The sequence below is a fragment of the uncultured Clostridium sp. genome (assembly GCF_947036855.1).
Classification (GTDB): Bacteria; Bacillota; Clostridia; order Clostridiales; family Clostridiaceae; genus Sarcina.
This window is the reverse complement of record NZ_CAMQRY010000002.1, coordinates 1-57,671: the sequence shown is the minus strand read 5'-3', so window position 1 is coordinate 57,671 and position 57,671 is coordinate 1. Positions and strand designations below refer to the sequence as shown.

At 30.1% G+C, this 57,671-nt stretch carries 57 protein-coding genes, 1 pseudogene and 1 other annotated feature (1 of these 59 running past the window's edge); of the genes and pseudogenes, 1 reads left to right on the top strand and 57 read right to left on the bottom strand.

The genetic code is table 11. The features are described from left to right. The 6 genes from Q0V15_RS00850 to Q0V15_RS00825 form a co-directional block, all read right to left on the bottom strand. Nucleotides 1–416 carry the 5' portion of a hypothetical protein gene (locus Q0V15_RS00850; protein ID WP_297435099.1) on the bottom strand. The gene continues 133 nt to the left of window position 1, outside the view, so only the first 416 of its 549 coding nucleotides appear in the window; its start codon is at nt 414–416; the stop codon falls past the left edge of the window. 10 nt (nt 417–426) lie between these two features. Next, nucleotides 427–909, bottom strand: coding sequence for a pantetheine-phosphate adenylyltransferase (gene coaD / locus Q0V15_RS00845; protein WP_297435098.1), 483 nt, complete (start codon nt 907–909; stop codon nt 427–429). Nucleotides 910–918: 9 nt separating this feature from the next. Further along, nucleotides 919–1,473: a 16S rRNA (guanine(966)-N(2))-methyltransferase RsmD gene (rsmD, locus tag Q0V15_RS00840; protein ID WP_297435097.1), complete on the bottom strand. Its 555-nt coding sequence runs from the start codon at nt 1,471–1,473 to the stop codon at nt 919–921. A gap of 68 nt (nt 1,474–1,541) precedes the next feature. After that, the gene (recG, locus tag Q0V15_RS00835) at nt 1,542–3,575 is read right to left on the bottom strand and encodes an ATP-dependent DNA helicase RecG (protein WP_297435096.1); all 2,034 of its coding nucleotides are present in this window, start codon (nt 3,573–3,575) and stop codon (nt 1,542–1,544) included. A 70-nt stretch (nt 3,576–3,645) separates the two neighbouring features. Next, nucleotides 3,646–5,289, bottom strand: coding sequence for a DAK2 domain-containing protein (locus tag Q0V15_RS00830; protein WP_297435095.1), 1,644 nt, complete (start codon nt 5,287–5,289; stop codon nt 3,646–3,648). A 13-nt stretch (nt 5,290–5,302) separates the two neighbouring features. Next, a complete protein-coding gene (locus Q0V15_RS00825; RefSeq protein ID WP_297435094.1) occupies nt 5,303–5,650 on the bottom strand; it encodes an Asp23/Gls24 family envelope stress response protein in 348 nt (115 codons plus the stop codon). A gap of 214 nt (nt 5,651–5,864) precedes the next feature. On the opposite strand from Q0V15_RS00825, the gene rpmB reads away from it, so the two are divergent. After that, the gene (rpmB, locus tag Q0V15_RS00820; protein WP_297435093.1) at nt 5,865–6,056 is read left to right on the top strand and encodes a 50S ribosomal protein L28; all 192 of its coding nucleotides are present in this window, start codon (nt 5,865–5,867) and stop codon (nt 6,054–6,056) included. A gap of 254 nt (nt 6,057–6,310) precedes the next feature. Here rpmB and Q0V15_RS00815 read toward each other — a convergent pair whose 3' ends face one another. From Q0V15_RS00815 to Q0V15_RS00565, 51 genes and pseudogenes are all read right to left on the bottom strand, one after another. Further along, nucleotides 6,311–6,940, bottom strand: coding sequence for a thiamine diphosphokinase (locus Q0V15_RS00815; RefSeq protein WP_297435092.1), 630 nt, complete (start codon nt 6,938–6,940; stop codon nt 6,311–6,313). After that, nucleotides 6,940–7,593: a ribulose-phosphate 3-epimerase gene (gene rpe, locus Q0V15_RS00810; protein ID WP_297435091.1), complete on the bottom strand. Its 654-nt coding sequence runs from the start codon at nt 7,591–7,593 to the stop codon at nt 6,940–6,942. The genes Q0V15_RS00815 and rpe overlap by 1 nt, the downstream gene beginning before the upstream one ends. Beyond that, nucleotides 7,594–8,457, bottom strand: a complete 864-nt coding sequence (gene rsgA, locus Q0V15_RS00805; RefSeq protein ID WP_297435126.1) for a ribosome small subunit-dependent GTPase A — start codon at nt 8,455–8,457, stop codon at nt 7,594–7,596. It abuts the gene before it with no gap. A gap of 119 nt (nt 8,458–8,576) precedes the next feature. Continuing rightward, a complete protein-coding gene (pknB, locus tag Q0V15_RS00800; RefSeq protein WP_297435090.1) occupies nt 8,577–10,649 on the bottom strand; it encodes a Stk1 family PASTA domain-containing Ser/Thr kinase in 2,073 nt (690 codons plus the stop codon). A gap of 1 nt (nt 10,650) precedes the next feature. Further along, nucleotides 10,651–11,370 carry a Stp1/IreP family PP2C-type Ser/Thr phosphatase gene (locus tag Q0V15_RS00795; RefSeq protein WP_297435089.1) on the bottom strand — a complete coding sequence of 240 codons (720 nt, stop codon included), beginning with the start codon at nt 11,368–11,370 and terminating at the stop codon, nt 10,651–10,653. An 18-nt stretch (nt 11,371–11,388) separates the two neighbouring features. Beyond that, complete coding sequence (gene rlmN, locus Q0V15_RS00790) at nt 11,389–12,426, bottom strand: 23S rRNA (adenine(2503)-C(2))-methyltransferase RlmN (protein WP_297435088.1); 1,038 nt, start codon at nt 12,424–12,426, stop codon at nt 11,389–11,391. Nucleotides 12,427–12,439: 13 nt separating this feature from the next. Next, nucleotides 12,440–13,759 (bottom strand): 16S rRNA (cytosine(967)-C(5))-methyltransferase RsmB, encoded by a 1,320-nt coding sequence (gene rsmB / locus Q0V15_RS00785; protein ID WP_297435087.1) that lies wholly within the window; start codon nt 13,757–13,759, stop codon nt 12,440–12,442. Nucleotides 13,760–13,930: 171 nt separating this feature from the next. After that, on the bottom strand, nt 13,931–14,860 hold the full coding sequence (fmt, locus tag Q0V15_RS00780) for a methionyl-tRNA formyltransferase (RefSeq protein ID WP_297435086.1): 930 nt from the start codon (nt 14,858–14,860) through the stop codon (nt 13,931–13,933). A 102-nt stretch (nt 14,861–14,962) separates the two neighbouring features. Further along, the gene (gene def, locus Q0V15_RS00775) at nt 14,963–15,406 is read right to left on the bottom strand and encodes a peptide deformylase (RefSeq protein WP_297435085.1); all 444 of its coding nucleotides are present in this window, start codon (nt 15,404–15,406) and stop codon (nt 14,963–14,965) included. Between the two features lie 11 nt (nt 15,407–15,417). Beyond that, a complete protein-coding gene (priA, locus tag Q0V15_RS00770; protein ID WP_297435084.1) occupies nt 15,418–17,610 on the bottom strand; it encodes a primosomal protein N' in 2,193 nt (730 codons plus the stop codon). Between the two features lie 41 nt (nt 17,611–17,651). Beyond that, on the bottom strand, nt 17,652–18,833 hold the full coding sequence (coaBC, locus tag Q0V15_RS00765; protein WP_297435083.1) for a bifunctional phosphopantothenoylcysteine decarboxylase/phosphopantothenate--cysteine ligase CoaBC: 1,182 nt from the start codon (nt 18,831–18,833) through the stop codon (nt 17,652–17,654). Then, nucleotides 18,826–19,071 carry a DNA-directed RNA polymerase subunit omega gene (gene rpoZ / locus Q0V15_RS00760; RefSeq protein ID WP_297435082.1) on the bottom strand — a complete coding sequence of 82 codons (246 nt, stop codon included), beginning with the start codon at nt 19,069–19,071 and terminating at the stop codon, nt 18,826–18,828. The genes coaBC and rpoZ overlap by 8 nt, the downstream gene beginning before the upstream one ends. Further along, the gene (gene gmk, locus Q0V15_RS00755; RefSeq protein WP_297435081.1) at nt 19,052–19,687 is read right to left on the bottom strand and encodes a guanylate kinase; all 636 of its coding nucleotides are present in this window, start codon (nt 19,685–19,687) and stop codon (nt 19,052–19,054) included. The genes rpoZ and gmk overlap by 20 nt, the downstream gene beginning before the upstream one ends. Continuing rightward, on the bottom strand, nt 19,687–19,956 hold the full coding sequence (gene remA, locus Q0V15_RS00750; RefSeq protein WP_297435080.1) for an extracellular matrix/biofilm regulator RemA: 270 nt from the start codon (nt 19,954–19,956) through the stop codon (nt 19,687–19,689). Before remA ends, gmk begins: the two co-directional genes overlap by 1 nt. A 13-nt stretch (nt 19,957–19,969) precedes the next feature. Continuing rightward, the gene (locus tag Q0V15_RS00745; RefSeq protein ID WP_297435079.1) at nt 19,970–20,854 is read right to left on the bottom strand and encodes a YicC/YloC family endoribonuclease; all 885 of its coding nucleotides are present in this window, start codon (nt 20,852–20,854) and stop codon (nt 19,970–19,972) included. 133 nt (nt 20,855–20,987) lie between these two features. Further along, entirely contained in the window at nt 20,988–22,352 is a 1,365-nt protein-coding gene (locus Q0V15_RS00740) for an NCS2 family permease (RefSeq protein ID WP_297435078.1), read from the bottom strand. 152 nt (nt 22,353–22,504) lie between these two features. After that, nucleotides 22,505–23,485: an asparaginase gene (locus Q0V15_RS00735; protein WP_297435077.1), complete on the bottom strand. Its 981-nt coding sequence runs from the start codon at nt 23,483–23,485 to the stop codon at nt 22,505–22,507. A 140-nt stretch (nt 23,486–23,625) separates the two neighbouring features. Next, entirely contained in the window at nt 23,626–23,835 is a 210-nt protein-coding gene (locus tag Q0V15_RS00730; RefSeq protein ID WP_297435076.1) for a hypothetical protein, read from the bottom strand. Between the two features lie 71 nt (nt 23,836–23,906). Continuing rightward, nucleotides 23,907–25,388: a stage IV sporulation protein A gene (gene spoIVA, locus Q0V15_RS00725; protein ID WP_297435075.1), complete on the bottom strand. Its 1,482-nt coding sequence runs from the start codon at nt 25,386–25,388 to the stop codon at nt 23,907–23,909. A 118-nt stretch (nt 25,389–25,506) separates the two neighbouring features. Continuing rightward, nucleotides 25,507–26,496, bottom strand: a complete 990-nt coding sequence (locus Q0V15_RS00720) for an NAD(P)H-dependent glycerol-3-phosphate dehydrogenase (RefSeq protein WP_297435074.1) — start codon at nt 26,494–26,496, stop codon at nt 25,507–25,509. Between the two features lie 6 nt (nt 26,497–26,502). Further along, a complete protein-coding gene (gene der, locus Q0V15_RS00715; RefSeq protein ID WP_297435073.1) occupies nt 26,503–27,819 on the bottom strand; it encodes a ribosome biogenesis GTPase Der in 1,317 nt (438 codons plus the stop codon). Between the two features lie 261 nt (nt 27,820–28,080). Beyond that, complete coding sequence (locus tag Q0V15_RS00710; protein WP_297435072.1) at nt 28,081–29,805, bottom strand: HAMP domain-containing sensor histidine kinase; 1,725 nt, start codon at nt 29,803–29,805, stop codon at nt 28,081–28,083. A gap of 46 nt (nt 29,806–29,851) precedes the next feature. Then, nucleotides 29,852–30,556, bottom strand: a complete 705-nt coding sequence (pgeF, locus tag Q0V15_RS00705) for a peptidoglycan editing factor PgeF (RefSeq protein ID WP_297435071.1) — start codon at nt 30,554–30,556, stop codon at nt 29,852–29,854. Between the two features lie 78 nt (nt 30,557–30,634). Next, nucleotides 30,635–31,087, bottom strand: coding sequence for a transcriptional regulator NrdR (gene nrdR / locus Q0V15_RS00700; RefSeq protein WP_297435070.1), 453 nt, complete (start codon nt 31,085–31,087; stop codon nt 30,635–30,637). Nucleotides 31,088–31,153: 66 nt separating this feature from the next. After that, nucleotides 31,154–31,417, bottom strand: coding sequence for a YlmC/YmxH family sporulation protein (locus Q0V15_RS00695; protein ID WP_297435125.1), 264 nt, complete (start codon nt 31,415–31,417; stop codon nt 31,154–31,156). Nucleotides 31,418–31,457: 40 nt separating this feature from the next. Next, the gene (gene sigG, locus Q0V15_RS00690) at nt 31,458–32,231 is read right to left on the bottom strand and encodes an RNA polymerase sporulation sigma factor SigG (protein WP_297435069.1); all 774 of its coding nucleotides are present in this window, start codon (nt 32,229–32,231) and stop codon (nt 31,458–31,460) included. Nucleotides 32,232–32,298: 67 nt separating this feature from the next. Next, nucleotides 32,299–33,006 carry an RNA polymerase sporulation sigma factor SigE gene (gene sigE / locus Q0V15_RS00685; protein WP_297435068.1) on the bottom strand — a complete coding sequence of 236 codons (708 nt, stop codon included), beginning with the start codon at nt 33,004–33,006 and terminating at the stop codon, nt 32,299–32,301. Between the two features lie 8 nt (nt 33,007–33,014). After that, nucleotides 33,015–33,824, bottom strand: a complete 810-nt coding sequence (locus Q0V15_RS00680) for a sigma-E processing peptidase SpoIIGA (protein ID WP_297435067.1) — start codon at nt 33,822–33,824, stop codon at nt 33,015–33,017. Nucleotides 33,825–34,007: 183 nt separating this feature from the next. Continuing rightward, entirely contained in the window at nt 34,008–35,123 is a 1,116-nt protein-coding gene (gene ftsZ / locus Q0V15_RS00675) for a cell division protein FtsZ (RefSeq protein WP_297435066.1), read from the bottom strand. A 13-nt stretch (nt 35,124–35,136) separates the two neighbouring features. Then, nucleotides 35,137–36,390, bottom strand: a complete 1,254-nt coding sequence (locus tag Q0V15_RS00670; protein ID WP_297435065.1) for a cell division FtsA domain-containing protein — start codon at nt 36,388–36,390, stop codon at nt 35,137–35,139. Between the two features lie 49 nt (nt 36,391–36,439). Then, nucleotides 36,440–37,492 (bottom strand): type IV pilus twitching motility protein PilT, encoded by a 1,053-nt coding sequence (locus Q0V15_RS00665; RefSeq protein WP_297435064.1) that lies wholly within the window; start codon nt 37,490–37,492, stop codon nt 36,440–36,442. A gap of 176 nt (nt 37,493–37,668) precedes the next feature. Further along, nucleotides 37,669–38,367 (bottom strand): RNA polymerase sporulation sigma factor SigK, encoded by a 699-nt coding sequence (gene sigK, locus Q0V15_RS00660; protein ID WP_297435063.1) that lies wholly within the window; start codon nt 38,365–38,367, stop codon nt 37,669–37,671. Between the two features lie 70 nt (nt 38,368–38,437). Continuing rightward, nucleotides 38,438–40,078 carry a penicillin-binding transpeptidase domain-containing protein gene (locus Q0V15_RS00655; RefSeq protein WP_297435062.1) on the bottom strand — a complete coding sequence of 547 codons (1,641 nt, stop codon included), beginning with the start codon at nt 40,076–40,078 and terminating at the stop codon, nt 38,438–38,440. 51 nt (nt 40,079–40,129) lie between these two features. Next, nucleotides 40,130–40,750 carry a uridine kinase gene (udk, locus tag Q0V15_RS00650; RefSeq protein ID WP_297435061.1) on the bottom strand — a complete coding sequence of 207 codons (621 nt, stop codon included), beginning with the start codon at nt 40,748–40,750 and terminating at the stop codon, nt 40,130–40,132. Nucleotides 40,751–40,753: 3 nt separating this feature from the next. Continuing rightward, a complete protein-coding gene (locus Q0V15_RS00645; protein WP_297435060.1) occupies nt 40,754–42,016 on the bottom strand; it encodes a U32 family peptidase in 1,263 nt (420 codons plus the stop codon). Next, entirely contained in the window at nt 42,016–42,666 is a 651-nt protein-coding gene (locus tag Q0V15_RS00640; RefSeq protein ID WP_297435059.1) for an O-methyltransferase, read from the bottom strand. Before Q0V15_RS00640 ends, Q0V15_RS00645 begins: the two co-directional genes overlap by 1 nt. 28 nt (nt 42,667–42,694) lie before the next feature. Next, nucleotides 42,695–43,717, bottom strand: coding sequence for an endolytic transglycosylase MltG (gene mltG, locus Q0V15_RS00635; RefSeq protein WP_297435058.1), 1,023 nt, complete (start codon nt 43,715–43,717; stop codon nt 42,695–42,697). A gap of 89 nt (nt 43,718–43,806) precedes the next feature. Next, nucleotides 43,807–45,624 carry a translational GTPase TypA gene (gene typA / locus Q0V15_RS00630; RefSeq protein ID WP_297435057.1) on the bottom strand — a complete coding sequence of 606 codons (1,818 nt, stop codon included), beginning with the start codon at nt 45,622–45,624 and terminating at the stop codon, nt 43,807–43,809. Nucleotides 45,625–45,774: 150 nt separating this feature from the next. Continuing rightward, nucleotides 45,775–47,442 carry a ribonuclease J gene (locus tag Q0V15_RS00625; RefSeq protein ID WP_297435056.1) on the bottom strand — a complete coding sequence of 556 codons (1,668 nt, stop codon included), beginning with the start codon at nt 47,440–47,442 and terminating at the stop codon, nt 45,775–45,777. Nucleotides 47,443–47,555: 113 nt separating this feature from the next. Continuing rightward, nucleotides 47,556–48,005: a Fur family transcriptional regulator gene (locus Q0V15_RS00620; RefSeq protein ID WP_297435055.1), complete on the bottom strand. Its 450-nt coding sequence runs from the start codon at nt 48,003–48,005 to the stop codon at nt 47,556–47,558. 33 nt (nt 48,006–48,038) lie between these two features. After that, on the bottom strand, nt 48,039–48,293 hold the full coding sequence (locus tag Q0V15_RS00615) for a DUF1292 domain-containing protein (protein ID WP_297435054.1): 255 nt from the start codon (nt 48,291–48,293) through the stop codon (nt 48,039–48,041). Continuing rightward, nucleotides 48,293–48,727, bottom strand: a complete 435-nt coding sequence (gene ruvX / locus Q0V15_RS00610) for a Holliday junction resolvase RuvX (protein WP_297435053.1) — start codon at nt 48,725–48,727, stop codon at nt 48,293–48,295. The genes Q0V15_RS00615 and ruvX overlap by 1 nt, the downstream gene beginning before the upstream one ends. 44 nt (nt 48,728–48,771) lie before the next feature. Continuing rightward, on the bottom strand, nt 48,772–49,029 hold the full coding sequence (locus tag Q0V15_RS00605; RefSeq protein ID WP_297435052.1) for an IreB family regulatory phosphoprotein: 258 nt from the start codon (nt 49,027–49,029) through the stop codon (nt 48,772–48,774). Between the two features lie 146 nt (nt 49,030–49,175). Then, nucleotides 49,176–51,815 carry an alanine--tRNA ligase gene (gene alaS, locus Q0V15_RS00600; protein ID WP_297435051.1) on the bottom strand — a complete coding sequence of 880 codons (2,640 nt, stop codon included), beginning with the start codon at nt 51,813–51,815 and terminating at the stop codon, nt 49,176–49,178. Between the two features lie 60 nt (nt 51,816–51,875). After that, nucleotides 51,876–52,054: a binding site (T-box leader), on the bottom strand. A gap of 58 nt (nt 52,055–52,112) precedes the next feature. Then, nucleotides 52,113–53,144 (bottom strand): AI-2E family transporter, encoded by a 1,032-nt coding sequence (locus Q0V15_RS00595; protein WP_297435050.1) that lies wholly within the window; start codon nt 53,142–53,144, stop codon nt 52,113–52,115. Further along, the gene (locus Q0V15_RS00590) at nt 53,141–53,617 is read right to left on the bottom strand and encodes a PRC-barrel domain-containing protein (protein WP_297435049.1); all 477 of its coding nucleotides are present in this window, start codon (nt 53,615–53,617) and stop codon (nt 53,141–53,143) included. Before Q0V15_RS00590 ends, Q0V15_RS00595 begins: the two co-directional genes overlap by 4 nt. A 92-nt stretch (nt 53,618–53,709) precedes the next feature. Beyond that, the gene (gene mnmA / locus Q0V15_RS00585; protein ID WP_297435124.1) at nt 53,710–54,795 is read right to left on the bottom strand and encodes a tRNA 2-thiouridine(34) synthase MnmA; all 1,086 of its coding nucleotides are present in this window, start codon (nt 54,793–54,795) and stop codon (nt 53,710–53,712) included. Nucleotides 54,796–54,804: 9 nt separating this feature from the next. After that, the gene (gene nifU, locus Q0V15_RS00580; RefSeq protein WP_297435123.1) at nt 54,805–55,233 is read right to left on the bottom strand and encodes a Fe-S cluster assembly scaffold protein NifU; all 429 of its coding nucleotides are present in this window, start codon (nt 55,231–55,233) and stop codon (nt 54,805–54,807) included. Between the two features lie 4 nt (nt 55,234–55,237). Beyond that, nucleotides 55,238–56,425, bottom strand: coding sequence for a cysteine desulfurase NifS (gene nifS, locus Q0V15_RS00575; protein WP_297435048.1), 1,188 nt, complete (start codon nt 56,423–56,425; stop codon nt 55,238–55,240). Nucleotides 56,426–56,448: 23 nt separating this feature from the next. Continuing rightward, nucleotides 56,449–56,889, bottom strand: a complete 441-nt coding sequence (locus tag Q0V15_RS00570) for an Rrf2 family transcriptional regulator (RefSeq protein ID WP_297435047.1) — start codon at nt 56,887–56,889, stop codon at nt 56,449–56,451. A gap of 95 nt (nt 56,890–56,984) precedes the next feature. Further along, nucleotides 56,985–57,671 (bottom strand): annotated as a pseudogene (locus Q0V15_RS00565) (AAA family ATPase); the annotation flags it as partial.

Genomic DNA, 57,671 nt, shown 5'->3' with positions numbered 1-57,671 from the left:
ACATCAATTTGCTTTTCAAGACTCAGTAAAAGGTCATTTGCATATTCTCTTGCATATACCCTTATTTGTCTTGACTCTTCTGACGCTTGTGATTTGATAACTTCAGCCCTTTGATGTGCATCTCTTACTATGTCATGATTTGTAATCTGACTTTCTATAATGTCAATACTTTCTCTTCTAGCACTACTAAGTCTAACCTCAGCTTCTTTTAACATATCATTTTTCTTACTTACAATATTTTGTGCAAGTCTAACTTCCTGCGGATACATATTTATAACATCATGAAGCTTTTCTAAAACTTCTTTCTTATCAACCATAACTTTACCTGACATCGGAACCTTAGTACCTCTTTCTATCATCTCATAAACTAACTCAACTAACTCTAAAGTCTCAAAACCTTCTGTATTATTTTTCATTTTGCTCCCCCTACACCATAGAAATTTTCTCTAATATTTTTTTCTCTGTAACATCATTAACCATAAAGCTTATATCTCCACCAAATCTTGCAATTTGTTTAACAGCAGATGAACTTATAGATGAGTATTTCGGTATCGAAACTAAATACATAGTTTCACACTCACTATCTAAAACCTTATTTAAATTATCCATTTGCATTTCATAATTAAAATCAGTAGAATTTCTAAGCCCTTTTAAAACAACTAAATTTTCTTCACCTCTTACAAGGTCAACTAATAATCCTGAAAAACTAATAATCTCTACATTATCAAATTCTTTTGTAGCTTCTTTTAAAAGTTCAACTCTTTCATCTATAGTAAATAAACCCTTTTTATCAATATTCACAAGAACTGAAACAGTCAACTTATCAAAATTTTTAGCACCTCTTCTTATAATATCAAGATGCCCTTTTGTAACTGGATCAAAGCTTCCTGGATAAATAGCTTTCCTCATAAAATCCCCCTACTTCTCTAGTCTATATAAATTAACTATTGTTTTTCCATATTTTTTACTTCTAAATAATTTTATGTTTTTTGACCCTTCGTATATATCTTCAGTAATATCAATCTTACTAACTATAATTCCATCCTCATGAAGCATATTATTTTCATCAATAATTCTCATAGCCTCTGGTATTAAGTTTAATAAGTAAGGTGGGTCTATAAAGATTAGGTCAAAAACTTTTCCTTTTGCATTTAATGATTTTAAAGCCATATATGCATCCATATTTAATGATGTACATGTATCTTCAAACTTTAAATCTTCTATATTCTTCTTTAAAAGAGGATAAGTTACTGGACTTTTATCTACTAAATAACATTCTTTAGCACCTCTACTAGCTGCTTCAAGTCCTAGACTTCCTGTCCCTGCAAATACATCTACAACAACTGCATCTGGAACATATGACTGTATTATATTAAAAATAGATTCTTTTACTCTATCTAGCGTTGGTCTTGTTTCTAAAGTCGCTGGTGAAAGTATTTTTTTTCCTCTTGCTTTTCCTGAAATTATTCTCATTAAATTTCCTCCTAAGTATTATCTTAAATTATATTTTACCATACACACTATCCTCATACAATTCTAACTTAGTTAAAACATATGTAAGTTCTACTTCTTTCTAAGTTTTTAGACACCTCTCTACATATTTTTTTACTTTTTTCGCTATTATCTGATACTATTATTTTCGCTTCATTGTTCGCACACTTTAGCATTTTTGTATCTTCTGCCATATTTGCTAAAATAAATTCTTCTTCACCATGCTGCCTTGTACCAAAAAGTTCCCCTGCCCCTCTAAGTTTTAGGTCCTCTTCAGATATATAAAAACCATCACTGCTCTCTACCATAATCTCCATTCTTCTTTTAGTTGTCTCACTTTTAGTATTTGCAACTAATATACAATAAGACTTATCTTCCCCTCTACCAACCCTACCTCTTAATTGATGTAGCTGTGCAAGTCCAAACCTCTCAGCATTTTCAATAATCATAACAGTTGCATTTGGTACATTCACCCCAACCTCTATAACTGTAGTTGAAACTATAAGTTTAGTTTTATTTTCCTTAAACCTATTTATTATCTCTTCCTTCTCTTTCCCCTTCATTTTTCCATGAAGTATCTCTATATCAACATCCCTAAAAATATCAGATTTTAATTCATCATAAACTTGCTCAACTGAATTAAGCTCTAACTTTTCATTCTCTTCTATGAGTGGTGAAACTATATAAACCTGTCTTCCTTTTGCAATTTCCTCATAAGCAAACTTATATGCTTTATTTCTTTCTTTAACCTCAATAAGTCTTGTATCTATTTCTTTTCTCCCTGGTGGCATTTCATCAATTGAAGAAATATCTAAATCACTATATAAATATAAAGATAAAGTTCTTGGAATAGGTGTTGCTGTCATCACTAAAGTATCAGCTACTTTATTTTTATTAACAAGCCTACTTCTTTGCTCTACTCCAAATCTATGTTGCTCATCTGTTACTACAAACCCCATATTAGTAAACTCAACATCCTCTTGTATAAGTGCGTGTGTTCCCACAACTAAAACTGGAACTCCACTTTTTATTTTTTCTTTTATTCTCTTCTTCTCTTTCAAACTTGTACTTCCTGTTAAAAGTTCCATATCAACATCAAACTCTGAAAGAAACTTCTCTGCTTCTTTCAAATGTTGTATAGCAAGTATTTCTGTTGGAGCCATAAGTGCACATTGATATCCATTTTTATAAGCATTAAACAAAGTAATTAATGCAACAAGTGTTTTCCCACTACCTACATCACCTTGTACAAGTCTATTCATTGGAGTATTACTTTTTTGATCTATTAAAATTTCCCTAACAGTTCTTGTCTGTGCTCCTGTTAATGGAAATGGTAATTTACTTTTAAGCTCCGTAAGTTCTTTTACAATTTTAAATTCTATTCCATTAGACCTTTCTTTAATTTCTTTACGCATCATGACAATCTTCATAGAATATGTAAATAATTCCTGATATTTAAGTCTTGTAATAGCCTCTTTAAGTGTATTTCTATCTATAGGAAAATGTATATTTCTTATAGCTTTATCAAGAGAACAAAGATTATATTTTTTAATCATCTCACTTGGTAAATTATCACTAATCTCAATTTCAGATAATATATTATTTATATACTTAACAAGTACCTTACTATTTAAATCACCTTTGAGAGGATATATAGGCATTATCTCACTCTTTTTGGCTTCAATACAGGCTACTATAGGATTTAAGATTTCCATCCTCTCACCCTTCTTTTTAAAGTTTCCCATGAGGTTATATTCTTTTCCAACAAAAAAAGTTTTAGCTACATATGGCTGATTAAACCATTTAGCTACTAAAGCTAAATTACCATACCTAAATCTTATAGTTGTAAGTGTCTTACCTGTCTTTGTTCTAATACTTCCTTCTACTGCTACAACAATACATGGCAATACCGCTTTTTCTTTTTCAAAATCAGTATTCAAATCTAATTCACTATGTAAAAAATCATAATCTCTTGGAAAATATAAAAGTAAATCTAAAATAGTAAATATACCACATCTATTTAATTTTTCTTTAACTACTGGCCCTATCCCCTTAACTATTGAAATCTCACTATAAATATCCATATATCCTCCTTGTATATAAATTATTCTTTCTTGTTATATAAAAAAAGAAGCGGACAAAGCCGCTTCTCATCTATTCAACTGACATTATAAAGTAATATAAAGGTTGGTTACCTTTATAGCATTGTATGTCAAAATCTTCATATTTTTCTTCTAAACTGCTTACTAATTCTTCAACTTTTTCTTCTTCACTATCTTCTCCATAGAATATAGTGATAAGTTCTGAATCTTCATCAATCATTTTTTCAATTAAAGTAGCAGCAACATCATAAACTGAATCACCAACTTCCTTAATCTTACCTTCTATAAGACCAAGAATATTACCTTCTTTAATATCAATTCCATCCATTTCAGTATCTCTAACTGCATAAGTTACAGATGCTGATTTAACATTCCCCATAGTTTCTTTAAGTTCTGCTTCATTAGCTTCAACATCAGCTTCTGGGTTAAACATTGTTATCCCTGTAATTCCTTGTGGAACTGTTGTTGTAGGTATAACTCTGATATCCTTATCTGAAACTTCTGCTGCTTGATTAGCAGCCATTATTATATTCTTATTATTAGGAAGTATAAATATATGTTCTGCATTTATTTTATCAACAGCATCAAGTATATCCTGTGTACTTGGATTCATAGTTTGACCACCTTCTATAACATAGTCAACACCTAAATCTTTAAATATATCAGTCATTCCTGATCCCATTGCAACTGCAACAAACCCATATTTTTTTGCTTCTGCTTCTTCTTCAACATGTGAAATAGCAGCACTTTCTTCTGTCATTGCAAGAATTTCTCTGTGTTCTTCCTTCATATTATCTATTTTAATATTTGAAAGTTCACCAATTTGAACTGCTAAAGCTAAAACTCTACCTGGATCATTAGTATGGATATGTGTTTTTATAACATCTTCATATCCTACAACTATCATAGAATCACCAAGGTTCTCTATACTAGCTTTAAAGCCATCAGCTTTCGCTGCATCACCTTTTATTATGAACTCAGTACAATAAGCAAATTTAATATCTTCTTCATTTATAGTTTCTTGTGCAGATCTTGCAGCTATTCCTGAAGAAGCTCTACCCTCTGTTATTTCTTCTATTTTAAGTCCATTTTGTAATGACTCAAGCATACCTTCTAATATAATTAAAAGTCCCATTCCGCCTGAATCAACTACGCCTGCTTTCTTTAAAGCTGGTAGCATATCTGGTGTTTTATCAAGCATAACTTTACAAGCCTTATTCACTTCTACAAGTAAACTTTCTATATCAGTAGCTACTGATTGACTTGCTGTTTCTCCTGCTGCTCTAATTATAGTTAAAATAGTTCCCTCAGTAGGTCTCATAACAGCTTTATAAGCTGATTTTGCTCCCTCTTCTAAAGCTTTAACAAAATCTTCTGCCTTAGCTTCTTTAGCACCTTCAAAACCTTTAGACATTCCTCTTAAGATTTGTGAAAGTATAACACCTGAGTTCCCTCTTGCTCCCATTAATGCACCTTTAGCAAGTTTTTTTGAAACTTCTTCAATAGTTCCATTTTTAATAGCTGCAATTTCTTTAGCAGCTGCTTTAAATGTCATTGACATATTAGTTCCTGTATCTCCATCTGGTACTGGAAATACGTTCAGTGAGTTAACATATTCACTTTGAGATTCTAATCTATTAGATGCATTTTGCACCATAGCATAAAACTGTTCCCCACTTATTTTATTATATTTCATTATATTTTACCTCCTAGACTCTTACCGCTTGAACATTAACTGTTATAGCCGATACTTGTAAGCCCGTATAATTTTCAACATTATATTTTACCTTTTGTATAATATTGTTTGCTATTACTGATATTTTTGTGCCATATTCAACCATTATAAAAAGTTCTATAGCTAGTTTATCATCGTTATGTGTTATCTTAACCCCTTTTGAAAGGTTTTCTATTTTCATAAGTTCCCAAAGTCCCTCTGTGGCACTTCTTGAAACCATCCCAACAACTCCATAACATTCCATTGTTGATAATCCTATTATTTTTGATAACACTTCATTTGCATAGGTTATTTGTCCTTGCTCATTTGAATATCCAATCATGATGACTCCTCCTCAACTATTCCATATATTATATTTTATAATAAATGATAATATTATTCAAGATTTATTATTTATTATTAAGTTTACCTATATTATAGTAAATTACAAGTTTTTTTTATTAATTTTATATTTTACTTGCAAAAACATTATCCTTTATGCTAGAATAGTATTTGTCCTATTGAAGATTTATCTTCATATGAAGGAGGTGTTTTACATGGCAAGAAAGTGCGACATATGTGATAAAGGTGTAATAGCTGGTAACCAGTTCAGTCACTCACATAGACACTCAAGAAGAACTTGGGCTCCTAACGTTAAAAAAATAAAAGCAATCGTTAAAGGAACACCTAAGACAATAACAGTTTGTACTAGATGTATGAGATCTGGTAAGGTTCAAAGAGCTGTATAGTTTTTTGATAAAAATGCAATTGTGAAAGCAATTGCATTTTTCTGTTTAAATAGATTTATTAAATCAAAAAAGGCAGTTAAGTTTAAAACTTAACTGCCTTTTTATTAGCTATGTATTTAGCTTATTTTTGTTTTTTGATCATTTTTATAATTTTACCAATAAATTTCGGAAGTTTTATTACTGTTATTTTCACTATCATCACCCTTTTATAATTAAACTTATTATATATTATGCAACAGATAGTGAAAATGTTCCTATTCTTTAGAATATATAACTAATAATTTTCCAAATTTAAATGAAACATCCATTTTCCCACCTATAAACTCATTAGAATTACATAAACTTTCAAATGGATCTAAATCATAATCTTCTAATTCATACTTAGCATTTTTAATATTTAGCCCTTTTACAGTTTCACCAAATGGATAAAATGATATTACTTCATTCTTTTCACCATCTAACAAAACTTTTTTATCAACTAAAAATATTTTACTATTTTTATCAATTATATATGCTCTTACATTATTTTTTAAGCATCTATCTAAAAGACCTAAATTACCAAGCATATGATCAACTCTTCCACCTGTCATTCCAAGCATTATTATTTCTGTTGCCTGAAGCTTAAATGCAAGTCTAATTGCTATATCTGAATCCGTATAATCTTTTTCACTTGGATAAATATATTTTTCTAAGTTTTTTATCCTATCATTATACTTTTCAGAAATAGAATCAAAATCACCAACTACATAATCTGGTTTCAGATTGTTATCTATAAAAACTTCCGCCCCTTTATCTATTGCAATTGTTTTATCAGAGCAATTTAAGTATTTATTTAATAAATCTATATCTGGTCTATCTCCAGCTGCAACTAAAAGGACTCTCATTATATACTAGCTCTTAATGCTTTTATATTTTCTTCTATCTTATCACCATTAAATACAGCCGAACCTGCAACAACGACATTTGCTCCTGCTTTTGCAACTTTAGCTATATTAGCTATGCCTACTCCACCATCTACTTGTATAAGTATATCTGGATTACCAGCTTTTATAGCCAGCTCTTTAACTTCTTTAATTTTATCTAAAGAATATTCTATAAAGCTTTGTCCTCCAAACCCTGGGTTAACTGACATAATAAGAACCATGTCCAGATTTCCTATAACATACTTTAAAACATCAACAGGTGTTGCTGGATTAAGAGAAACTCCTGCCTTTATATTCTTACTCTTAATATATGATATAGCTCTATCAAGATGTCTTTCTGCTTCATAATGTATTGTTAAAATATCTGCTCCTGCATTTACAAAATCATCAATATACTTTGATGGTTCTTCTATCATAAGGTGAACATCAAATATCATCTTACAATCATTTCTAAGTGCTTTCATCACAGGGAACCCAAAACTTATATTTGGAACAAATCTTCCATCCATTACATCAATATGTAAGAATTCAGCTCCTGCATTTTCTACTCTTGTAACTTGATCTCCTAAAACTCTAAAATCTGCTGATAAAATTGACGGTGCTATTTTCACCATTTATCTCACTCTCCCATTAAGTATTTCTTCTAATCTCTTTATATAAAAATCATATCTTAATTTGTCGATATTTCCAAGTTCTATATTATCCTTTATAGCACATTTAGGTTCTTTATAATGGTTACAGCCTCTATATTTACACCCATCATGATATTTTGTAAATTCAGGGAAGCAAAATTTTAAATCATCCTTATCCATAAAACTTAAATCTACAGTTGAAAATCCTGGAGTATCCACAAGGTATCCATCTTCTATTTCTATAAGTTCACTATGTCTTGTTGTATGTTTACCTCTACCTATCTTTAGACTAAGTTCACCTGTTTCCATATACTCTCTATTGATAAGCGTATTTGATAATGTAGATTTACCTGCACCTGATGGTCCACATAAAACAGTTATATGTCCTTGTATCATTTCTTTTAATTTTTCTAAACCAATACCATCTTTAGCATTTATAAATAATACTTGGTATCCTATTGCTTTTATAGATTCTGCTATTCTCTCTCTTTCTTCTACACTACATAAATCTTCTTTATTCAAACAAACAATAGCTTCTATATCATTATGCTCACATAATACTAAGAATCTATTTAATAAATCAAATTGAATATCTGGACTTTTTAAAGCAAATACGACAAATGCTCTTGTAACATTAGCAACTGTTGGTCTTATAAGTTCTGAGCTTCTTTCATGAATCTCTTCAATTACACCTTTTCCATTTTCAACATTTATATCAACTAAATCTCCAACCATAGGCTTCATATTTTTATGTCTAAATTTCCCTCTAGCCTTACATTCTATTATATCTGTATCAGTTTTTATATAATAAAAACCACCTATTCCTTTTATTATTCTACCTTCCATAATTCCTCCACTTCTTTTGTTTTTACGCATTTTATTTTTTCTCTTATCTTATAATAAACAAAACATGACACAAAAAGCAAGAAATCCAAGAATAAATTCTTGGATTTCTTTAAATTTTATTAAGTTCCTATATTTATTGTTGAACCTTTTGGTGCTGGTCTACCAGCTACCCACGTTTGACTTTTTACAGTTGCTCCCGAACCATTAACATATACCTTTAGCCCAAGTGCCTCAAGCGTACTCTTCGCACTTGCAGTACTTTGACCTACAACATTCGGAATCATTACCTCTGTTGCATTTGGATCTACTGTTGGTGTAACAGGTTTTTCAGGTTCTGGTTTTACATCTGGATTTTCTGGTGTTGGTGGAACTGGTACATCAGGTTTTTCACCTTCCTTAAAGTTATCATAATATGTTATTGTAATAACTGTTCCTTCTTTCACTGTATATCCCACTGGATTTTGTTCATATACCAATCCATTCTTAGTAGCATCACTAGCTTCTAATCCTTTTGTAGCTTTAACTGAAAATCCTAAACCTTCTAAAATATTAGTTGCATCTGCTAGAGATTTCTGTTCAACATTTGGTATCTCCACTGTTTTAACTTCTTTTCCCTTACTAACTATTAAATCTATAGCCGTCCCCTCTGCAACTTCATTTCCTGTTGCTGGATATGTTCTAATAACCTGCCCTTTTGCTATATTATCACTATACATTTGTGTAACTTCTCCAACTTCAAGACCTAAATCTTCTACAGTTCTTGTAGCTGCATTTTTACTCATAGCTTGTAAATCTGGAATGTTTATAGTTTTAACACCTTTACTAATATATAACTTAACAGTGTCACCACTAGGAATACTAGTGTTCATCGCAGGTTCTGTTTTAAAAACAGTTCCAGCATTTACTGTATTATTATTTTCTAATATTTGTTCGAATTTCAGCCCAAGTTCACTAAGTCTAGCCGTTGCATCTTTAACTGTTGAACCAGTTAAGTCTGGAAGTTCTACATTTGCTACCTGTTCTTGATTTGTATTAGAATTATTTCCACCATCACTTCTACTAGCAGCTTTTATACCTATAAATGCACCACCAACAATTACTAAGACAGCTACTAGTGCAACAACAAATCCTGTCCTACTTTTACTAACAGTCTTAGGCTTAGTTACTTTTTTCTTTGCCTCTCTATTATCATACTCTTCATAATCATCATCTTCATAATCATCATCTTCATATATATCATTTGAATCCATCAAATTCTCATCAATAATAAAATCCTCAGCATCCCTATTTATTATAGTAGTTTTATCTAAATCAACAGGATTTAAAATTCTAGTATATTGATCTTCATCCACTTGACCTTTTAATGTCTTATTTGGATTATCCTTTATACTATCTAAATCTGTCGTAACTTCTTTAGCCGTACTATATCTTCTATCTGGATCTTTTTCTAAACACCTTAAAATTAAATTATTTAAACTACTTGGAATCTTATTATTTAAATTTACTGGTGGAACTACTGGTTCTTGTATATGTTTTAATGCTACTGTAACAGGTGTATCACCATCAAACGGCACTTGCCCAGTAAGCATTTCATACATTACAACACCAAGTGAATATATATCTGTTTTAAAGTCCATATACCCACCTTTAGCTTGCTCTGGTGAAAAATAATGTGCTGATCCTATTATTGTATTAGTATGTGCAATTGTTGAAGAATCCATAGATTTTGCTATTCCAAAATCAGTAACTTTTACAGTTCCATCAGATGTAACCAATATATTATGTGGCTTTATATCTCTATGAACTATATTATTCTTATGAGCACATTCTAGCGCTGTACTAACTTTTATAGCAACCCTTATAGCAACATCTACTGGTAGTTGACCTTTTTCTATTATTATATCCTTTAAAGTTTTACCCTCTATAAATTCCATAACAATATAATTTATCCCATCTTCTGAACCAACATCAAAAACATTTACTATATTGGGATTAGAAAGCATGGCTACTGCCATCGCTTCAGCTTTAAACTTTTTTATTATTTGGTCATTTTCCTTAAATGTATCTTTAAGTATTTTAAGGGCAACGGCTCTATTAAGTTTTAAATCTGTCGCTTTATAAACAACAGCCATCCCGCCTTCTCCAGCTTTTCCTATAAGCTTATATCTATCTCCTAATACTTTATACTCCATACTAATTCTCTCCTCCAAAAACAAGAACTGTTATATTATCTTTTCCACCTGCAGTTTTAGCCATATCAACTAATCTATTACTTGATATTTTTATGTCATCAGTTCCTTTTATCTCATTAAAAATATCATTTTCACTAACTTCATTGCTAAGCCCATCAGTGCATAACATTAAATACTTGTAAACATTTTTTGGAACAGTAAATTGATCTACTTCAACTCTTATATTAGTTCCTACAGCTCTTGTTATTATATTTTTCCTTGGATGATTCCTAGCTTCTTCCACACTTATACTACCAGCATCCAATAACTCTTGTACTAATGAATGATCTTTTGTTATTTTATCAATACACTCCGTATCAATCCCATAACAAACACTATCACCTATATTTATCACTCTTATACATTCATCTGTTACAAAAGCTGCTGCTATAGTAGTCCCCATCCCCGAAAGATTATTTGCCCTTTTAGAGTGTATATATATATCATAATTAACTTCAGCTACTGCTTCTATTAATATTTCACTATCTGCTATTTCACCATAATTTTCTTCCACAAATTTAATTAAGCCCTCAACTGCCATTTTACTTGCTACTTCTCCAGCATTATGACCACCCATACCATCTGCAACAATAAATAATTTATACTTTCCACTTAATTGGTAATCTCCATAATCCTCATTAATTTGTCTAACATTTCCTATATCAGTTACAAATCCCACCATAAATAAACCATTCTCCTTTTAGGCCTCTTTATTTTTTTCTATATGACTTCTTCTAAGTTGCCCACAAGCTGCATCAATGTCAGCACCTTTTTCTTGTCTTATAGTTGCCTCTACCCCATACGAATCTAAAACTCCTCTAAATAATTCTATATCTTCTTTAGATGGCTTTTTAAAATCATTTTCTTTTATTTCATTTACTGGTATTAAATTAACATGACAAAGCATCCCTTTTAATAAATTCCCTAGAGCATTTGCAATGTCAACATTATCATTTATACCTTTTAATAATGCATATTCAAACGTAACTCTTCTATTAGTTTTTTCAATATAGTACCTACATGCATCAAGTAACTCTTTTATAGAATACTTATTTGCTATTGGCATTATTTGCTTTCTACTTTCATCCGTCACTGAGTGAAGTGAAATAGCTAGCCCAACTTGCATTTCTTTATCAGCCATATCTTTAATTCTAGGTACAATTCCACAAGTTGATAATGTAATGTGTCTTTGTCCTATATTAAGACCGTAGTCTGCATTTACAAGTTCTAAAAACTTCATAACCTCATCATAATTATCAAGTGGCTCTCCACTTCCCATTAAAACAATATTTGAAATTCTCTCACCTAAAAGTTTAGTAGCCACTATAACTTGTGCAAGTATTTCACCTGATGATAAGTTTCTAATTCTTCCATCTATAGTTGAAGCACAGAATTTACATCCCATTCTACATCCAACTTGTGTTGTTACACATATTGTGTTTCCATGTTTATGCTTCATAACAACACATTCAATTATATTTTCATCCGCAAGTGTAAGTAAATACTTTCTTGTTCCATCTGTCATTGATTTAAAGTTACCAATAACCTCTGGATATTCTAGATAAAAATCTTTATTTAACTTTTGTTTTGTACTCTCTGGTAAGTTTTTCATATCATCAAAGCTATCTTTATCTTTATATATCCAATCAAAAACTTGCTTTGCACGAAATTTACTCTCACCATTTTCCCCCATCCAAGTTTGTAACTCTTTAAGGTTCATACATAATATATCTTTCATTTTTAATCCTCCATTAGTTTTTCTTTAGTTTTACCATGAAGAAACCGTCCATATATTCATTTGGTAATATAGTAACACTTCCATCACCATTATATATGATATTATCATTTTGACCAATAAATACCTTTTCTACACTAGCGTCTTTATTTCTACCCATGAATCTTTCTATTACATCTTCATTTTCTCTTTTATTTAAAGTACAAGTTGAATAAACAAGTTCTCCACCAGTCTTTAAATATTCCCAGGCATTATTTAAAATCTGTATTTGTGTTCTAGCTATTTGTTGTAGTTCTCTACCATTTTTAGTCCATTTTATTTCTGGTTTCTTTCTTATGATTCCAAGACCTGAACATGGAACATCAAGTAGTATCTTATCAGCAAAGTTAATATACTTACCGTTAAGTTTAACTGCATCCATAATTCCCATTTCTATATTTGTAATTCCAAGTCTATCTATATTTTCTTGTATAAGTCTTAATTTATGCTCATATATATCAAATGCATGAACTTCCCCTGTATTCATTAAAAGTTCACTTAAATGAGTAGCTTTACCCCCTGGCGCACTACATAAATCCATTACTACATCCCCTTCTTTAGGATCTAATAATGGAGCTACAAGCATTGCACTCTCATCTTGAACTGTTATTAATCCTTGTTGATATAGTTCATTTCTTTCTATTGAGCTTCCTTTTCTGATTGTTATAGCTTCTGGGCATATATATCCCTCTTCTACATCATATCCTTGCTCTTCTAAAGTTTCTAAAACATCATCATAATCAGCTTTAAGGCTATTAACTCTAACTGTAACTGCTGGTCTTTCATTAAAACCTGCAAGCATTTTTGTAGTTGTTTCAAGTCCATACTGCCCAACTAAAAGGTCTATCATCCATTTTTCAAATGAATATTCATAAGCTAGTTTTTGTGTTCCTGATAGTCTACCTTCAAACTTCTTATCTTTATTTCTTAGATAGTTTCTTAAAACTCCATTTACAAAACTACTTAAGTTTTTTGCTCTTTCTTTTGATAAGTTTACAGCTTCGTTTACTATAGCATAATCTGGAACTCTATCTAAGTATCTCATTTGATATATAGCACTTCTTAATATGTTAAGTACATTTTTATCTATAGAGTCTATTGATTTAACAAAACTCTCTAATATTATATCTATTGTTTTTTTGTACTTTATAGTACCATAAACAACTTCTGTTACAAGTCCTTTGTCATTTGCTTCTGCAACTATGTTATTTAATCTTTTGTTTAACTCAATATTAGAGTATGCTCCTCTATAAAAAACTTCATCTAATATCTCTACAATTACTTTTCTCATATTCATAATTTTTACCTCTATTCTTAATTTTATTGTTTTACCAACTAAAATATTCTTCCTTTTTATTATGTAACTATAAGTTTTTATACTACACTTACTTATATTAGTATAACATATCTTTTATTTAAAATTAATATAAGCTATTATCTCTAAGACTTATATTAATTTTAAAGTTTATTAAACTAATTTTGTGTTTAACTCAATAGTATTTCCATTTAAGAAATCCTGTACTTTTAATGGCTTAGCATTTGGCATTTGAAGTTTTTTAATTATTAAAATCCCATTGCCTGTTGCTACTTGTATTCCTATTTTACTAGCTTCTATAATTGTTCCTGCTGCTGCATCTGAATTTTCTTCTATATAATCACTTTCATGAATCTTTATTACTTTATCTCCAAGACTTGTTGTTGCCATTGGCCAAGAGTTAAGACCTCTTATGTGATTATGAATCTCCTGTGCTGATTTTGACCAATCAATTTTAGCCATTTCTTTATTAAGCATTGATGCATATGTACTCTCATCATCATTTTGCTTTATTGGTGTTATTTCATTTTTAATCATTTTATTAATAGTTTCAACTAAAAGTCCTGCTCCTGAACCTTTAAGCTCTTCATACAAATCGCTAGCTGTCATAAATCTTGTTATTTCAACTTTATTTGTTAAAAGCATATCACCTGTATCAAGACCTACATCCATAAGCATTGTTGTATTTCCGGCGAATTTCTCACCATTTATTACACTCCACTGTATTGGTGCTGCACCTCTATACTTTGGAAGTAATGAACCATGTAAGTTTATACAAGCATACTTTGGTATTTCTAAAACCTCTTTTGGAAGTATTTGTCCAAATGCTACTACTATAATAAAATCTGGTTTCATTTCTTTAAGTTTTGCAACTGCTTCTGGTTCTTTTCTTAAGCTTTCTGGTTGAAACACCTCAATATTGTGTTCAAGTGCAAGTTCTTTTACTGGTGTTATAGATAATTTTTTCCCTCTACCTTTTGGTCTATCTGGCTGTGTGTATACTGCCTTTACTCCAAATTCATCTATTAGTGCTTTTAATGATGGTACTGCAAAATCTGGTGTACCCATAAATACTATATTCATATTTTTTCCTCCTATGATATCAGATAATTATATTTTTTTAATTATTAAAGTTTATTTTCCTAAAAAACATTCAGTAGAATACTTAATCCTACTGAACTCTTTTTATTTTATATGGTCTATAAATAATTTAGCATTTAAATGATCATTCTCATGTTGAATTGCTCTAGCTAAAAACCCTGATGCTATAAGTTCAAAATCTTCACCCTTTTCATTCATAGCTTTTATAGTTATACTTTTTGACCTAGCTACATCTCCAGTTCTTCCTGGTAAACTAAGACAACCTTCAAGGCCAATTTCTACACCTTCATTTTCTATTATTTCAGGATTTACAAAAACTTTATATCCAGCTCCATCTTGTATATCAACAATAAATATTCTTTTAAGAATACCAACTTGCACAGCTGCAAGACCTACTCCATTTAGTTCTACCATTGTATCTATCATATCTTGTATTAAAATAGAAGTTCTTGGAGTTATCTCCTTAACCTCTTTACTAATCTTTCTTAATATCGGATCTTCATCAACCCTTACAGTTCTTAATGCCATAACTTTACCTCCTACATCAAATTGTTTGGATTAATATCCATAACAACTCTAATTTTATTATATACACCTTGCGTCAACTTATAAACCTTATTTTTTATAAGTTCTGCATTATAATCATTTATATTACCTTTTATAAGTATCTGCCACCTATGAGTATCTTTAATTTTTGAAACAACTGATTGAGCTGCTTCATAAACTAAAACTCCACTTTCATTTTTCAACATAACGTTTAATTCTCTTTGCAATTTTCTTGAAAAATCTATAAGCATTGATTCAAATACACTTCCTAGATTTATTACCATAAGCTTTGAAAAAGGTGGATATTCCATAGCTTTTCTAATCATAAGTTCATTTTTAAAAAATGATTCATAATTAGCTGTTTTAGCATATTCAAGTGAATAATGTGTTGGGTTATAAGTTTGAACTATAACCTCACCTTTTTTATCTGCTCTACCTGCTCTTCCACTAACTTGTGTTATGATTTGAAAACTTTTTTCTCCTGCTCTATAATCTGGGAAGTTAACCCCAAGGTCTGCTGCAAGAACACCAACAAGAGTAACATTCTCAAAATCAAAACCTTTAGCTATCATCTGTGTTCCTATTAAAATATCTGCTTCCTGATTTTTAAACTTATTATAAAGAATTTCATGTGAATCTTTCTTTCTAGTTGTATCTACATCCATCCTTACAACTCTAGCATCTTTAAAGTATTTATTTACTGCCTGTTCTACTTTTTCAGTTCCAGTTCCAAAGTGCTTTAAATATTTACTACTACATTTCGGACAAGCATTATCTAGCTTCTTTGATTTACCACAATAATGACAAATCATCTTTCCACTACTATGGTATGTCATTGATATATCACAACTATCACAAGTATAAACAAATCCACACTTTCTACAAGATACAAAGCTTGAATACCCTCTTCTATTTAAGAAAAGTATTATCTGTTCTTTTTTTTCAAGTTTTTCTTTTATCTTATTATATAAAACTCTACTAAACATAGTTTTATTTCCCGCTGAAAGTTCTTCTCTCATATCAACAAGTTCTACTTTAGGAAGAGGTCTTCCACCAATTCTTTCTCTTAGTTCTATCAATTCATACTCTTTTTTTATTGTCTTATAATAACTATCAAGACTAGGCGTTGCTGTACCTAAAAGCACTTTACATCCTGTTAATCCCTTTAGAAAGTTAGCAACTTCTATTGTATTATATCTAGGACTCATTTCTGATTTATACGTACTTTCATGTTCTTCATCTATTATTATTATTCCAAGTTCTCTAAATGGTAAAAATATAGCAGACCTAGCTCCTATAGCAACCTTAACTTCACCATTTTTTATTCTATACCATTGATCATACCTTTCTCCATCTGAGAGTCTACTATGAAATATGGCTATATCACTTCCAAACCTTCCTTTAAACCGTTCAATCATTTGAGGTGTAAGTGAAATTTCTGGAACTAATATAAGTGATTCTTTATCTTCAAACAACATAGAACTTACAAGATTCATATAAACCTCTGTTTTACCACTACCTGTAACACCTTTTAGCAAACAAGTTTTATTACTTCTTAGCACTTTATAATATGCATTTTCTTGATCATCTGTAAGCTTTTTTGCTGGATAATTTTCAAATTCTTTTTTATTACTTCTATCAACTTTTTGAATGCTTACTTCTACAGCATCACTTTCAACAAGTTTCTTTATAATATGTGCGCCTATATTAAATTTTTTCATTAGCTCACTTTTAGTATATAATCCATTATTTTCTCTAATAATATCTAAAGCCTCTGTCTGCTTTATAGTTAAATCAAATCTATAATCTTTTATTACTACAACTTGTTTAGTTTTTTCTTTATTACCACTAAGTATTTTAGGTGGTATCATTATTCTAAGTGCATCTATGTATTTACAAAGATATTTTCTTCGTAAAAATTCAACTAACATTAAACTTTCTTTATTAAGTAATGGCTTATCATCACAAATTGATGATATATATTTATATTTTATATTATCATTTTTTTCTTCTTCATATAAAGATAAAATAAAGCCCTCAATTGTTCTATTTCCAAAACCAAATGGAACTCTCACTCTATGTCCTTGCTTTATTATATCAAAAAGTTCATCTTTAACTTTATAACTAAATGGCTTATCTATTGTTACTGCATCACTATTTACAATTATATCTGCATATAAATCCATATTAATTCACCTTTAATCTTTTATAAACAAAAAGGCGCAAATTAGCGCCTATTTATTATATCAAAAATATTTTTTGCTACATCTCTTTTACTCATCTGAGAAAGGTCTATCTTTTCATTTTCAGAAATTATAGTAACCTTATTTTCATCTGATCCAAAACCAGTTACAGTTGATGAAATATCATTTGCAACTATGTAGTCTAAATTTTTATTTTTTAATTTCTTTACTGCATTCTCAATTAAATCATTGCTCTCTGCTGCAAATCCAACTAAAATTTGTTTATTCTTTTTACTTCCAAGAGTTTTAAGTATATCTCTATCTCTTTCTAGAGCTAAAGACCAATCGCCCTCTTGTTTTTTAATTTTTTTCTTACTGTATTCTTTTGGTTTATAATCAGCAACTGCTGCAGCTTTGATAACTATATTTGCATCATCAAATCTTTTTATAACCTCATTATACATTTCTTCATTTGTATTTATTTTTACAAATTCAACATTACATGGTCTTTTAAGAGCATCTGTTCCAGAAATTAAGGTTACATTTGCACCTCTATCTCTTGCTTCTTTTGCTATTTCATAGCCCATTTTCCCTGTTGATTTATTTGTTATAAACCTAACTGGGTCTATCTCTGCTTTTGTTGGCCCTGCTGTTACAATAATATTTTGACCCTGTAAATCCTTATTTTCATATAATCTACTTAAAACATCTTCTACAATATCATCTGTATCAGCAAGTTTTCCTTTTCCTATATCACCACATGCAAGTCTTCCACTTGCTGGTTCTATAAACTTATAACCATACTGTGTAAGCTTTTTAATATTATCTTGAACTATTCTATTCTCATACATATTTGTATTCATAGCAGGTGCAAATACCACCTGTGCCTTAGTAGCCATAATAGTTGTTGATAACATGTCATCTGCTATTCCATTTGCAACTTTTCCAATTATATTAGCTGTTGCTGGAACTATAAGTACAAGGTCCGCTCTTTGAGCAAGAGAAATATGTTGTATTTCCCAAGCCTTAGGCTCTAAAAACATATCTGTAATAACCATATTTTGACTCATTGATTGAAATGATAATTGTGTAACAAACTCTGTTGCAGATTTAGTCATTATAACTCTAACTTCTACCTCTGCTTTTCTAAGCTTGCTTATAACATCTAATGCTTTATACGCTGCAATCCCACCTGTGACTCCAACTAAAACGCATTTTTTAATCATACTTTCTTAATTTCCCAATCATTTCATCTTCATATTCCATATTTTCAGCTGTTACAGATTGTTGTTCTACTTCTCTTATAGCTATGCTTAGAGGTTTATTTGATTCAACTTTTTGAAGTTGCTCTGCACCGTCTATTATTTGTCTTGCTCTTTTTGAGCTTATTATTACTAGTGAATATCTGTTATCCACCTTTTCTAAAAGTTCCACTACTGATGGACTAATCATAGAGTTCTTCATGTATTAAATCCTCCTTATTATCTAGAATTGTTTCTTTTAATCTATCTACCCTGCATTTTTCAGCAAGAAGAATACCTTCTATTTTTTCTACTGCACGTTCAACAGTATCATTAACTACAGCATAATTATATTTTGATACATAGTTAATCTCTTTATAAGCTGACTTAAATCTAGTCATTAAACTTTCAGGAGTTTCACTCCCTCTTTTTATAATCCTTTGCTTAAGTTCTTCCATTGATGGTGGTAATATAAATATAAACACACCTTCATTTGATTGCTCTTTAACTTTTAAAGCACCTTGTATATCTATTTCTAAAATTACATCTCTACCTGAGTCTAGTATTTTTTGAACATCAGACTTTGGTGTTCCATAATAATTTCCATAAACCTGTGCATGTTCTAAAAAATCTTCTTCTTCTATTCTGCTAACAAAAGTTTCCTTGCTTAAGAAATGATAGTTAACACCATCTACTTCTCCTTTTCTAGGACTTCTTGTTGTTGCAGAAACTGATAAAACAATTTCTTCATGCTTTTCAAGTAAGGCTTCACAAATAGTTCCTTTCCCAGCTCCTGATGGACCTGAAATCACTATAAGTACACCTTTATTATCTACCACTATTCATCAACCTCTTCAACTGAATCTTCTTTAGTTGATAATCTATGTGCAACTGTTTCAGGTTGTACTGCTGATAAAATAACATGATCTGAATCAGTAATGATAACAGCTCTTGTTCTTCTTCCATAAGTTGCATCTATAAGCATACCTCTATCTCTAGCTTCTTGTATGATTCTTTTTATAGGTGCTGATTCTGGACTTACTATTGCAACTAATCTATTAGCTGAAACTATATTTCCAAAACCTATGTTTATTAACTTTATACCCATATTCATCCTCCTTTTATTCAATATTTTGAACTTGCTCTCTAATCTTTTCTAATATGTTTTTTATATCTATAACTTTGTTAGTTATATTCAAATCAGTCGACTTTGAAGCAATTGTATTAGCTTCTCTGTTCATCTCTTGCATTATAAAATCAAGTTTTCTACCTATCGGCTCTGAAATTTCTAATGTTTCTCTTAAATGATTTATATGACTGTTAAGTCTTGTAATTTCTTCATCTACAGCAACTTTATCTGCAAACATTGCAATTTCCATAGCAATTCTACTCTCATCAATTTGAACACCACTAAGTAAATCTTTTATACGGTCTTCAAGCTTTGTTTTATAATTTACTACTAAAGTATCTGCATTTTCATCTATTACTTTAACAAGTCTTTCTATTTCATGTGTTTTTGAAACAATATCTTCTTTGAGCTTATTCCCTTCAAATCTTCTCATAGCTAAAAGGCCATCTAAGCTTTTATCTAGTAGTGATTCTATCTCACTCCAAACATTTTCTAGATTTTCTTCTTTTTCTTCTATTAAAATGATATCTGGGTGTTTAGAAATAAGTGATAAGCTAAGGTCATCCTTTATACTTGGAAACGCTTCTCTTAAACTAGTTAATGCATCTACATATGTTTTTGCAAAATCTAAATTTACTTTTGCAACTGCATCTGCTTTAGCATAATTTTTATAGTTTATAAATATATCAACCTTTCCTCTACTTAAAGTTTCCTTTACTTTTCTTCTCATTTTTTCTTCTAAAGAAAACATAGACTTTGGCATTCTAATATTTATATCTAAATATCTATGGTTAACACTCTTTACTTCTATTGAAAAAACTTTATCTCTTCCTTCATCTGAAGCAGCTCTTCCAAATCCTGTCATGCTTTTTATCATTAGCTAGCACCTCCTTTTTTATAACCTCTATTAATTCTACTTGATAACCCCACTAATATCAATGGTTTGTTCACATAAAATTAACAATTAATTTAATATAAATAAACCCACCACATTTTGTGGTGGGTACTTTTTAACCCAAAATAATTTTCTCAATAATTGGAAGTGCAAGTTTAAGTGTAAATACCACTGCCAAAACTTTCATAGCTACTGATATTTTTTTCTTTTCTTTACTGACCATATTATTTATTATATTTAATATTACATAAACCAATATTCCTATTGTTAATCCATCACCTATGCTATATGTTAATGGCATTAAAACAATTATTAAGAAACATGGTAATCCTTCTGTTATATCATTAAAATCTATTTTTGTTATATTTCCCATCATAAGATATCCAACATATATAAGAACCGGTGCTGTTGCACATCCTGGAATAGCTATAAATATTGGTGAGAAGAACATTGCTATAAGGAAGAACATCCCTATAAATATTGATGTAAGTCCTGTTCTACCACCTTGTTCTACTCCTGCTGCACTTTCAACATAAGTTGTTACAGTAGATGTTCCCATTAAAGCTCCTGCTGTTGTAGCTATTGCATCAGCCATAAGTGCCTTACCTGCATTAGGTACATTTCCATCTTTATCAAGCATATTTGCTCTTGATGAAACTCCAATCAAAGTACCAATTGTATCAAAGAAATCAACAAATAAGAAAGTAAATACTATTATAATAAAGTTTAATATTCCTTGTGCACTACTCATAAATGAAAAGTCTAACTTTCCAGCTATAGGTGCAATTGATTCAAACTTAAAAATTCCATTTGGTAAATATATTCCCATTGCCGCAGCGGCTTCTGTATTAATAAGAGCATATCCCCATGCAAGAAGTGTTGATACAACTATACCTATTAAAAGAGCTCCCTTAACTTTTTTCTTTTCTAAAACAGCAATTGTTATAAGCCCTATAATTGCAACTAGTACTGTAGGACTAAAGAAGTTCCCCATTTTCACAAGTGTTGCTTCATCCCCTTTAACAATTCCTGCACCTGAGAATCCTATAAATGCTATAAATATACCAATTCCACCTGTTACGGCATATTTTAAATTTAAAGGTATAGAATTAATAGCAGCTTCTCTAATTTTAAATAATGATAATAAAATAAATATTATACCTTCAACAAAAACTGCTGTTAATGCTACTTCCCAGCTAATTCCTTTACCTAAAACAACCGAATATGCAAAAAATGCATTAAGTCCCATTCCAGCTGCAAGTCCAAATGGTAGATTAGCATAAAAACCCATTATCATACACCCTAATGCCGCTGATAAACAAGTTGCTGTAACAAGTGCTCCCTGATCCATCCCTGCATCCCCAAGTATAGATGGATTTACTGCAATTATATATGCCATAGCAAGGAAACTAGTAAGCCCTGCTACAAACTCCTTTTTAACACTAACATTTTCTCCAAACCTATTTAAAAACTTATCCATATTGTCCCCCTAAATATTTAATAGTAATAATTATTCGTATTTATATAAATTTTATCCTCATTCAACTTTCTATAAATATAATTATACCTATCTAAATACCTAAAGTCTATATAAACACGAATGTTTTTACACTTTATTAACTATTTAATCTGTTAGTATCTTTTTTCAAAGCTAGTTTCTATCTCTTTTAATGTTTTCCCTGCACTAAGCATTAATATAAGTTTAATTCTTGCTTTTTGACTTGGCATTGACTCACCAAATATTACTCCCATATTTTTAAGTTGTTGTCCACCACCATCATATCCATATGAACCAAATACTCTACCCTCAAAGCATCTTGATGTTAATATTACAGGAATATTTTCATTTATTGCTCTTTGTATCCCCTCAACCATAGTAGGTGGAACATTCCCTCTTCCAAGTCCTTCTATAACTATCCCTTTATACCCTGTATCAATTGCAAAATTAATAAAATCACTATCAGCACTAGCACAACACTTTATTATCGCAACCTTTTCGTTTATTTCATCTACATCTATAAATTCGTTATCTTTAACCTTTCTATAAAATAAAACACTATTATTATCAACTATACCTATTGGACCAAAATTAGGTGTTCTAAATGCATTAAGTGCCATAGAATTAGCTTTTGTAACCTCCTTTGCACTATTTAATTCTCCATTAAAACAAATAAGTACTCCTCTACCCCAAGCTTCTTCTGATACAGCAGTACATATAGATGCAGCTAAATTAGCAGGCCCATCATACCCAAGTTCTGAACTACTTCTCATAGCTCCTGTAAAAATAACTGGCTTTTTAGTATTTAACATTAAATCTACTAAAAATGATGTTTCTTCTAATGTATCTGTTCCATGTGTTACAACAACACCATCTATATCATCTCTATTTGTAAGCTCCTCAACTTTTTTTCCAAGTTCAAGCATAAATTCTACTGTCATATGAGGGCTTGGTAATGAAGAGAAATTATGTGATTCTATTTTTGCAAATCGCTCTATCCCTGTAACTTTTGCCATAATCTCTTCCCCTGTTAAATTAGGTACTGCTGCTTGTATATTTTCATCAACCGTCATAGAAATTGTTCCACCATTAAAAATTATCGCTATCTTCTTCATATCTTACCTCCGAATATTTAAACTATAAAATTAATTATTTTATGTATATTCAGATTATACTTTATATTTCGACTTTTTTCTATTCTTCTAATATCAAAATAAAAGACTACACCTAATACGATGTAATCTTCTATCACTCATTATTTTATAACTTTAATTTTAAAACTTAAATCATCTGATTTACTTTTATTCTTCTTTTTTTCATCAAATGTTGACTTTATAGCCCCAACAATCTTCAAAATAATAACACTTAATAGTGAAAAATATATTACTCCACCTTCAAAAGCACCAAATCCAAGTGCCGATCCAAGTATTTCACACTCTCTAACTATCGTATCAATTATTAGCATACTTATCACATCCTAAATATATTAAAATAGCGTTGAATTTACATCCAACGCTATTTCTTTTTAATTTTATTTTAGTATATAAAGCAGATTAAGTTTCCATCACCTTCATTTATAATTTTTTGAAGTGCTTTTCTCATTTTTGCTTGTGTTGCTTCTGGAACTTGTTGTAATTTATTTTGAAGTCCATCTCTAACAAGTGTTTCTAATGATTTTCCAAAAACATTACTCTGCCATAATTTTTCTGGATCATTTTCAAACTCTTCAAGAAGTGTCTTAAATAAATCCTGTGTTTCTTTTTCTTTACCCATTATAGGTGTAATTTCTGTTTCAACATTAGCCTTAAACATATGGATACTTGGTGCACTAGCTTTAAGTTTTATTGCATAACCTGAACCTTGCTTATCCATATCTGGCTTTTCAAATTTTATTTCTGAAAGTTGTGGAGTAACTAAACCATATCCATTCTCTTTAACATCATTTATAGCTTCACATACTTTATCATATTCAACCTTTGATACATGAAGATTTTCAACTAATGCTATAAGATCACTTTCATCTTTTAATTCATTTTCACAAATTTCACTTATTATTTTATAGAATATTCCTTTTTGTGGATTCATAGTAAGTCTTGCCTCACCATTTCCAAGGTTCATTTCACAAATCTCAGCAACTCCAAGGAATTCTTCATCACTATATCTTCCAAGACATTCACTTATATCTCTTACCTTAAAGATATTCTTACACATATCTTTAACAACATTCATAAAATTGCTTTTAAGCCAGTGACCTGGGTCTAATTTTTCGATCCACTCCGGCATATCAATATTTATTTCTTTTACATTAAATTCTTTTAACACTTTTGTAAATATAGTATTTACATTATCAGCATCCATCTTTGCTATATTCATTATCTGTACTGGAACATTATATTCTTCTTCCATTTGTACTTTTAACACTTTAGTTTCTTCTGCATTTGGTTTTATAGAATTAAGTACAATTATAAATGGCTTATTTATAAGTTTTAACTCATTTATAACTCTTTCCTCTGCATCAATGTAATCTTCTCTTGCGATTCCTGTGATACTTCCATCTGTTGTAACCATTATTCCTATTGTAGAATGATCTGTTATTACTTTTCTTGTCCCAAGCTCTGCTGCATCCTCAAATGGAATTTCATCATCATACCATGATGTTGTTACCATTTTTGACTCTCCATCTTCTAAGTACCCTAGAGCTTCTTTGACTATGTACCCAACACAGTCCACCATTCTTACATTAAATTTTATACCGTCCTCTAAATTTATTTCTACTGCACCTTCGCTTGGTATAAATTTAGGTTCTGTTGTGTGGATAGTTTTTCCTGAGCCACTTTGTGGTAACTCATCTTTTAATCTTTCTTTTTTATACGCATTCTCTACATTTGGTAATACCATAAGATCCATAAATCTTTTTATAAATGTTGATTTACCAGTTCTAACAGGTCCTACAACACCTACATATATATCACCTTGAGTTCTTTCAGCTATATCTTTATATATGTTAAATCCTTCCAACTATATATCCTCCTATATTAAAGTATTATCAATATATATATATTATAAAATCCCCAAAAGTATACTATTTTTTATAAAAAAAATAAGACTACTAAAAAAAGTAGTCTTATACTAAATATTATTCGCTTTTTTTATCTCTTTCCATTAGGTGATTAACAGCATCTTTTGCTGGAACTCCACCAAATAAAATTTCATATAAAAGCTCTGTTATAGGCATAGATACATCAACAGTTTTTTGAAGTTCATGGAAAGCTCTACAGGCTTTAACACCCTCTACAACCATTCCAACTTCTTCAACTGCTTCATCTAAAGTTTTACCTTGACCTATTAATATACCAGCTCTTCTATTTCTTGAATGCATACTAGTACAGGTTACTATTAAATCTCCCATACCAGTTAACCCATAAAAAGTCTCAGCTTTACCACCAAGTGCCATTCCTACTTTAGTTATCTCATACATCCCCCTAGTCATAAGTGCTGCCTTAGAATTGTCTCCATATCCTATTCCATCACTTATACCAGCTGCAAGAGCTATAATATTTTTAACAGCTCCACCTATTTCAACACCAATGACATCATCATTAGTATATATTCTAAAGTTTTTATCCATGAACAGATCCTGTACTTTTTCTGCACTCACCATATCTCTAGAGCTTGCAACTAAAGTTGTAGGAATTGACTGTGCAACTTCCTCTGCATGACTAGGACCTGATAAAACTACCACATTGTGCCCAGAAAGTTCATCTTCAATTATCTCTGATAATCTTTTATTTGTTCCTTCTTCTATACCTTTTGCTATATTTATTATTATAGCATCTTGCTCTATCTTGCCCTTAAGGCTTCTAGCTACTAATCTTATTACATGAGATGGAACTGCAAGAACTATAAATTTACTATCCTTTAAAGCTTCATCTATATTATTATAGGCTGTAACTTTTTCAGGTATTTTTAAATCTTTTATATATTTCTCATTTGTTCTTTTGTTATTTATTTCATTAACAACATCTATATCTCTATCCCATAAAGATACTGTAATATTCTTATTACCAAGTAATATTGCAAGTGATGTTCCAAAGCTTCCTGCTCCTATAAAGGTAGTTTTATTCATAAATATCTACTCCTTTTTATTTCTGTATTCTATCTTGATACCTGTACCAGCAAAACCAAAAGCATCTCTTATTTGATTTTCTAAGTATCTAGCATATGAGAAGTGTAATGCACTATAATCATTTATAAAGAATACAAATGTAGGTGCTTTTATAGCAACTTGAGTTGCATAGTAGATTTTTAATCTTTTGATTCCAACAACTGGTGGTTCTTTTATAAGTACCGCTCTATTGATAACTTCATTAAGTATTCCTGTTCCAACTCTCTTTGTGTAGTTAGAATAACAAGTTTGTGCAAGAGTTAAAACCTTATGAACTCTTTGCCCTGTTAATGCTGATATAAATAAGAATGGTGCGTATGCTAAGAACTTAAGGTTAGTTTTTAAATCTAACTCATAATTCTTCATTGTTTTCTCATCTTTTTCTATAAGATCCCACTTATTAACTATTACAAAAATAGCTTTATGCATTTCGTGAGCATATCCTATTATTCTCTCATCTTGCTCTGTTACACCTTCTTGTGCATCTATCATAAGTACACAAACATCAGCTCTTTCAATAGCAGCATAAGTTCTAACAACTGAATATCTCTCAATTTCTTCTTTAATTTTACTTCTTCTTCTAAGTCCGGCAGTATCAATTATATTGAACTTCCCATTTTCTGTCTCTATGTAACTATCGATAGAATCTCTAGTTGTACCTGGAATATTACTTACAATTACTCTTTCCTCACCAAGAAGTTTATTAACTAGTGATGATTTTCCAACGTTAGGCTTTCCTATAAGCGCTATATTAACAACCTCTTCATCAAATGCATCCTCTTCAACTTGTGCAAAGTGTGAAACAACATCATCAAGCATATCTCCAAGACCTTTACCTTGAGCTGCTGAAATAGTTATAGGCTCACCTATTCCTAAGCTATAAAACTCATACATATTATCTTCATCTTTTAAGTTATCTATTTTATTTACTGCAAGAACTACTGGTTTCTTACTTTTTCTAAGCATCCCAGCAACTTCATTATCAGCTGGAGTTACTCCTTCTTTACCGTCAACAATGAATAATATAACATCAGCCATTTCCATTGCAAGCTGTGCCTGTCTTCTCATTTGTTTAACAATATAGTCATTATTATGAGGTTCTATACCTCCTGTATCAATCATTGTGAATGGTTTTGCTATCCATTCTGCTTCTGCATAAACTCTATCTCTTGTTACTCCTGGAGTATCTTCAACGATAGATATTCTTTTACCTGCTATTTTATTAAATACAGTAGATTTCCCTACATTCGGTCTTCCTACAATCGCAACTATTGGTTTTCCCATTACTTACGCCTCCTTATGGTATTTTATTACCTTTTAATCTCTTGTTATAACTTAAACAGTTATGTGAATTTATGTAAATTTAAATCTATTAAAAAACATAATCATATTTTGTTATCATTATGTTATATTACATTAATTCTATATTCTAGTCAACTAAATACCGTACTATTGAGGTATTTTAGATTAATTTTAAAATTATTTACTATTAATACTTAAATAAAAAAAGCTAGGCTTTTACACCTAACTTTCACAATCTTTAAATTATATATTTTTTGGTAATGAAATTTTAAATTTAGTTCCCTTTGAAATTTCACTTTCTACATTTATATAACCATTAAAACTATTCACTATATGTTTAACTATAGCAAGCCCAAGTCCAGTCCCACCTTTTTCTCTAGACCTTGCTTTATCAACCCTATAAAACCTTTCAAATATTCTATCTAAATGTTCCTTACTAATTCCCACACCATCATCTTCAACATCAATATATACCATATCTAAATCCTCATATATTTTTAATTTAACACTTGAATTTTCTCCCGAATATTTTATAGCATTATCAACAAGATTTAATACCATTTGTTTAAATTTATCTTTATCACCATAAAACAGCTCTTTAATTTCACCATCTACATTTAATTTTACATTACGACTTCTAGCATTTTTTATAGTAAGTAATTTTACACTGCTAGTTATTTCATTTATATCAAAGAACTCTTTTGTTATGTTCTCTTGCTTTTCTATGTCATAAAGAGCTAGAATATCCTGAATAAGTCTTGTAAGCCTATCTGATTCTTCCTCTATAATCCCAAGGAATCTATTTCTAGTTTCAGTATCATCAACATATTTAAGTGTTTCAGCAAAGCCCTTAATTGATGTTACTGGTGTTTTAAGTTCATGAGATACATTAGCTACAAACTCACTTCTCATATTCTCAAGAGTTTTATAATCTGTTATATCTTCTATAACTATAACTATCCCCATTTCATCATCCCCCTCTAAAAGTTCTGATGTCCTAATTCTAATGTGCTTACCACCATACATATCAAGTTTAATATCTACATTATCTTCCTTATTTAAAATTCTTTCAATAAAATTCTTATCAGCTACAATATCTTCAATTTTCATGCCTTTAATTTGATCTTCTGATATAACTATGCTAAATAATTTCCTTACATAAGGATTTACCATTATTACTTTATGATATTTATCAATTGCTATAACTCCACTCCCCATACTTTTTAAAATCGCTGTAAGTCTACTTTGGTTACTAATAAGCTCTTTTAATGTAAGTTCTAAAGTATCTGCCATATGGTTAAATGAATCACCAAGACTTCCAAGTTCATCCTTAGTTTTTATCTCAACCCTTTTATGAAAATCACCATAGGCTATCCTTGAAGTTATAAACTGCAAATCATTTATAGGTTTGGTTATGCTATTAGTTATACGAATAGCTATAATACTACCAAGTATCAGTGATATAGCAAGTGCTGTTAAATAATATTTCATATCAGTATTTTTAAGTAAAACACTACTATTTATAACTTCTGAAGTTCGTATAACAGAGCCATCACTAAGTTTTGTTGCATAATATATTGTTTCTTCATTTAATGTTTTACTAAACCTTACAGATGCACCACTCCCATATTTTTGAGCTTGGATAAATTCTTCTCTGCTTTTGTGATTATCCATAGTTGTATTATCTTTATATGAATCATATAAAACACCACCATCTTTACTCATATAAGTTATTCTTAATGCAATATTTTTGGGTATTACTGATAACTTCTTAAGCTCTTTTAAATCACTGCCTCTATCGCTTGAATTATTTTCTAAAAAATATGTTATTACTTCATTATATTCTTTTAACATTTTTTTTGAATGATCAATATACTTATAATTTGAAATTACAATATAAAAACTTGTCATTATAACAAGTGAAAATACTATCACAATTATCGTAGAAGTTAATATTTTTTTCTTCATATTTACACCCCCTGTAAATCTAAAATATCTTTACATATAAATGTTTTTAACTATCTATAAATGCAAATGAAAATAATCTTCCTGCCTCTTCTTTTTTCTTTCTATAAGAGTAAAATTCTATATCTTCACTACAATTTGTACAAATATCTAAATCAATTATCTTATCCACATTTACTATATCAGCTAATTGAACCCTAATTACTTTCTTTAAATCAAGCATTCTTCCTTTTGAAATACTCTCCCCATATTTTTCATTAAACCTCTGAACTAATTCCTCACTTACCTCATAACAACAAATTCCAACTGCTGGTCCAATCACTACATTTATATTTTCACATTTGTATTTCTCTTTTAATATATTTACTGCCTGTCTACTTATATCTAAAATAGTTCCCTTCCACCCACTATGAACTGTAGCTATAACCTCTTTATCAGGATCATAAATTATAACTGGAACACAATCAGCTGTAAACACACCAGAAATTTCATTTGCCTTTGATATTATAAGACCATCAGCTTCTTTATCTATACTTTCATTAAAATCTAAGTTTATTATGTTATCCCCATGAACCTGATTTGTATAGTTTACTTTTTTCACATCAAATATTTCTTGTAACATTTCAAAATTCTTAATTGTATTTATATCCTTAAGTTTATATGACACATTATTTTTTGCTGTTGAAAATAATATATTTATATTCTTATCCTTTATTTTCAAAAATTCCATACTTTGTATTATTATCTTTTCCACTTTACCCTACCACCCTTTTTAAAATTAAATTAAATTAAATTAAAGTAGAAGCATCCAAATTATATGAATGCTTCTACTCTATTCTTTCATTAAACTCTTTATCTCTTCCATAAATGTGTTTATATCCTTAAATTGTCTATATACAGAGGCAAATCTAACATAAGATACTTCATCAATATCTTTAAGTTTTTCCATTATTAATTCCCCTATATAATCAGAACTTATTTCAGTAAGCATTTTATTACTAACAGTTTTTTCAATACTCTCTGAAACTTCTTCTATTTGCTTTCTTGAAACAGGTCTTTTTTGGCACGCTTTAATAAGTCCTGCTAGTATTTTATCCTTATCAAAAGCCTCTCTTGTTGCATCTTTTTTGACAACAAGAATTGGTATATCTTCAACCTTTTCATATGTAGTGTATCGCTTCGTACACTTTAAACATTCTCTTCGTCTTCTTATAGATGCATAATCATCTGCAGACCTCGAATCTACAACTTTACTTTCTTCATGAAGACAATATGGACACTTCATTATCAATCCACACCTTTCTACTTACTATAGATGTACACTAATTATACAATTTTTTTAATATAATTTCTATATTTCTCTAAATATTTTTTCTCTTATATTAACTAATATACATTCTATACCAACCTTCACTACATCATCCCAATCAATTTCTATAACTTCTTGCTTTCCAAACCAAGATGTTTTTTCCATTGGAAGGATTACTGATAAAACTTTATAATTATCACAATCAACTTTAACATCTATAATATAACCAAGTTTTCTTCCTTCATTTATATCTATAACCTCTAAATTTTTTAAATCTTTTAGTGAAAATAAACGTTCCTCTTCCATATTTATCTCCAAAGCCCTCTCCCCCTTAAATTAAAAAAAATTACACATATTTCTTCATATGTTTTAAGGCAATTTTTTCAAGTCTAGAAACCTGTGCTTGTGATATTCCTATTTCATCAGCTACTTCCATCTGTGTTCTTCCTGCAAAAAACCTTAAATTAATTATAAGTTTTTCCCGTTCATTAAGTCTTTTCATAGCCTCTTTTATAGATATATTTTCAAGCCAAATTTTATCTTGATTCTTAACATCACTAATTTGGTCAACAACATATATTGCATCTCCACCATCATGATATATTGGCTCAAATAATGATACTGGATCCTGTATTGCATCAAGTGCAAATACCACATCAGCTCTTGGAATTTCTAACTCTTTTGCTATTTCAGATACTGTTGGTTCTTTATTATTATCATTGATAAGTCTATCTCTAACAATTAGTGCTTTATAAGCTATATCTCTTAACGATCTACTAACTCTTATAGAATTATTATCTCTTAAATATCTTCTTATCTCCCCTATTATCATAGGAACAGCATAAGTAGAAAATTTTACATTATGAGATAAATCAAAATTATCAATTGATTTCATAAGTCCTATACAACCTACTTGAAATAAATCATCAACATTTTCTCCTCTATTGTTAAATCTTTTTATAACACTTAATACCAATCGTAAATTTCCTTGTATAAACGTTTCTCTTGAATGTAAATCTCCTTTTTTTATTTTTAAAAGGAGTTCTTTCATCTCTTTTTCTTTAAGTATCGGTAATTTTGCTGTGTTTACACCACAAATCTCTACCTTATTCATCATCATAGTTAAAAATCAACCCCTCTGAAGTAATTACCTAGTGCATTTAAATTATCCCCAAAAGAGTTTATTTTTATACCATTTTACTAATTTCTTTTTTTAATCTCTTTATTATTTTCTTCTCAAGTCTTGAAATATAAGACTGTGAAATCCCTAGCATATCTGCAACTTCTTTTTGTGTTTTTTCCTTAACACCATAAAGACCAAACCTAAGTTTTATTATCTCTTGTTCCCTTTTAGTCAAATGTTCCATAGCTACAACTAAAAGTTGTCTATCAACTTCATTCTCAATAAGATTATAAACTATATCATTTTCTGTCCCAAGTATATCAGATAGTAAAAGTTCATTTCCATCCCAATCTATATTTAAAGGTTCATAAAATGATATTTCTGCTTTAACCTTATTGTTTTTTCTAAGATACATAAGAATTTCATTTTCAATACATCTTGATGCATAAGTTGCAAGTTTTATGTTTTTTTCTGGATTAAATGTATTAACAGCTTTTATAAGTCCTATAGTCCCAACTGATATTAAATCTTCAACACCAACACCAGTATTCTCAAACTTTCTAGCAATATATACTACAAGCCTTAAATTCCGCTCTATTAATGTTGTTCTAATGCTCTCATCACCCTCTGTTAATTTAATCATTAATTTTTCTTCTTCTGCCTTTGTAAGTGGAGCTGGTAATACATCACTTCCTCCGACATAATAAACTCTTTTAAAAAATATTTTAAATTTGCTAAAAACTTTGTTTAATAATAGTTGTAATCTTTTCATTTCCCCTCCTACAGTACTGCCCTTGATAATAAGGCATTAAACTCTCCATCTGCACTAAGTTTTGTATCACACAAAGCAATTATTGCATCTATTTTTTTTTCTTCATCTTTAATATTTGATTTCATTATGATATCAGTAACCTTTACACCTTTTATCACATTACTACTTCCATTCACTAATTTATAAGGAATTCTAAAGCTATCTTCTTCATTTAAAATAGTAAAATCACAAATTCTTCTCTCTATAATTATGACTGGTAATAACGTTACTGGTTCTACAAGTTCATTTCCTGTATCTAAAAATCCATTAGCATAAAATTTATTCCCATTTAATATAAATTCTATATCCCAAATAAAATTATTTACAATACCCTTATTTTTTATATATAAGTATAATCTATAAGAAGTTAAGTAAAGTAACATTGCTGAAAAAAGCAATACTTTACTTGAATAATTATTTATAGTAAATACTCCTGTTATATTATATGGATTTTCTGCCATTGCAAATAAAAAACAAAATCCTGAAAAACCTATTGATACTAAAAAAAATACTAAAACGCCTTTCATAATTGTAAAAATTTCTTTTTTCGGCAAGGAAATTTTTAGCATTATGATTACAACAAAAATTTTAAATATAATATTAGTAAATATAGCTAGTCCATCAAAAAAAAGCGTTAATGTATATAAGCTTCCAACCCCACTTGCTAAAACTAGCATTCTATACCTAAACTTATATCTTAATAATTGTATAGTAACTACAATCAAAAAAAAATTTATCAAAAAATTTTCTATCAGTAATACATCTAAGTATACAATCATAGCATCAACTCCTTGTTTTTATTATAAGACTTAAACAGTTAAAATTTTGTCATAATAAATCTTTTATAAGTGTTTTTTTTTCTTCTTTTTTTCCCTCCTTATCTTCTTTTCCCTCTTTTTTCTTCTTTTTTCTAAAAATATCAACAAAAAAAAGAGCACTCTTATTCGAGTGCTCTTTACTATTTAAAATCTTCTATTATTTTTTCTTAAGAATGATGGGATACTTAAATCTTCATCCTCATTACTTTCTTCTTTAGCTACTGCAACTTCTGGCTGTAACTCTTCAGTTTGCTTAGCTATAATTACTGTTTTTTCAATTTTCTTGGCCGCAGCAAGTTTATTTGTTTCTTTATCAAACCCTGTTGCTATAACAGTAATTCTTATATTTTCTTTAAGTGATTCATCTATTGCAGTACCAAATATTATATTTGCATCTGGATCTGCTGATTCCTGAACTATTTCAGAAGCTTCATTTATTTCAAATAGACTTAAATCTGGTCCACCTGTAATATTTATAAGAACTCCTGTTGCACCTGTTATAGATGTTTCTAATAATGGTGAAGAAATAGCCTCTTCAGCTGCATCCTTCGCTCTAGTATCTCCTGTACCTTTACCTATACCCATATGAGCAAGACCTTTATCAACCATTACTGATCTAACATCAGCAAAATCAAGGTTGATTAATCCAGGATTTGTTATAAGGTCTGATATACCTTGTACACCTTGTCTTAAAACATCATCTGCTTTTTTGAAAGAATCAAGTAAAGTTGTTTTCTTATCAACCATACTTAAAAGTCTCTCATTTGGAATTGTAACTAAAGTATCAACTTTAGCCTTTAAATTCTCAATTCCCATTTCAGCATGTTTCATTCTTCTTCTACCTTCAAATGGGAATGGTTTTGTTACTATTCCAACAGTTAATACTCCCATTGATTTAGCTACTTCAGCAACTACTGGTGCAGCACCTGTTCCAGTACCACCACCCATACCAGCAGTAATAAATACCATATCAGCGCCTTTTATAGACTCTGTTATCTCTTCTAAACTTTCTTCAGCAGCTTTTTTCCCTATCTCTGGATCAGCTCCGGCACCTAAGCCTTTTGTAAGCTTATCTCCAATTTGAATCTTATGTGTTGCATGTGAAAGCATTAACGCTTGTTTATCAGTATTAATAGCTATAAATTCTACGTCTTTAAGACCTTCCATTATCATTCTATTAACAGCGTTACTTCCACCACCTCCACAACCAATTACTTTTATATTAGTAAAATCTTGCATATCTACATCAAAATCTAACAAAATAACTCCTCCTTTAAAAAATATCCCCTAAAAATCTCAATACTTTAGATAATCCTTTTTTCTTTACTTCTTTAACATCTTCATTTGAAATTTTATCCTCTTCAACAATTATATCTTTCACTTCTTCTGGAATATATATAATTATATCTTTACCTATTAATTTTAACCTATCATATACCTCTTTAACAATAGCAATCGACGTAATTATTGAAGAATTTTCGACTTTAATATCATTTTTTGTAAAAACTTTGGTTTTTTTCTGTAAAACTTCCTCAATTAAAACTTCTATGTTCTCAAACAAACATATGCTATCACCAAAAACAGTTACTTTAGTCATACCATCATAAATGTTTTTTTCCTCTGCATATTTCCTTATATAGCTAAGAATCTCTTCAATTCTGGCATTTATAACATCATAAAACAATACAGAATCAATATTAACATCATTATGCGTTATCTTAGAAAACTCTCTTCTTAATGTATCATACTTTGGCGCATACTCTGTTTTTATTGTATCTAAAACTTCTTCATCAAACTTAGTTATAAATGACAAATCTTTTATTATGTTAACTCCACCAAGTTCTATACTCTTCATGTCATTAATTCTATTATTTTCATAATATATAAAATCTGTTTTTTCATCACCAAAGTCTATAAAAAGTTCTGGACCACTATTTATATTATCGGCACTAAACAAATCTTTTAAAGCGTTTAGCCCTAAAATAAATCCATTTATTTTACAACCTATACTATTAAATATATCCTGTATATCATTTAAATACTCTTTTTCAGTAGCAATAATATCTAAATCTATCTCAATTGACAATGCATTTTTTTCTATAGGACTATCTAATACCATTTGACCATCTAAATAAATATTTCTTATTATACTATCAAATATGTACTCACCACTATCTTTAGTGATACTTTGTCCATCCATGTAAGCACTTAAAACTTCTTTCTTACTCACAACACTCTGTGCATTGTCTAATAGGAAAACTCCTTTATTACACTTAACATTTGTATGTTCTGTCCCAATAGATAAATATACTGAATCTATTCTTTCCGAATTTCTATGTGATAATTCTTCTAAAACATCCAATATTGATTCAGTAAGTAGCTTTTTATCTACTACCTTACATTTACTTATTCCATTAGAAACTTTTGTTATAGTATCAACTATTTCAAACTCTCCATTTATCTCTGTTCCAATAGCACCTGAAATATTTTTACTTTCTATACTTAAGGCAACTAACTTCTCGTTCATTTTGTTACCTCCTAATTAATATTAAGCCAAGTTTAAACTTGGCATAATTTTAATATAATATCATTCTACTTAACATATCTCTGTCAACTGAAAAACTTGTAGCTGTATCAGATGTAATAAGTCTTTTCTTATAAAGTTCTGCTAACGCCATATCCATAGTTTTCATACCATACTTACTTCCAGTTTGAACTGATGAATCTATCTGATGTGTCTTACCTTCTCTAACAAGGTTTTGTATTGCAGGTGTTGAAATCATTACTTCAAGCGCCGCTGTTCTACTACCTTCAATTGTAGGAACTAGTTGTTGTGATATAATCCCTTGAAGTACAGTTGATAATTGTACTTTTATCTGTTGTTGTTGATGAGGTGGGAATACATCTATAATTCTATCAATAGTTTTAGAAGCACCTATTGTATGAAGAGTAGAAAATACTAAGTGACCAGTTTCAGCAGCTGTTATAGCTATTGATATAGTTTCAAGATCTCTCATCTCTCCAACAAGTATAACATCTGGATCTTCTCTTAATACTGACTTTAATGCTCTTTCATAACTTATAGTATCTTTACCTACTTCTCTTTGATTTACTATGCATTTATTATGTTTATGAAGATATTCTATAGGATCCTCAAGTGTTATTATATGAGCATCTCTAGTACTATTAATCTCATTTATCATAGCTGCTAAAGTTGTACTCTTACCACTACCTGTTGGTCCTGTTACAAGAACTAATCCTCTTTTTTTAGTTGTTAAATCTTTTAAAATGCTTGGATGATTAAGTTCATCAAGTGTTGGTATCTTTAAAGTTATAACCCTTATAGCAAGTGCTGTACTACTTCTTTGCTTAAAAACATTAACCCTGAATCTTCCCATTCCTTGTGCTGAGTATGATGTATCATATTCTCCCTCTTTCTCATAAGCATCATATCTTTCTTCTAATATTTGTCTTGCAAAATTTTCTGTATCTGTTGGTTTTAAAACCTCTTGACCAATTTTTCTTAAACTACCATTTATTCTAATAGCCGGCTGCATTCCAACTGTTAAATGCAAATCTGAAGCTTTCTCTTCTACCGTTAATTTTAATAACTCATTTAAATCAAACATTATAAACCTCCAAAATTTTAATATTCCCTTAATCTTAAAATAAGAACTGCCTATTTTCTAAACAAGCAATTCTTAAAACCCATTCTTAACCATAGTTTAAATAAACTTATTCTACAATAAATTATAAACCAAAACTAAATTAATTGCTAGGATTTTAGGGTATTAAAATTTGAAATCTATTTTTGTAAATTAAACTCTTTTAATAATTTTTTCAATGCTTTTTTTTCTATTCTCGATACATAAGAGCGTGATATTCCAAGTATTAAAGCAATTTCTCTTTGTGTCTTAACATCTCCATCTAGAAGTCCATATCTCATTTCTAATATTTCTTTCTCCCTATCTGTTAAAACAAGCTTCATTTTACTATATAAAGCTTTTACTTGTAATCTATTTTCAACCGCTTCAAGTACAGAATCTCCCTCACTGCTCAAAACATCAATAAGACAAATCTCATTACCCTCTTTATCTACTCCTATTGGATCTTGCAAATATACCTCACCTTTAGTTTTCTTAGTATTCCTAAAGAGCATTAATATTTCATTTTCTATACATCGAGCTGCATATGTAGCAAGCCTTGTACCTTTCCCTAAATTAAATGACTCTATTGCTTTAATCAAACCTACCGTACCTATTGATATAAGATCATCTATATCTTTATTAGGATATGAATATTTTTTAACTATATGCGCTACAAGTCTTAAGTTTCTTTCAATCAAAACACTTTTAGCTTCTACATTCCCTCCTTGAAACTCCATTAAATAAAACTCCTCCTCCTTTTCATTTAATGGTTTGGGAAATGTTGTATTTCCTGTAACATACCCTGTAAAAAATATATTGCTACTAATCACACTAACTATATGTTGCAACATAAACAATTTTAATTCCTCCTAATATCGCTTATTACAGTATATGATTATTAACGTTAAAAATTTCTTACTTTTAAATTTATTTTTTTAGAAGTTCTAAAACTATATCTTTAAATATTGGTGCTGCTGTATTTCCACCACCAAGGTCAACACCGTTTTCTTCTTTTTCATTTATATTTGGAAGAAAAACAACCATATTATAAAACTCTCCATCAAGCTCAAAATATCCAAGAAACCATCCATGTGATTCTTTACCTGACTGTGTTGTTCCAGTTTTTCCACCAATTTCAACACCTTCTATTTTTGCTCTAATCCCTGAACCTGAATCAACACAATCTCTTAATAGCACTCTTATTGCCTCAGCTGTTTCTTTACTAATCAACTCTTCTTTTTGTGTATCAAATTCTTTAACAACATCACCATTTGTATTTTCAAACTCTTTTAATATATATGGTTTTATATACTCACCATCATTCATTATAGTTGATAAACTTCCTACAACCTGCATAGGTGTAGATAAAATACTTTGACCTATTCCAACTTCTCCCCCTGCAAGTTCTAAATTCCCACCATCCCCTTTGCCTTCCATACCTGTATTTGTATCTAAATTTAAAACTTTATCAAAATAACCCTGATTTATTGCAAAATTTTGTAATTTCTCCAAACCAACTTCAGCCCCAAGTTTCGCAAAAATATCATTACATGATACTTCCATAGCTTTTTGAATATTTATTTTACCATGTATAAGTTCTTCTCTACATATCATCCCATTACATTCTTTTATATCTGACAATTTCACATTATTATATTCCATAGCAGCTGCCAGTGTTGTTACTTTAAAAACAGATCCCGGTTCATATCCAGCCCCTCCCCCTGCACCTGTTACAATATTAGGTTCAATGTCATCTTTTTGTCCAAGTGCTAAAACTTCCCCAGTTTTTGATTTAACTATAGCTACACCTATATTATCAAACTTACTATACTCCTCTTTATTCAAAACACTTCTAACAATTTCTTGATATTCTTTATCTAATGTTAATACCATATTTTTATTTTTCTCATTAATCTCATATTCTTTTTGTTTATATATACCATCTAAATCTTTTTCAAAGACAATATTAGTATTCTTATTATCCTTCGTAGCCTCCACAATCTGCCCCTCTAATGAATCTTTGTCTTTTTTATAATTATCTGTTTTTTTAAAAACATGTCTTCCACGGTCCTTCATAAGCATACTCTCTATGCTCCAATTATTTAAATTATCAATTTCATCATATTCATATGCATATATCCCTTTAACATCTGATAATAAACTTATTTTTTCAAAAGCTTTCTTAGATATATCATATGTTACTCGTTCTTCATTCATAATAGAGTTGGCTTCAAAACTTGGAATTTCCTCTTTAATTATATAATTAAAATTTATAAAGTTATCTAAATTTTGATTCATTGCATTAGCTGAAAAAGTTTTTCCATCAATTATAACCTTATATTTTCTTTTGTAAGTATTTAAATCTTTACCATTCCTATCTAACAACAAATAATTATAATTTCCAACATGCTCTTTTTCTATGCTATTATCCCACTCTGTATTAACAACCATAGGATTATATTTTTTTTGCACATAAAATGTTCTACACCCTAGTATCATAAACATTATAACCGCACCTAGTTTTATCCAAATTATTTTTTTCTTATATTTATATTTTTTACTAAACAAAAAAACACCCCTTTTGACTAGATACTAGCCTTTAAAGGAGTGTTTTATACATTATTTATCTATTTCTTGCTTAATCTTTGCAACCATTATATCAATTGCTACTTTATTTCTTCCACCTTCTGGAATTATAATATCAGCATATTTCTTTGTTGGTTCTGTAAATTGATTATGCATAGGCTTAACAACATTTAAGTACTGACTTATAACAGACTCCATTGTTCTACCTCTTTCATTCATATCTCTAACCATTCTTCTGATAATTCTAACATCAGCATCAGTATCAACATAGATTTTAATATCTAATAATTCTCTTATTCTTGGATCTTCTAAAACTAGAATTCCTTCAACAATTATTATTTCTTTTGAATCTACATTAATTCTTTCTACACTTCTATTATGAGTAGTAAAGTCATAAACTGGTTTATCTATGCTTTTCCCCTCTAATAAATCACCTAAATGTTCAACTAAAAGATTTATATCAAATGCATTTGGATGATCATAATTAGTTTTACATCTATCTTCTGGTGTTAAATGACTTTGATCTTTATAGTACGAATCTTGCTCCATCATTGCTATGCACTCTTCACTGAATTTTGCATATATTTCTTTTGCAATAGTACTTTTCCCTGATCCTGTTCCACCTGTTATCCCTATTAGTATCGGTTTAGTCATTTGTTATTTGCCTCCTTGGTTAGTCATTACCATAAGTGGTTTCACTTTTTTGTTGGTAACAAGCATATCATCCACATTTAACTTCTCTTCAGTTTTAATTGTGAATATCATTGTTGCTTTATTAGCTACATCAATTTTCACTCCAGCTTCATCATGCATATCTTCAAGGTTAAATTTAAAGTAATCTCTACCTGGAGTTAAAACTTCAACTTCTTCCCCTTCAAATACTCTATTCTTTTGTAAAATTGTTGCTATCTTAGTTTCTTCATCATAAGCTTTAACAACACCAACTATATCAAAATCTCTTACATATGAAGTTGTATCAAATATCTCTGTATTGCTCTTTCTACCAAAGTAGAATCCTTTTTCATATTGTCTATGACTTATTCTCATAAGTATTTCCTTATGTTTTGGATTAAGAACATAATTTTCTTTATCATCAAAGTATGCATCTACAGCTTCTCTATAAGCTTTTACAATAGAAGCTACATAGAATTCACTCTTCATTCTACCTTCAATTTTAAATGAATGTATACCACTCTCTACAAGTTCTGGAATATGATCTATCATACATAAATCTTTTGCATTCATTATATATGTTCCATCTTCATCTTCAACTATTGGATATAATTCACCTGGTCTTGTTTCTTCCATGATGTAGTATTTATATCTACAAGCATTTGAACAAGCACCTCTGTTAGCATCTCTACCTAACATATAGTTTGATATAAGACATCTTCCTGAATAAGCTATGCACATTGAACCATGAATAAATGCTTCAAGTTCACAATCTTCTGGTAAGTTTTCTTTGTACCCTTCAATCTCTTTGAAGCTAAGCTCTCTTGCAAGAACTATTCTTTTAATACCTTGTTTATACCAAAATTCTGCTGCTTTCCAGTTTACATTATTAGCTTGAGTACTTAAATGTATCTCAAGTTTGGGTGCAACTTCCTGTGCAATAGCAATAATTCCTGGATCTCCAGCTATTATTGCATCAATCCCAGCCTCATAAAGAGCTGTAATATAAGCAGGTGCACCTTTTAAATTTCCATTTCTAGCAAATACATTCATAACAACATACACTTTTGCATTTCTAGCGTGTGCATATTCTACAGCCTCAGCAATTTGCTCATTTGAGAAATTATCTGCAAATGCTCTTAAATTAAGTTGACTTCCACCTAAATAAACGGCATCAGCACCATAATCAATAGCTGTTTTTAATTTACTTAAATTACCTGCTGGAGCAAGTATTTCTGGTTTTTTCATTATAAATTCCTCCTCTTAGTTATAGCAATCCCATCTCCCATCGGAATGACTGTTGTTATAAAGTTATCTGAATTTGAAACCATCTCAAGATATGATCTCATTCTCCTAACAATTGTAACCTGTCTTCTTTTAACTAAGTCATCAGTAGCAATCATGCCTCTAAATAAAACATTATCTGCTATTAATACACCATCATCAGAAAGCATTCTAAGACAGTGTGGTAAAAAATGATTATAGTGGCCTTTTCCTGCATCCATAAATATAAAATCAAACTTCTCATCTAATTCTTCTAAATGTTCTAAACAGTCGCCTTCTAAAATCTTTATCTTACTCTCTAATCTATACTTTTTTATATTTTCTTTTGCATAAGAGATCATTTTTTCATCTCTCTCAATACTTATTATAGAACAATCACCATTTAAAGTTTTGTTCATAAGCATTGATGAATATCCAATAGCAGTACCAAGTTCTAAAATCTTCTTTGGCTTTTGCATTAAAAGCATAAGCTCTAGAAATTTAGCACCTTCTTTTTGAATTATCGGTACATTATGTTCATCTGCAAATTCTTCTAACTGTTTAAATTCATCTGTTCTGTTTGGAATCAATCTACGAAGATAGTCTTCCATATATCCAAATGTTACTCCACTCACTGACTAAACACCTCTTGCATTTATAGTTTTATCCATTAACTTTTTTATATACCTTTTGGAATTCTGTCCAACTACTAGTAAAGAAATGTTCTTTTCCATTTAATATATAATATAAATAATCTGTTTTAGCTGGCTTTAAAGCAGCTTCTAAACATTCTATCCCTGGATTATTTATTGCTCCTATTGGAAGTCCCTCTACATAATATGTGTTATATGGTGACTCAATTTTTAAATTTTTGAAATAAACCTTATCTTGATGCTTTCCAAGTGCATATAAAACTGTAGCATCTAACTGTAGTTTCATATTTTTAGCTGTTCTATTTTCAATAACAGATGAAACAAGTTCTCTTTCTTTAGGGTTTTGTGCTTCCCCTTCTATCATTGAAGCTATAGTAACATATTTTTGATAATCATTTTCACTTATTTTAACTCCTGTTTCCTTCTGTGCCTCTAACATAACTTTTTGGAACTGATTTAACATCATTGATATTATGTCATTTGCAGTTGCATTTTTAGGAATATCATAAGTATCAGGATATAAGAATCCTTCTAAATTATATCTTCTCTCAGGATTTGCTTTTATATAACTTGGTAGTGGATAGTTTTTAACAGCAGTTAAAAATACATCTGACTTCATTATACCTTCTGACTGTAATCTTTCAGCCATTTTTTCAATTGTAAATCCTTCTGGGAAAGTTACTTTATATGTAGCTACTTTACCTTCATCTAACATATTTATGAAATCTTCAAGACTTATATTGCTTGGAACTTCATAAGTTCCCGGTCTAATATCTGATTGTGAAGAGTTTAATTTTAAATATATTTTTGTAAGAAAAGTATTATTTATGATCCCCTTATTTTCTAGTTCTCCAAGGACAGCATATAAATACTCACCATTATTAACCTTAATATCAAATACTTTACTTGTAGTATTAAATGGCTTATCTTTATTTTGAGTATATTTAAAAGTAAAAACGCCTAAAATTGTTAATATAACTAAAGCAATAAATACAATAATTATAATTACTTTAGATTTTAAACTTTTTCTCATAGAATTTCCCCCTATTATATAATATAAATAGCCAAAAAAAACTTTTGGCTATTTACATATATTATAATATTTTTCTATAAATTAAGAAACTATTTTCTTGATGATCTCTTTCTTTCGTTAGCATCTAATATTCTTTTTCTTATTCTTATAGTTTCAGGTGTTACTTCTACTAATTCATCATTAGCAATAAACTCTAAGCACTGCTCTAATGACATTTCTTTAAATGGAATTAATTTTAAAGCATCATCTGCTCCTGATGATCTTGTGTTAGTAAGTTGTTTCTTTCTACAAATGTTGATTTCTAAATCTTCAGCTCTTGCAGATTCTCCACATACCATACCAGCATATACATCTGTTCCAGCACCGATAAATAATATTCCTCTATCTTGTGCATTATATAATCCGTAAGCTACAGCTGTTCCACTTTCATATACAACTACTGAACCTCTACTTCTTCCTGGCATTTCACCTTTAACTTTTTCGTATCCATCGAATACGTGGTTCATTATTCCATTACCTTTTGTATCTGTCATGAATTCATTTCTAAATCCAATAAGACCTCTAGCTGGTATTCTGAACTCAAGTCTTGAATATCCATTAACTGCAGATGTCATGTTTACCATTTCACCTTTTCTTGGTCCTAGTTTTTCCATTATAGGTCCCATGAATTCTTCAGGTACATCTATTGTTAAGTACTCCATTGGCTCAACTTTAACTCCATCAATTTCTTTGAAGATAACGTTAGGCTTAGATACTTGAAGTTCGAATCCTTCTCTTCTCATTGTTTCTATAAGTATTGATAAGTGAAGTTCTCCTCTTCCACTTACTTCGAAACACTCAGGTGTTAATTCATTAACTCTTAAACTTACGTTTGTTTCAAGTTCTTTCATTAATCTATCTCTTAAGTGTCTTGATGTTATGAACTTACCTTCTTTACCAGCAAATGGTGAGTTATTAACCATGAAGTTCATGTTAAGTGTAGGCTCGTCTATTTTGATAAATGGTAATGCTTCTGGTGTAGCAGCATCTGCAATAGTTTCTCCTATATTGATATCTGATGTACCACTTATAGCAACTACGTCTCCAATTGTAGCTTCTTCTACTTCAACTCTGTTAAGACCATCGTAAGTAAATAAGCTTGATATTTTAAATTTAGCTGTTTCTCCATTTTCTTTAACTGCAACAACTTGTTGGTTTCTCTTAGCTATTCCTCTTTCGATTCTTCCTATAGCAATTTTACCAACGTACTCACTTGAATCAAGACTTGTAACAAGCATTTGAAGTGGTGCTTCTTTATCTCCAACTGGTGCTGGAACGTGCTTAAGTACTAATTCAAATAAATCTTTCATATCTTCTTTAGGTGATTCTAAATCAGCTGTACATACACCATTTCTAGCTGATGCATATAAAATTGGGAAGTCTAATTGCTCATCTGTAGCACCAAGTTCTAAGAATAACTCGAATACTTCATCAATTACTACTTCTGGTCTAGCATCTGATTTATCAATTTTATTGATAACTACTGCTGGGCATAATCCAAGCTCTAAAGCTTTTCTTAAAACGAATTTAGTTTGAGGCATTGGTCCCTCATATGAATCTACAACTAAAAGAACAGAATCTACCATTTTAAGTACACGTTCAACTTCTCCACCGAAATCTGCGTGACCTGGTGTATCTATTATGTTAATTTTAATACCTTTATATTGAACTGATGTATTTTTTGAAAGAATTGTTATTCCTCTCTCTTTTTCAAGATCGTTAGAATCCATTACTCTTTCTTCTATTTTTTCATTTGTTCTAAATGTATTACTTTGTTGTAATAATGCGTCAACTAAAGTAGTTTTACCGTGGTCAACGTGGGCTATTATAGCTATATTTCTTATATCTTCTCTTACAAAATTACTCATTATTTTTTTCCTCCAAACATTTTCTGCGTTTTATCGCATAAAAAATTGGATACATATTTCAGTACCCAACTTTTCTTTCTCACTTTAGAATTTTAATGCTTTCATTTTAAATTGTCAACACTAATATTTATTTTCTAAATTAAGCAATCCTTATATTTCCATAATTATTGGTAATATCATTGGTCTTCTTCTAGTTTTTTCATATAAATATGATTTTAATACATCTCTGATTGTTGACTTAATAGTCGCCCAATCTTTTATATTATTTTCTTCACATTTAGCTAAAGCATCTCTTACAACATTTTTAGCTTTACCCATAAGATCTTCTGACTCTCTAACATATACAAATCCTCTTGAAATAATATCTGGACCTGATGCTATATATCCACCAGCTTTATCCATTGTAACTACAACTACAACTATTCCATCTTGTGATAAATGTCTTCTATCTCTTAATACTATATTTCCAACATCTCCAACTCCAAGACCATCAACAAATACTTGACCTGTTGGAACAGTTCCAGCTTTCTTGATAGAATCTCTAGTTAATTCTACTATATCACCATTTTCAATGATTAAAGTATTTTCTGGAGCAAGACCAAGTTCATGTGAAAGTTTCTCATGTCTCTTTAAATGTCTATATTCACCATGTATTGGAACAAAGAACTTAGGTCTAACTAAAGAATGCATAAGTTTAAGTTCTTCTTGGCAAGCATGACCTGAAACGTGTATTCCTTCTGACGCTTGATATATAACATCAGCACCTTTTTTAGATAGTTGATTTATAACTTTTGATACAAGCTTCTCATTACCTGGTATAGGTGTTGCTGAAAGAATTACTGTATCACCTTGAATTATATTTAACTTTCTATGCTCTGATGCTGCCATTCTTGCAAGTGCTGACATTGGCTCTCCTTGACTTCCTGTTGTAATAATAGTAAGTTGGTCTGCTGGTACTTTGTTTATACCATCTATATTTACAAGTGTTCCTTTTTGAATATTAAGATATCCAAGTTCTATAGCCACTTGCATTATATTTTCCATACTTCTACCTGAAACTGCAACTCTTCTTCCTAATTCTTCAGATGCTTGTATAATTTGCTGCACTCTGTGAATATTAGATGCAAAAGTAGCTATAATAATTCTACCTTTTACCTTGCTAAATATTCTATTAAGATTTTCACCTACTGTTCTTTCAGATGGTGTATATCCTGGTTTTGTAACATTTGTTGAATCACATAAAAGTGCTAAAACACCTTTTTTCCCAAGTTCTGCAAATCTACAAAAATCCATTCTTTCTCCATCAATAGGAGTATACTCTACCTTAAAATCTCCAGTGTGTAATATAACTCCCATAGGTGTATGAACAGCTATAGCAACTGAATCAGCAATACTATGATTTGTTTTTATAAACTCAACTGATGTTGAATTTAATTTTATTATGTCCTTTGCCTTAACTGTAATTAATTCAGTTGTAGCTAATAAACCATGTTCTCTTAATTTAGTTGTTAATATACCAAGTGTTAATTTAGTCCCGTATATTGGTACATTAAGCTGTTTTAACACATATGGTATAGCACCTATATGATCCTCATGTCCATGTGTTATAAATATCCCTCTAACCTTGTCGGCGTTTTTAATAAGATAAGAAACATCAGGAATTACTATATCAATTCCATACATATCATCATCTGGAAATTTAAGTCCACAATCAATTACAATTATATCATCCTTAAACTCTATAGCTGTTATGTTTTTTCCAATCTCATTTATCCCTCCTAAAGGTATTATTCTTGCCTTTAGTTTTTCTCTTTTCATAATTTCCTCCTTGTAAAATCTTCATAACATACATTATGAAATAATCTTCTTTTGATAAAGTTATATTTTTATAACTTTTCTATATAATGACATCCCTGTTATAGGCAACATCTTTACTTTCTACATTTCCCACATATTCCAAAGAACTTAACTGAATGGTCTTCTATTTTAAATGAATATTTTTGCTCTACCTCATTTTCCAATTCTTCAAGCAAATCATCTTCAACTTCTGAAACACTTCCACAAGTATTACAAACTAAATGATGATGTCTATGATTTTCATTTTCATTGGCTAACTCATATCTACTACATCCATCATTTAAATCAAGTTTATAAATAACACCCATTTCTTCTAACAGTAAAATAGTTCTATACACTGTTGCAAGACCTATTTCTGGACAATTTACTTTCACTTGATCATAAATTTCCTCTGCTGTTAAATGTTTTTTTTCACTATCTATTATAATATCTACTATAGCTCTTCTTTGTGGAGTAAGTTTATATCCTTTACTCTTAAACTGTTCTTTAAGAGTTTTATAATCTTTAGCAGTTAATTGCGCCATATTACTTCAACCCCTCACTCATTTTATTTTTTCTTATTCTTCGTTCATGATAGCTGAATACGCTTCTTCAATCATAGCAAGTTCAACTTCATTGTCAACTGGCTCTAATCCCTCACTACCATCTTCATCTTTAACTATTCTCATAGCTATAACATCACCATTCTCATCTTCTTCTGGTGTTAATAGAACAAATTCTGTTCCTTCTATTTCTAAGTATGTTTCAACTAAAAAAGTAACCTCCACACCATTTTCATCACTTAGTACTATTCTATTTATATCTTCTTGCATTATTCTTGCTCCTTCTTTTTAAGTTTTGCTAATCTATCTAAATATCCTTGTAAGATATATATCGCCGCTATTTTATCGACTATTTTCTTTCTTTTAGCTCTTGATAAATCGCCTTCTATCATTGCCTTATGAGCTGCTACTGTTGTAAGTCTTTCATCCCAATATTCTATCTTTGGATCAAAACTTTTTGTAAGTTGTTCACAAAACTCATATATCATTTCACCTGATGGTCCTATTGTACCATTCATATTCTTAGGTAACCCTGATACTATAAATTCAACATTATACTCGTCATATATTTTCTTTACTTCTGCAACATCTGCTGTATAATTTTTTCTTTTTATAGTTGTGATTCCCTGAGCAGTCCATCCCATTGGGTCACTAACAGCAACTCCGATAGTTCTACTTCCTATGTCTAATCCTAAGATTCTCATATATTACTCCTTATAGTTAAAGAGCGCCCATAAAGGGCACTCTTTTATTTTATCTCAAGATAAGTCTTCATGACCTCTTCAAGAATTTCATCTCTCTCTAGTTTTCTAACTAAAGCTCTTGCCCCATTATAATTAGTAATGTAAGTAGGGTCTCCTGAAATTAAATATCCAACTAATTGATTAACTGGATTATAACCTTTTTCTTTTAGAGAAGTATATACATCTGTTAAAATAATTTTTGTTAAATCCTCTTTATCATTGTTAAAATCAAATTGCATTGTGTGTTCTAAATTATTACCCATAGTTTCGCTACTCTTGTAGCTTCACCCCCTTACAATATTTACACTAAATTATAGTTTTAGTATTGACTTTATTTCATTTTCTATTCATTTTACTGAACGTTACGTTTCGTTAATTTCATTATAAACTATATTCTAATAAATGTATACTATTTTACTAGGTTTTCTAAAACATCCTTAGCTTTTTCTAATGCTTCTTCAATTTTAGCAGGGTTTTTTCCACCAGCTTGAGCCATATCTGGTCTTCCACCACCGCCTCCGCCAACTACTGAAGCAATCTCTTTTATAATCTTTCCACAGTGAACTCCATTTGTAAGAGAATTCTTAGTTGCCATAGCAATTAAATTAACTTTTCCTGCTGCTTCACTTGCTAAAACAACAACTCCAACATCCATTTTGTTTCTTACTTTATCAGCAAGATCTCGAAGTGAAGCACCATCTATATCTTTAAGTGCTGCTCTAACTAAAGTAACACCGTTAATATCAACTGAATTATTTAATATATCTTCTTCTGCTCCATCTACAAGTTTAGATTTTAGCTCTGTAATCTCTTTATCTTTCCCTTTAAGTTCATGGATTTGAGAATCTATTTTTGAAAGAATATCTTTTTCAGCACACTTTAATGCTTTTGATGCTTTTCTAAGAACTTCTGATTTAGCTTCTATATATTTTAAAGCCTCAAGTCCTGTAACTGCCTCTATTCTTCTAATTCCTGCTGCAATTCCACTTTCTGAAATTATTTTGAATAATCCAATTTCTCCTGCATTAGAAACATGAATTCCTCCACATAACTCTTTTGAGAATTCTCCAACTGCAACAACTCTAACTTTATCACCATATTTATCATCAAATAAACAAGTTGCTCCACTTTCTTTAGCTTCTGCTATAGTCATTTCTTTAGTTATAACTGCATCAACATTCATTATTTGTCTATTAACTAACATTTCTACATCTTTAATTTCTTCATCTGTTAAAGCTGCAAAGTTTGTAAAGTCAAATCTTAATCTCTCATCATTACAATATGAACCTGATTGATGTACTTGCTCTCCTATAATCTCTATTAGGGCAGCTTGAAGCATATGTGTTGCTGTATGGTTCTTTCTTATATCATTTCTTCTAGCTTCATCAACTTTTAATGTAGCTATTTCTTTTAATGATATTGTCCCCTCAGTAATTTTTACATAATGAACAAACTTTCCACCAACATTTTTTCTACAATCTAGAATTATTCCTCTTCCAGTAGAAGTTTCAATTGTTCCTGTATCTCCAACCTGACCACCCATTTCTGCGTAGAATGGAGTAACTGGTACAACTACAAATCCTTCTTGACCTTCTGTTAATTCTTCTTTTAACTCTTCATTATCACCAATAACTACTATTTCTGACTTTATCTCAAGTTTATCATAACCATCAAATGCAGTTTCTATTTTTGCATCAAGTTTATTTACAGGACCATCAGCTCCCATGTAGCTTGTTTCCCCTCTTGCATTTCTAGCTCTTTCTCTTTGCTCTTGCATTTCCACATTGAATCCATCTTTGTCTACTGTAAATCCTTTTTCTTCTAAAATTTCCTCAGTAAGTTCAAGTGGGAATCCATAAGTATCATATAATTTAAATGATTTCTTACCTGAAAGAATTGTACTTCCTTCTTTTTCTGTTTCTTCAATGTATGATTTTAAAATCTCCATACCACCATCTATTGTTTGGTTGAATCTTTCTTCTTCTATCTTTATGATTTTTTTAATATTTTCTTTATTTTCTTTAAGTTCTGGATATGCATCTCCATAATTATCAACTATAACATCAACAATTTTATATAAGAATAATCCATCAGCTCCAAGCATTTTACCATGTCTAGCAGCTCTTCTAAGAAGTCTTCTTACAACATAACCTCTACCTTCATTACTTGGTCTTACTCCATCTGATATAAGCATTGTAGTGCTTTTTGCATGGTCTGTTATTATTCTAAGTGATGTATCAACACTAGCATCTTTTCCATACTCTGTATTTGTAAGCTCACAAGCTTTAGCAAGTATAGCTTTAACAACATCTATTTCAAATATGTTATCCACACCTTGCATTATTGTAGCTATTCTCTCAAGTCCCATACCAGTATCTATATTCTTTTGAGCAAGCTCATTGTATTTTCCATCTTCATCTTTTTCAAACTGTGTGAAAACAAGGTTCCAGAATTCAACTATTCTATCATTATCAGCAGCAGCTAAGAACTCTTCAGCAGTTTCTGCTTTCTGTCCTGCTTCTCTTTCAAAATGAATTTCTGTACATGGACCACATGGACCAACACCTATTTCCCAGAAGTTTTCTTCTTTATCAAGTTTAAATATTCTACTTGAATCTATATCTGTACTTTTTGTCCAAATATCATAAGCTTCATCATCTTCCTGATATACAGTTACATAAAGTCTATCTTTTGGTATATTAAGTTCTTTTGTTATAAACTCCCAAGCCCATGGTATTATTTCACCTTTAAAGTAATCTCCAAATGAGAAGTTACCAAGCATTTCAAAGCAAGTAGCATGTCTTGAAGTTTTACCTATGTTCTCTATATCCCCTGTTCTAACACACTTTTGACAAGTTGTTATTCTGTTTTTTGGTGGCTGTTCAACCCCTGTAAAGTAAGGTTTAAGTGGTGCCATACCAGCACTTATAAATAGTAAACTGTTATCATTTTTTGGTATTAATGAGAATGACTCTAATTTTAAATGCCCTTTGTTCTCAAAGAAGCTAAGATACTTAGCTCTTAAATCATTTGTTCCTGTAAATTTCATTATTATTTCCCTCCATATTGGTAATTATTTTATTTTAAAATATAAAAAGCCCCCATCCCAGTAAGGGACGGAAGCTGTATTTCCCGCGGTACCACCCTAATTATGTATTTTATAAAAATACATCACTTAAGTAAATTAGCTCCAAGGTAGCTTCAATAAAATCATCTAAAAAGTTTTCACCAACCACTTTTTCTCTAAATAGATTCAATTTATTTACTCGTCCTCTTCTTCGCTAAGAATATTATTCTATAAAATTATTATAAAAAAGATTTCTTTTTATGTCAATATCAACTCTCATTAAAATAAGTAATAATCTATATCCTCATATATTATTTTCATAATAACTCCAAGTGGAATAACTAATACCATTCCAAGAAGTCCTGCAACTTTTTCTCCAATTAAAAGTAAAATTATCACCATAAGCGGATGTATTTTTATACTATTTGCAGTTACCTGTGGTGCTAATATATTTCCTTCTACTTGTTGAATAATTAAAAATAATATTATTACATATAAAACCTTTATAGGGTCATCCATCATTGCAATCAAAATTGCTGGAACTGCTCCAAGAAAAGCCCCAAAATAGGGAACTATATTAAGCATTCCATTCAATATAGATATCAAAAGTATAAACTTAATATCTACAAATAATAGTCCTATAAAGGTTAAAATTCCAACAAACAAACACAAACTAAACTGCCCTATTATATATTTCCCAAGCACCCTATCTATATCCTTTGAAATTTTTCTTACAAGAGGTCTTTTATTTGCTGAAAAAAGTAGTAATACTTTATTACCAATAAGCTCTGAATCTGCTAATAAGTAATATGCCACAATTGGTACTATTGCAAGAGCTATTATATTTTCACTAAAATCAATTATCCACATAAATATTCTATCTGTCGTTCCCTTTATTAAAATATTTACTTTTTCGCCAAATTGACTATTAACTATTGCATAAAACTCTTCTTTAGGTATATTTATTTTTGATATTATCCGCTCTATTATTTTTTCAAGATTACCTATAATTGATGTAAGATTAATACTTTCTTTTAACACACTAGGTACAAGTAGTATAAATATTCCTATTAAAATAGTAATCACTCCAAGTATCAATATTATTGCAAGAATTCTACTATTTATTTTAAATTTTTTGAGTATTTTTTTATGTATTGGTTTTAAGCTATATGCTAAAATAAATGAACTTAATAATACAAATATAATATCTCTTGTTACTTTAAACTTAAAAAGCGAATATACCAAAATTAATGATATTATTGTTATAAAAATTATTTTTCCTTTCTTTATATATTTTTTTATATAGCTCACCTCCAAATATTATGAGGCATTGATTTAAAATCAATTTTATTATTACTACGATACAATATGTTCTCATCGCCTAAAATTGTTTCCTTTAGCAAAAGTAAACTTTTTCCATTTATAAATTTATCAAAAAAACCTTTTGAAGTTATCAAAGCTTTAATTTCAAATTTTTCATCAATCAAAAGTTCTTCTACCACTCCTATCATTCTATTGCTAGACTCTTCGATTATATCTAGCCCTTTTATAGCATTAAAATCTAAAGTTTTATGTACCCTTATATTTTTCGCTATAACACTATCTCCTATTGTTATTACATCTTCTATTGCTACAAAATCTTTTTTACTAAAAATACTCTTATTTATTTTAAATCCTATAACCTTTCCCTTATAATAATCTATTGCTATATCTTCTATCTCTCCATATTTTCTCCCTTTATCATTAAAAACTTCTAAAAACTTTAAATCTTTAACTCTATACACACTAGCTCACACCCTCTTATGAAGTAGTATTTACATTTTTGGTTTTTTAATGCAAAAAAAGTAGCCCAAATTGGGCTACTTTAAATTATTTACTAACAAATACTTTCTATTACTCCACCACCAACTACATAGTTTTCTTCATAGAAAACCACTGATTGACCCATTGTAATAGCTCTTTGTTTTTCTTTAAATGTAACTTTAACTCTTCCATTTTCAAGAGGCGTTAGTATTGCTTCTTCTGGTCTTGCTAAATATCTTATCTTAGCTTTCACAGTCATAGGAGTATCTAAATTCTCTATAGACATAAAGTTTACATCTTTACAAATTAATTCTGTTTTAAATATATCTTCTTCAGGTCCTATTACTACTTCATTTCTAATAGGATCTATTGAAGTTACATATGCTGGTCTACCAAGTGATAATCCAAGTCCTTTTCTTTGACCAATTGTATAGTAAACTATACCCTTATGTCTTCCAAGAATATTCCCTTCTTTATCAACAAAGTTACCATCTTTCACTTTACTAGGAACTGCTGTTTTAATATATAATCCATGGTCATTATCTGGTATAAAACAAATTTCCTCACTATCTTTCTTGTTGTGAACATCAAGACCTATTTTTTTTGCTATTTCTCTTATAGTATCTTTTTTATATTCACCACAAGGCATTAATGTATGTTCTAACTGATATTGTGTCATATTATATAAAGCGTATGTTTGGTCTTTTTTGTCATCTTCTGATTTAACTAAAACATGTCTTCCATTAATTTTATCAATTTTCCCATAATGTCCTGTTGCAACATAATCTGCACCAAGCCCCTCTGCTTTCATTAGTAATTCATCAAATTTAAGATGTTTATTACACATAATACAAGGATTTGGAGTTCTTCCATTTACGTACTCATCAACAAAATAATCTATAACATTTTTCTTAAAGCTTTCCCTAAAGTTTAAAACATAGAACGGTATATCAAGTTTATTTGCAACTCTTCTAGCATCTTCAACAGCAGAAAGAGAACAACACCCACCATCTTTTTCTGTATGCTCTGTATCCTCTTGCCATATTTGCATAGTTACACCTATAACATCATATCCCTGCTCTTTTAAAAGATATGCAGCAACCGAACTATCAACACCACCACTCATACCTAAAACTACTTTTTTCTTCAAGTTAATCACCACTTTTAATTATTTTCCATGAACCTCTTCATGTATATGCTCTGAATGTGCTTTTGTAGCCCAAGCTTCAAGACCTTTGCTCTCTCTATAAGCATTAATCGCTTTGTGTATAGCTTCTTCTGCAAGTACAGAACAGTGCATTTTAACTGGTGGAAGTCCATCAAGAGCTTCTGCAACAGCTTTATTTGTTAAAGTCCAAGCATCTTCTAAGCTTTTTCCTTTTATAAGTTCTGTAGCCATACTTGATGAAGCAATAGCTGATCCACATCCATATGTTTCAAAACTAACATCTTTTATTATATTATCTTCAACATTAAGATAAATTCTCATTATATCTCCACATTTAGCATTTCCAACTTCACCTATACCATTAGCATTTTCAATTTCCCCAACATTTCTTGGATTTCTAAAGTGATCCATTACCTTTTCACTATACATCATATTATTTACCCGCTTCCTCTCTTAAATGATTTTTCCATAATGGAGACATTTTTCTAAGTCTCTCAATTATTTTTGGAACACTTTCTAACACATAATCAACTTCTTCTTCTGTTGTTCCATCACCAAGAGTTAATCTTAATGATCCATGAGCAATTTCATGTGGTCTACCAATTGCAAGTAATACATGTGATGGTTCTAATGAACCTGATGTACAAGCACTTCCGCTTGATGCACATATTCCATCAAAATCAAGTGATAAAAGTATTCCTTCACCCTCTATAAATTCAAAACAAATATTACAGTTACCAGGTAGTCTATTTTCATCTCTTGGTCCATTAAGTAATGTATACGGAACTTCTAATAGTCCACTCATAAGTTTATCTCTTAAGAATTTAATTTTTTCTATATGACTCTCCAAATTCTTTGTTGCAATTTCTATAGCTTTACCAAGTCCAACTATCCCTGGAATATTTTCTGTTCCAGCTCTTCTAGCTCTTTCTTGTGATCCACCATGAACAAGGTTATCTATTCTAACACCTTTTCTGATGTATAATGCTCCAATTCCCTTAGGTCCATAAATTTTATGACCTGCAATTGATAATAAATCAATATTCATTTCCTTTACATCTATAGCAACATTTCCAACTGCTTGAACTGCATCAGTATGGAATATAACTTTTCTTTCTCTACAAATAGCACCAATTTCTTTTACTTTTTGTATTGTACCAATCTCATTATTAGCAAACATTACAGATACAAGAGTAGTATTCTCTTTTATTGAATCTTTTAACTCATCAACATTTATGAAACCTTCTTTATCTACATCTAAATAAGTAACTTCAAAACCTTGCTTTTCTAAATACTCACAAGTATGTAAAACTGCATGATGTTCTATTTTAGTTGTTATTATATGATTTCCTTTTTTTCTGTTAGCTGTTGCTACACCCTTGATTGCCCAGTTATCACTTTCTGAACCACCATTTGTGAAATAAATCTCACTTCTTTGTGCATTTAATGCCTTTGCAACTTGCTCTCTTGCATTATCTACTGCTGAATACGTATCTCTTGAGATTGAATAAAATGAAGAAGGATTACCAAATTTCTCTGTGAAATAAGGTATCATTGCTTCTAAAACCTCAGGCTTTACATATGTAGTAGCAGCATAATCCATGTATACTGTTTTACTCATATTACTCGCTCCTAAACTTTATCTTATTTAAATTTTATATTACTTTTTTTGTTTTGCATTTCGTAGTAATCATTAACAACATCTTGAAGTGTTACTGAACAAAGAACACTATCTATACTTGTTTTTATTTTCTGCCATAAGTGTCTTGTAGCACATTCATCTACATTGTAACACTCAACACCTTCTAAACAATCTGATATTTCAATTGGCCCTTCTAACACGTCCATTATTTGTGCAATAGTTATGTCCTCTGGGTTTTTATTTAAAACATATCCCCCTTGAGCTCCTCTTATACTTCTTATAAGTTTCGCTTTTCTTAGAGAACTAAAAAGCTGTTCTAGATAATAATCTGATATATTCTGTCTTTTTGATATTACCTTTATTGATACTGGCTTATCATCATAATGTATGGCTAAATCAACCATAGCTTTGACACCATATCTACCTTTTGTTGACAACTTCATTTCTATTCCCCCTAATACCGAGTATTTTACTATACTTTATAGGCTATATCATACCAAACCCACCTATAAGTGTCAATATCAAACCTAGCTTTCTACTACTTTATTCCTTTTATTTTACCCCAATATGCCTCTAAACTTTTTTCATATTTATTTTCCTGAGATTTATAATATTTTGTCCCTTTTAATGAACTCGGCATATATTCCTGCTTTATATAATTATTTTTATGATTATGTGGATAATCATACCCTGTAGCACCAAGATTTCTAGCTCCACTATAATGTGTATCTTTTAAATGATTTGGCATATCATCTATTTTAACAGTTTCTAAATCATGTAATGCACTACTTATAGCCACATATGCACTATTTGATTTTGGAAGTGTTGCAAGATATATAACCATCTCTGATAAAATTATATTAGCCTCCGGAAAACCAACCCTTTGACAAAGTTCTACTCCACTATTTATAACTGTCAGTGCATTTGGATGTGCCATCCCTATATCTTCTGCTGCAATTATAGATATCCGCCTAATTATTGCCTCTAAATTACCACCTTTTATAAGTCTTGCAAGATAATGAATAGCTGCATCAGCATCACTACCTCTTATGCTTTTATGAAGTGCAGACAATAAGTTATAATATTCATCACCTGATGCATCAGATTTCATATTTGATTGGCTCAATTTTTCTATCTTATCCTTTGTGATTATTATAGTATCTGATAATGAACTCTTCACATAAAGTTCTAAAATTGTATAAGCCTTTCTAACATCACCAGCTGA

What these genes read in the sequence shown, in the direction of transcription:
- coaD (WP_297435098.1), bottom strand. Translation starts at nt 909, where the DNA reads ATGAGGAAAGCTATTTATCCAGGAAGCTTTGATCCAGTTACAAAAGGG.
- rsmD (WP_297435097.1), bottom strand. Translation starts at nt 1,473, where the DNA reads ATGAGAATAATTTCAGGAAAAGCAAGAGGAAAAAAAATACTTTCACCA.
- recG (WP_297435096.1), bottom strand. Translation starts at nt 3,575, where the DNA reads ATGGATATTTATAGTGAGATTTCAATAGTTAAGGGGATAGGGCCAGTA.
- Q0V15_RS00830 (WP_297435095.1), bottom strand. Translation starts at nt 5,289, where the DNA reads ATGAAATATAATAAAATAAGTGGGGAACAGTTTTATGCTATGGTGCAA.
- Q0V15_RS00825 (WP_297435094.1), bottom strand. Translation starts at nt 5,650, where the DNA reads ATGATTGGATATTCAAATGAGCAAGGACAAATAACCTATGCAAATGAA.
- rpmB (WP_297435093.1), top strand. Translation starts at nt 5,865, where the DNA reads ATGGCAAGAAAGTGCGACATATGTGATAAAGGTGTAATAGCTGGTAAC.
- Q0V15_RS00815 (WP_297435092.1), bottom strand. Translation starts at nt 6,940, where the DNA reads ATGAGAGTCCTTTTAGTTGCAGCTGGAGATAGACCAGATATAGATTTA.
- rpe (WP_297435091.1), bottom strand. Translation starts at nt 7,593, where the DNA reads ATGGTGAAAATAGCACCGTCAATTTTATCAGCAGATTTTAGAGTTTTA.
- rsgA (WP_297435126.1), bottom strand. Translation starts at nt 8,457, where the DNA reads ATGGAAGGTAGAATAATAAAAGGAATAGGTGGTTTTTATTATATAAAA.
- pknB (WP_297435090.1), bottom strand. Translation starts at nt 10,649, where the DNA reads ATGGAGTATAAAGTATTAGGAGATAGATATAAGCTTATAGGAAAAGCT.
- Q0V15_RS00795 (WP_297435089.1), bottom strand. Translation starts at nt 11,370, where the DNA reads ATGGTGGGATTTGTAACTGATATAGGAAATGTTAGACAAATTAATGAG.
- rlmN (WP_297435088.1), bottom strand. Translation starts at nt 12,426, where the DNA reads ATGAAAGATATATTATGTATGAACCTTAAAGAGTTACAAACTTGGATG.
- rsmB (WP_297435087.1), bottom strand. Translation starts at nt 13,759, where the DNA reads ATGAATATGAGAAAAGTAATTGTAGAGATATTAGATGAAGTTTTTTAT.
- fmt (WP_297435086.1), bottom strand. Translation starts at nt 14,860, where the DNA reads ATGAATATAGTATTTATGGGTACACCAGATTTTGCAGTACCATCATTA.
- def (WP_297435085.1), bottom strand. Translation starts at nt 15,406, where the DNA reads ATGGCATTAAGAACTGTAAGGGTTGATGAAGATCCGATATTAAGAAAG.
- priA (WP_297435084.1), bottom strand. Translation starts at nt 17,610, where the DNA reads ATGGATTTATATGCAGATATAATTGTAAATAGTGATGCAGTAACAATA.
- coaBC (WP_297435083.1), bottom strand. Translation starts at nt 18,833, where the DNA reads ATGATTAAAAAATGCGTTTTAGTTGGAGTCACAGGTGGGATTGCAGCG.
- rpoZ (WP_297435082.1), bottom strand. Translation starts at nt 19,071, where the DNA reads ATGAAGAACTCTATGATTAGTCCATCAGTAGTGGAACTTTTAGAAAAG.
- remA (WP_297435080.1), bottom strand. Translation starts at nt 19,956, where the DNA reads ATGGGTATAAAGTTAATAAACATAGGTTTTGGAAATATAGTTTCAGCT.
- Q0V15_RS00745 (WP_297435079.1), bottom strand. Translation starts at nt 20,854, where the DNA reads ATGATAAAAAGCATGACAGGATTTGGAAGAGCTGCTTCAGATGAAGGA.
- Q0V15_RS00740 (WP_297435078.1), bottom strand. Translation starts at nt 22,352, where the DNA reads ATGGATAAGTTTTTAAATAGGTTTGGAGAAAATGTTAGTGTTAAAAAG.
- Q0V15_RS00735 (WP_297435077.1), bottom strand. Translation starts at nt 23,485, where the DNA reads ATGAAGAAGATAGCGATAATTTTTAATGGTGGAACAATTTCTATGACG.
- Q0V15_RS00730 (WP_297435076.1), bottom strand. Translation starts at nt 23,835, where the DNA reads ATGCTAATAATTGATACGATAGTTAGAGAGTGTGAAATACTTGGATCG.
- Q0V15_RS00720 (WP_297435074.1), bottom strand. Translation starts at nt 26,496, where the DNA reads ATGAATAAAACTACCTTTATAGGAGCAGGAAGCTTTGGAACATCACTT.
- der (WP_297435073.1), bottom strand. Translation starts at nt 27,819, where the DNA reads ATGGGAAAACCAATAGTTGCGATTGTAGGAAGACCGAATGTAGGGAAA.
- Q0V15_RS00710 (WP_297435072.1), bottom strand. Translation starts at nt 29,805, where the DNA reads ATGAAGAAAAAAATATTAACTTCTACGATAATTGTGATAGTATTTTCA.
- nrdR (WP_297435070.1), bottom strand. Translation starts at nt 31,087, where the DNA reads ATGAAGTGTCCATATTGTCTTCATGAAGAAAGTAAAGTTGTAGATTCG.
- Q0V15_RS00695 (WP_297435125.1), bottom strand. Translation starts at nt 31,417, where the DNA reads ATGGAAGAGGAACGTTTATTTTCACTAAAAGATTTAAAAAATTTAGAG.
- sigG (WP_297435069.1), bottom strand. Translation starts at nt 32,231, where the DNA reads ATGATGATGAATAAGGTAGAGATTTGTGGTGTAAACACAGCAAAATTA.
- sigE (WP_297435068.1), bottom strand. Translation starts at nt 33,006, where the DNA reads ATGAAAAGATTACAACTATTATTAAACAAAGTTTTTAGCAAATTTAAA.
- Q0V15_RS00680 (WP_297435067.1), bottom strand. Translation starts at nt 33,824, where the DNA reads ATGATTGTATACTTAGATGTATTACTGATAGAAAATTTTTTGATAAAT.
- Q0V15_RS00670 (WP_297435065.1), bottom strand. Translation starts at nt 36,390, where the DNA reads ATGAACGAGAAGTTAGTTGCCTTAAGTATAGAAAGTAAAAATATTTCA.
- Q0V15_RS00665 (WP_297435064.1), bottom strand. Translation starts at nt 37,492, where the DNA reads ATGTTTGATTTAAATGAGTTATTAAAATTAACGGTAGAAGAGAAAGCT.
- udk (WP_297435061.1), bottom strand. Translation starts at nt 40,750, where the DNA reads ATGACTAAACCGATACTAATAGGGATAACAGGTGGAACAGGATCAGGG.
- Q0V15_RS00645 (WP_297435060.1), bottom strand. Translation starts at nt 42,016, where the DNA reads ATGAAAAAACCAGAAATACTTGCTCCAGCAGGTAATTTAAGTAAATTA.
- mltG (WP_297435058.1), bottom strand. Translation starts at nt 43,717, where the DNA reads ATGAGAAAAAGTTTAAAATCTAAAGTAATTATAATTATTGTATTTATT.
- typA (WP_297435057.1), bottom strand. Translation starts at nt 45,624, where the DNA reads ATGAGTAATTTTGTAAGAGAAGATATAAGAAATATAGCTATAATAGCC.
- Q0V15_RS00625 (WP_297435056.1), bottom strand. Translation starts at nt 47,442, where the DNA reads ATGAAAAGAGAAAAACTAAAGGCAAGAATAATACCTTTAGGAGGGATA.
- Q0V15_RS00620 (WP_297435055.1), bottom strand. Translation starts at nt 48,005, where the DNA reads ATGGCGCAATTAACTGCTAAAGATTATAAAACTCTTAAAGAACAGTTT.
- Q0V15_RS00615 (WP_297435054.1), bottom strand. Translation starts at nt 48,293, where the DNA reads ATGCAAGAAGATATAAATAGAATAGTACTAAGTGATGAAAATGGTGTG.
- ruvX (WP_297435053.1), bottom strand. Translation starts at nt 48,727, where the DNA reads ATGAGAATCTTAGGATTAGACATAGGAAGTAGAACTATCGGAGTTGCT.
- Q0V15_RS00605 (WP_297435052.1), bottom strand. Translation starts at nt 49,029, where the DNA reads ATGGGTAATAATTTAGAACACACAATGCAATTTGATTTTAACAATGAT.
- alaS (WP_297435051.1), bottom strand. Translation starts at nt 51,815, where the DNA reads ATGAAATTTACAGGAACAAATGATTTAAGAGCTAAGTATCTTAGCTTC.
- nifU (WP_297435123.1), bottom strand. Translation starts at nt 55,233, where the DNA reads ATGTATAGTGAAAAGGTAATGGATCACTTTAGAAATCCAAGAAATGTT.
- nifS (WP_297435048.1), bottom strand. Translation starts at nt 56,425, where the DNA reads ATGAGTAAAACAGTATACATGGATTATGCTGCTACTACATATGTAAAG.
- Q0V15_RS00570 (WP_297435047.1), bottom strand. Translation starts at nt 56,889, where the DNA reads ATGAAGTTGTCAACAAAAGGTAGATATGGTGTCAAAGCTATGGTTGAT.